Annotated in this window: 50 protein-coding genes and 1 pseudogene; 22 read left to right on the top strand and 29 right to left on the bottom strand. The window is 53.2% G+C overall.

Annotated features, from left to right (window positions below; translation table 11 throughout):
- The 8 genes and pseudogenes from ACVBEF_RS07630 to ACVBEF_RS07595 form a co-directional block, all read right to left on the bottom strand.
- Positions 1–447, bottom strand: a pseudogene (locus tag ACVBEF_RS07630) (hypothetical protein); the annotation flags it as partial.
- Positions 448–473: 26 nt separating this feature from the next.
- Entirely contained in the window at positions 474–1,061 is a 588-nt protein-coding gene (locus ACVBEF_RS07625) for a pilus assembly PilX family protein (protein ID WP_447123343.1), read from the bottom strand.
- Complete coding sequence (locus ACVBEF_RS07620) at positions 1,058–1,780, bottom strand: PilW family protein (RefSeq protein WP_447123342.1); 723 nt, start codon at positions 1,778–1,780, stop codon at positions 1,058–1,060. Before ACVBEF_RS07620 ends, ACVBEF_RS07625 begins: the two co-directional genes overlap by 4 nt.
- A gap of 38 nt (positions 1,781–1,818) precedes the next feature.
- The gene (gene pilV, locus ACVBEF_RS07615; RefSeq protein ID WP_447123341.1) at positions 1,819–2,364 is read right to left on the bottom strand and encodes a type IV pilus modification protein PilV; all 546 of its coding nucleotides are present in this window, start codon (positions 2,362–2,364) and stop codon (positions 1,819–1,821) included.
- The gene (locus tag ACVBEF_RS07610; RefSeq protein WP_447123340.1) at positions 2,361–2,930 is read right to left on the bottom strand and encodes a GspH/FimT family pseudopilin; all 570 of its coding nucleotides are present in this window, start codon (positions 2,928–2,930) and stop codon (positions 2,361–2,363) included. Before ACVBEF_RS07610 ends, pilV begins: the two co-directional genes overlap by 4 nt.
- Before the next feature lie 182 nt (positions 2,931–3,112).
- Entirely contained in the window at positions 3,113–3,934 is an 822-nt protein-coding gene (locus tag ACVBEF_RS07605) for a quaternary amine ABC transporter ATP-binding protein (protein ID WP_447123339.1), read from the bottom strand.
- Positions 3,931–4,824, bottom strand: a complete 894-nt coding sequence (locus ACVBEF_RS07600; RefSeq protein WP_447123338.1) for an ABC transporter permease — start codon at positions 4,822–4,824, stop codon at positions 3,931–3,933. Before ACVBEF_RS07600 ends, ACVBEF_RS07605 begins: the two co-directional genes overlap by 4 nt.
- A complete protein-coding gene (locus tag ACVBEF_RS07595) occupies positions 4,814–5,866 on the bottom strand; it encodes an ABC transporter substrate-binding protein (RefSeq protein WP_447123337.1) in 1,053 nt (350 codons plus the stop codon). The genes ACVBEF_RS07600 and ACVBEF_RS07595 overlap by 11 nt, the downstream gene beginning before the upstream one ends.
- 144 nt (positions 5,867–6,010) lie before the next feature.
- On the opposite strand from ACVBEF_RS07595, the gene ACVBEF_RS07590 reads away from it, so the two are divergent.
- Complete coding sequence (locus ACVBEF_RS07590) at positions 6,011–7,105, top strand: 3-oxoacyl-[acyl-carrier-protein] synthase III C-terminal domain-containing protein (RefSeq protein WP_447123336.1); 1,095 nt, start codon at positions 6,011–6,013, stop codon at positions 7,103–7,105.
- 178 nt (positions 7,106–7,283) lie between these two features.
- Here ACVBEF_RS07590 and ACVBEF_RS07585 read toward each other — a convergent pair whose 3' ends face one another.
- Together ACVBEF_RS07585 and ACVBEF_RS07580 are read right to left on the bottom strand one after the other, a co-directional pair.
- The gene (locus ACVBEF_RS07585) at positions 7,284–8,351 is read right to left on the bottom strand and encodes a HoxN/HupN/NixA family nickel/cobalt transporter (RefSeq protein WP_447123335.1); all 1,068 of its coding nucleotides are present in this window, start codon (positions 8,349–8,351) and stop codon (positions 7,284–7,286) included.
- Positions 8,352–8,595: 244 nt separating this feature from the next.
- Complete coding sequence (locus tag ACVBEF_RS07580) at positions 8,596–9,219, bottom strand: helix-turn-helix domain-containing protein (RefSeq protein ID WP_447123334.1); 624 nt, start codon at positions 9,217–9,219, stop codon at positions 8,596–8,598.
- Positions 9,220–9,873: 654 nt separating this feature from the next.
- Between ACVBEF_RS07580 and ACVBEF_RS07575 the strand changes: the two genes are divergently transcribed.
- Positions 9,874–10,311, top strand: a complete 438-nt coding sequence (locus ACVBEF_RS07575) for a hypothetical protein (protein WP_447123333.1) — start codon at positions 9,874–9,876, stop codon at positions 10,309–10,311.
- 169 nt (positions 10,312–10,480) lie between these two features.
- Here ACVBEF_RS07575 and ACVBEF_RS07570 read toward each other — a convergent pair whose 3' ends face one another.
- The 3 genes from ACVBEF_RS07570 to betC form a co-directional block, all read right to left on the bottom strand.
- Positions 10,481–11,623, bottom strand: coding sequence for a porin (locus ACVBEF_RS07570; protein WP_447123332.1), 1,143 nt, complete (start codon positions 11,621–11,623; stop codon positions 10,481–10,483).
- 88 nt (positions 11,624–11,711) lie between these two features.
- Positions 11,712–12,668, bottom strand: coding sequence for a choline ABC transporter substrate-binding protein (gene choX / locus ACVBEF_RS07565; protein WP_447123331.1), 957 nt, complete (start codon positions 12,666–12,668; stop codon positions 11,712–11,714).
- A gap of 39 nt (positions 12,669–12,707) precedes the next feature.
- Positions 12,708–14,270 carry a choline-sulfatase gene (betC, locus tag ACVBEF_RS07560; RefSeq protein ID WP_447123330.1) on the bottom strand — a complete coding sequence of 521 codons (1,563 nt, stop codon included), beginning with the start codon at positions 14,268–14,270 and terminating at the stop codon, positions 12,708–12,710.
- Between the two features lie 102 nt (positions 14,271–14,372).
- Here betC and ACVBEF_RS07555 point away from each other — a divergent pair, with 102 nt between their 5' ends.
- Positions 14,373–15,302, top strand: coding sequence for a choline sulfate utilization transcriptional regulator (locus ACVBEF_RS07555; protein ID WP_447123329.1), 930 nt, complete (start codon positions 14,373–14,375; stop codon positions 15,300–15,302).
- Positions 15,303–15,439: 137 nt separating this feature from the next.
- On the opposite strand, the gene ACVBEF_RS07550 is transcribed toward ACVBEF_RS07555, so the two are convergent.
- The 7 genes from ACVBEF_RS07550 to rpmH all read right to left on the bottom strand — a co-directional run bounded on the left by ACVBEF_RS07550 (position 15,440) and on the right by rpmH (position 21,517).
- Entirely contained in the window at positions 15,440–16,291 is an 852-nt protein-coding gene (locus ACVBEF_RS07550) for an oxidoreductase (protein ID WP_447123328.1), read from the bottom strand.
- Between the two features lie 427 nt (positions 16,292–16,718).
- Complete coding sequence (locus tag ACVBEF_RS07545; protein WP_447123327.1) at positions 16,719–17,204, bottom strand: hypothetical protein; 486 nt, start codon at positions 17,202–17,204, stop codon at positions 16,719–16,721.
- A gap of 137 nt (positions 17,205–17,341) precedes the next feature.
- Positions 17,342–18,739 carry a tRNA uridine-5-carboxymethylaminomethyl(34) synthesis GTPase MnmE gene (gene mnmE / locus ACVBEF_RS07540; RefSeq protein ID WP_447123326.1) on the bottom strand — a complete coding sequence of 466 codons (1,398 nt, stop codon included), beginning with the start codon at positions 18,737–18,739 and terminating at the stop codon, positions 17,342–17,344.
- A 117-nt stretch (positions 18,740–18,856) separates the two neighbouring features.
- The gene (gene yidC, locus ACVBEF_RS07535; protein ID WP_447123325.1) at positions 18,857–20,524 is read right to left on the bottom strand and encodes a membrane protein insertase YidC; all 1,668 of its coding nucleotides are present in this window, start codon (positions 20,522–20,524) and stop codon (positions 18,857–18,859) included.
- A 19-nt stretch (positions 20,525–20,543) separates the two neighbouring features.
- The gene (gene yidD / locus ACVBEF_RS07530) at positions 20,544–20,834 is read right to left on the bottom strand and encodes a membrane protein insertion efficiency factor YidD (protein WP_447123324.1); all 291 of its coding nucleotides are present in this window, start codon (positions 20,832–20,834) and stop codon (positions 20,544–20,546) included.
- An 85-nt stretch (positions 20,835–20,919) separates the two neighbouring features.
- A complete protein-coding gene (locus tag ACVBEF_RS07525) occupies positions 20,920–21,291 on the bottom strand; it encodes a ribonuclease P protein component (protein ID WP_447123323.1) in 372 nt (123 codons plus the stop codon).
- A 91-nt stretch (positions 21,292–21,382) separates the two neighbouring features.
- Positions 21,383–21,517: a 50S ribosomal protein L34 gene (gene rpmH / locus ACVBEF_RS07520; protein WP_061535510.1), complete on the bottom strand. Its 135-nt coding sequence runs from the start codon at positions 21,515–21,517 to the stop codon at positions 21,383–21,385.
- A 494-nt stretch (positions 21,518–22,011) separates the two neighbouring features.
- Between rpmH and dnaA the strand changes: the two genes are divergently transcribed.
- The 3 genes from dnaA to gyrB all read left to right on the top strand — a co-directional run bounded on the left by dnaA (position 22,012) and on the right by gyrB (position 27,538).
- The gene (gene dnaA, locus ACVBEF_RS07515) at positions 22,012–23,439 is read left to right on the top strand and encodes a chromosomal replication initiator protein DnaA (RefSeq protein ID WP_447123322.1); all 1,428 of its coding nucleotides are present in this window, start codon (positions 22,012–22,014) and stop codon (positions 23,437–23,439) included.
- A 300-nt stretch (positions 23,440–23,739) separates the two neighbouring features.
- On the top strand, positions 23,740–24,846 hold the full coding sequence (gene dnaN, locus ACVBEF_RS07510) for a DNA polymerase III subunit beta (RefSeq protein ID WP_447123321.1): 1,107 nt from the start codon (positions 23,740–23,742) through the stop codon (positions 24,844–24,846).
- 196 nt (positions 24,847–25,042) lie between these two features.
- Entirely contained in the window at positions 25,043–27,538 is a 2,496-nt protein-coding gene (gene gyrB / locus ACVBEF_RS07505; protein WP_447123320.1) for a DNA topoisomerase (ATP-hydrolyzing) subunit B, read from the top strand.
- A gap of 200 nt (positions 27,539–27,738) precedes the next feature.
- On the opposite strand, the gene ACVBEF_RS07500 is transcribed toward gyrB, so the two are convergent.
- The 3 genes from ACVBEF_RS07500 to ACVBEF_RS07490 form a co-directional block, all read right to left on the bottom strand.
- Positions 27,739–28,518: a GNAT family N-acetyltransferase gene (locus ACVBEF_RS07500; protein ID WP_447123319.1), complete on the bottom strand. Its 780-nt coding sequence runs from the start codon at positions 28,516–28,518 to the stop codon at positions 27,739–27,741.
- Positions 28,519–28,687: 169 nt separating this feature from the next.
- Positions 28,688–29,809 (bottom strand): SDR family oxidoreductase, encoded by a 1,122-nt coding sequence (locus ACVBEF_RS07495; protein ID WP_447123318.1) that lies wholly within the window; start codon positions 29,807–29,809, stop codon positions 28,688–28,690.
- Between the two features lie 37 nt (positions 29,810–29,846).
- The gene (locus ACVBEF_RS07490; RefSeq protein WP_447123317.1) at positions 29,847–30,719 is read right to left on the bottom strand and encodes a MipA/OmpV family protein; all 873 of its coding nucleotides are present in this window, start codon (positions 30,717–30,719) and stop codon (positions 29,847–29,849) included.
- Positions 30,720–31,016: 297 nt separating this feature from the next.
- Here ACVBEF_RS07490 and ACVBEF_RS07485 point away from each other — a divergent pair, with 297 nt between their 5' ends.
- The 13 genes from ACVBEF_RS07485 to ACVBEF_RS07425 all read left to right on the top strand — a co-directional run bounded on the left by ACVBEF_RS07485 (position 31,017) and on the right by ACVBEF_RS07425 (position 45,280).
- Positions 31,017–31,700 (top strand): response regulator, encoded by a 684-nt coding sequence (locus ACVBEF_RS07485; RefSeq protein WP_447123316.1) that lies wholly within the window; start codon positions 31,017–31,019, stop codon positions 31,698–31,700.
- Positions 31,697–33,103: an ATP-binding protein gene (locus ACVBEF_RS07480; protein ID WP_447123315.1), complete on the top strand. Its 1,407-nt coding sequence runs from the start codon at positions 31,697–31,699 to the stop codon at positions 33,101–33,103. Before ACVBEF_RS07485 ends, ACVBEF_RS07480 begins: the two co-directional genes overlap by 4 nt.
- Positions 33,104–33,375: 272 nt before the next feature.
- The gene (locus tag ACVBEF_RS07475) at positions 33,376–33,804 is read left to right on the top strand and encodes an RbsD/FucU family protein (RefSeq protein ID WP_447123314.1); all 429 of its coding nucleotides are present in this window, start codon (positions 33,376–33,378) and stop codon (positions 33,802–33,804) included.
- A gap of 570 nt (positions 33,805–34,374) precedes the next feature.
- Entirely contained in the window at positions 34,375–35,280 is a 906-nt protein-coding gene (locus ACVBEF_RS07470) for a dihydrodipicolinate synthase family protein (protein ID WP_447123313.1), read from the top strand.
- A gap of 54 nt (positions 35,281–35,334) precedes the next feature.
- On the top strand, positions 35,335–36,657 hold the full coding sequence (locus ACVBEF_RS07465; RefSeq protein ID WP_447123312.1) for an ABC transporter substrate-binding protein: 1,323 nt from the start codon (positions 35,335–35,337) through the stop codon (positions 36,655–36,657).
- Between the two features lie 56 nt (positions 36,658–36,713).
- On the top strand, positions 36,714–37,646 hold the full coding sequence (locus ACVBEF_RS07460) for a carbohydrate ABC transporter permease (protein ID WP_447123311.1): 933 nt from the start codon (positions 36,714–36,716) through the stop codon (positions 37,644–37,646).
- Positions 37,643–38,461 (top strand): carbohydrate ABC transporter permease, encoded by an 819-nt coding sequence (locus tag ACVBEF_RS07455; protein ID WP_447123310.1) that lies wholly within the window; start codon positions 37,643–37,645, stop codon positions 38,459–38,461. The genes ACVBEF_RS07460 and ACVBEF_RS07455 overlap by 4 nt, the downstream gene beginning before the upstream one ends.
- 7 nt (positions 38,462–38,468) lie before the next feature.
- On the top strand, positions 38,469–39,539 hold the full coding sequence (locus ACVBEF_RS07450; protein ID WP_447123309.1) for an ABC transporter ATP-binding protein: 1,071 nt from the start codon (positions 38,469–38,471) through the stop codon (positions 39,537–39,539).
- Positions 39,540–39,577: 38 nt separating this feature from the next.
- Positions 39,578–40,756 (top strand): fumarylacetoacetate hydrolase family protein, encoded by a 1,179-nt coding sequence (locus ACVBEF_RS07445; RefSeq protein WP_447123308.1) that lies wholly within the window; start codon positions 39,578–39,580, stop codon positions 40,754–40,756.
- 190 nt (positions 40,757–40,946) lie between these two features.
- Positions 40,947–42,470 carry a UxaA family hydrolase gene (locus ACVBEF_RS07440; protein WP_447123307.1) on the top strand — a complete coding sequence of 508 codons (1,524 nt, stop codon included), beginning with the start codon at positions 40,947–40,949 and terminating at the stop codon, positions 42,468–42,470.
- Positions 42,471–42,473: 3 nt separating this feature from the next.
- On the top strand, positions 42,474–43,496 hold the full coding sequence (locus tag ACVBEF_RS07435; RefSeq protein WP_447123306.1) for an aldo/keto reductase: 1,023 nt from the start codon (positions 42,474–42,476) through the stop codon (positions 43,494–43,496).
- The gene (locus ACVBEF_RS07430) at positions 43,493–44,332 is read left to right on the top strand and encodes an amidohydrolase family protein (RefSeq protein WP_447123305.1); all 840 of its coding nucleotides are present in this window, start codon (positions 43,493–43,495) and stop codon (positions 44,330–44,332) included. Before ACVBEF_RS07435 ends, ACVBEF_RS07430 begins: the two co-directional genes overlap by 4 nt.
- A 177-nt stretch (positions 44,333–44,509) precedes the next feature.
- On the top strand, positions 44,510–45,280 hold the full coding sequence (locus ACVBEF_RS07425; RefSeq protein ID WP_447123304.1) for a 2-keto-4-pentenoate hydratase: 771 nt from the start codon (positions 44,510–44,512) through the stop codon (positions 45,278–45,280).
- 73 nt (positions 45,281–45,353) lie between these two features.
- Here ACVBEF_RS07425 and ACVBEF_RS07420 read toward each other — a convergent pair whose 3' ends face one another.
- A complete protein-coding gene (locus tag ACVBEF_RS07420) occupies positions 45,354–46,403 on the bottom strand; it encodes a porin (RefSeq protein WP_447123303.1) in 1,050 nt (349 codons plus the stop codon).
- A gap of 356 nt (positions 46,404–46,759) precedes the next feature.
- On the opposite strand from ACVBEF_RS07420, the gene ACVBEF_RS07415 reads away from it, so the two are divergent.
- Positions 46,760–47,449, top strand: a complete 690-nt coding sequence (locus tag ACVBEF_RS07415; protein ID WP_447123302.1) for a GntR family transcriptional regulator — start codon at positions 46,760–46,762, stop codon at positions 47,447–47,449.
- 120 nt (positions 47,450–47,569) lie between these two features.
- On the opposite strand, the gene ACVBEF_RS07410 is transcribed toward ACVBEF_RS07415, so the two are convergent.
- Both ACVBEF_RS07410 and ACVBEF_RS07405 read right to left on the bottom strand, forming a co-directional pair.
- Entirely contained in the window at positions 47,570–47,815 is a 246-nt protein-coding gene (locus tag ACVBEF_RS07410) for a type II toxin-antitoxin system Phd/YefM family antitoxin (RefSeq protein WP_447123301.1), read from the bottom strand.
- A gap of 110 nt (positions 47,816–47,925) precedes the next feature.
- Positions 47,926–48,162, bottom strand: coding sequence for a hypothetical protein (locus ACVBEF_RS07405; protein WP_447123300.1), 237 nt, complete (start codon positions 48,160–48,162; stop codon positions 47,926–47,928).
- Between the two features lie 419 nt (positions 48,163–48,581).
- On the opposite strand from ACVBEF_RS07405, the gene ACVBEF_RS07400 reads away from it, so the two are divergent.
- Together ACVBEF_RS07400 and ACVBEF_RS07395 are read left to right on the top strand one after the other, a co-directional pair.
- Complete coding sequence (locus ACVBEF_RS07400) at positions 48,582–50,285, top strand: ClcB-like voltage-gated chloride channel protein (protein ID WP_447123299.1); 1,704 nt, start codon at positions 48,582–48,584, stop codon at positions 50,283–50,285.
- A 377-nt stretch (positions 50,286–50,662) separates the two neighbouring features.
- The gene (locus tag ACVBEF_RS07395; RefSeq protein WP_447123298.1) at positions 50,663–51,799 is read left to right on the top strand and encodes a porin; all 1,137 of its coding nucleotides are present in this window, start codon (positions 50,663–50,665) and stop codon (positions 51,797–51,799) included.
- 211 nt (positions 51,800–52,010) lie between these two features.
- On the opposite strand, the gene ACVBEF_RS07390 is transcribed toward ACVBEF_RS07395, so the two are convergent.
- From ACVBEF_RS07390 to ACVBEF_RS07380, 3 genes are all read right to left on the bottom strand, one after another.
- Positions 52,011–52,433: a type II toxin-antitoxin system VapC family toxin gene (locus ACVBEF_RS07390; protein WP_447123297.1), complete on the bottom strand. Its 423-nt coding sequence runs from the start codon at positions 52,431–52,433 to the stop codon at positions 52,011–52,013.
- The gene (locus ACVBEF_RS07385; protein ID WP_447123296.1) at positions 52,433–52,678 is read right to left on the bottom strand and encodes a type II toxin-antitoxin system Phd/YefM family antitoxin; all 246 of its coding nucleotides are present in this window, start codon (positions 52,676–52,678) and stop codon (positions 52,433–52,435) included. The genes ACVBEF_RS07390 and ACVBEF_RS07385 overlap by 1 nt, the downstream gene beginning before the upstream one ends.
- Positions 52,679–52,749: 71 nt before the next feature.
- The coding region (locus ACVBEF_RS07380; protein ID WP_447123295.1) for an AraC family transcriptional regulator at positions 52,750–53,786 on the bottom strand (1,037 nt) is incomplete at its 5' end.

The following is a 53,786-nucleotide window of genomic DNA, read 5'->3' as shown; positions in this document are numbered from 1 at the left end:
ATAAGCGTTACCCCCGTAAGTCACCGTCGAAAAGGTCACCTGCACGCCTTGATTGGTAGGAAACGGCGTGGTGGAAATGACCGAACCGGTCTGGCTATTTCCATTTGAGCCGTTCGCTGTTGTATCCCCGTTGGTGAGCCGCAGTGCGCCTTGCCCGACCGGATCGGGCAAACGGCCACTGACACCGCCCACCTGCGTCTTTCCGCTGTAATAAGCCAACCCGTTACAGGCCGGAATCGAGCTCGTGACACCAGTTCCGGCAGTCAGGCACGCGCCGTTCGTGGTGGTCCATCCATAACTGGACGACGCGCCGGTCAGCGTGTCGCTGACGACCAGTTGCGCATAGCCGGGAAGCGGGACTAATGCCGACGCTGACAACAGCAACGCAACCGCATAAGGAGGCAAATAAGGAGACAAATAAGGCGTACTTCTATTGAGTTTTTTCATTTTGCGCATCTCTCATCTCTTATAGTTTAAGGATTATCCAGAGGTGTGACTTTGGCGGCGACCGCAACAACGCTTTGCACCACCGAAACACTGTTCGTACTCCCGCCGAAACCTGCTGCGGTGACCGTGTACAGGGCTTGCTGACCGCTCGGCGCGAGTCCGATGTAGGCGACGTAGAGTCGCGGCGTGGCGGCGTAATTGATATCCAGATTGGCGTTGCCATCGGTAGCCGTGCCGCCACCAGCGGCGACGATCATGGCTGGCGGCGTGTAGAGCAAACTGCCGACCCAGTTGGCGGGATCGGTCTGATTCGTGAGCAGATTTGAGCAGGCCTGCATGTTGGCAACGGACGTAACCGTGCCCGTGGTGCTACACGTTACCCCGATGCCGGGCGTCCCCTGACCTAACCACCATTCACCATATTGCAGCGCGTTCTGGGCTGACTCATAGGCTCGTTCTTTTTCTCTGACATTGCCGGCAATTTTTTCCAGCAAGCCGTAGCCGCGAAACATACTGATGGCCAGTAACGTCAGCATGACCAAAATCAACAACGCCGTCACGAGGGCAAAGCCGCTGCGCTTTGTAAGGGATGACGTCACGCGCAGGCCTGTCATGCTTTATTCATCAAATTAATCATGTGAACCATCACGGGAAGAATTTTTGTCGTCGTTGCGGTCGAATTGACCAGATCGACAAAATTGATTTGCACCTGCACCGACTGCACGACAGGCCAATAGCCGCCGGTGGTGACGGCGCTGGCAGAAAGATAGGTATCGGTACTGCCAACGCCGGTTGTATCGACGCCGTATAAGACCTTCATCGAAGACACGTTATCGACCAGAATGCTGGCCGTGCCGGGTGTGCCGCCGTTGATGCTGACGGCGCACGTGAGCTGGTTCGCTGCATTGACGGCAAAACTGTTGCTCCACGCTACGGCAGATCCGCTGGTATTGGTGTCGCCCAGACAATCCATTAAACCGTCGCCGCTAGCCGTTTGAAAGCGAATATTGAGCGTATCGCTGGCATTGCCGCTGCCGCTGGTGCCGCTAATACCTTGCGCCATCGCGAATGTCGTGCCATCGGGGTTCGCCGTTGATGCTGCCGGTAACGCATTGTTGGCGGTGGTGGTCGTCGGGTTGGTGTAATACCCTGAGGCACGCACCGTGTTATCCAACACCGTCAAAGCAAATCGCTGGCTTTCCTGGACCCGGGACTGCGCGTCTTGCGTACCGAAGCTATTTCTCAACGTCAATACGATGGCAATCATTGCGGCGAGTAAAAACAAGCTCACGGCAATAGCAATCATCAACTCTATGAGACTAAAGCCGGACATCCGGGCGTGTCTGCTTCTGCGAGGGACTATGCGCATCATCATGGTTCTACGAAAACACTGAAGGACTGTGTCTGACTGGAAGCGCCTGCAGCGGTCGCGCTATTGATGGCGATTCTGTTCTCGGTCCACGTGACATATATCTGGCAACTGATGGGCTGAGCGGCGGTGCAGTTGACCTTGGCGGTATAGGTTGGAAATTGGCCATTCATGCTGGCGACCCAGGTTTGAAAGTCATACGCGGCCAACGCCGCCGGTGTGCATTTGGTGGTGCAAGCGCCGCTCACCGTGGCATTGAGAACACCGCTGGCGTCCGTCACCGTGGTGCCGGTTGCCGAAAAACTGGTCGGAGGCGCGGCCCCCCATAACGCGCTATTGGCGTGCATCGCCGAGACCAGACTGCCAACTTGCAAAGCAATGAGAGAGCGGCTACCGGAGTTCTGCGCACCAGAGATCGCCAGGGCCTGCATCTTGGCTAAGCCAAGCAAGCCCACAGCCATCACCAGCATGGCAATCAAGACTTCAATTAAGGTGAATCCGCGTTTAGTTTTAATTAGACGATTGATTGGAGAGATATGTGCACTCATGCGCAAGCACCCGTCCCCGCTGCCTGTACAACATCCCGACCGGTTTTGATGATGGCCACGCATTGCGTGGCAGCACTATTGACCGGGGTCGTATGCAACGTGAAAGTGACGGTGCCAGTTCCCGGTAAAGCGACCATGAAACCGTCTCTGCTATACGTCAGCCACGACACGGCATTGTTGGCGACCAACGTATCGGTGCCGACAAAGCTTTTTTGTAACCGCAAGATCGTGCCAACAGTCTGGTTGGCTAAGGGATCGACAAAAACAATCCAGCCAGTATTCCAGGACGTAGAGGACGAACAAGTCGCGCCATCCACGGACGCACAGATCGTCGCCGGCAAACCCTGCTCGATGGCAACCGAGCGCGCAAATTGCAAATCTTTGGTAAAGCCGCTGATTTCTCCGAGAGAGCGAAAGCGCTGGGTTGTGCCCATAAACGACGGCATCGCAACGGCCATAAAGATGCCGATAATAGCGACAACAATCATCACCTCTATGAGGGTGAAGCCGGGATTAAAGCCGGGGGAAAAGTCGCGTTTGGATCGATCATGAGAGGTCTTAATCATAAGAATTTATGTTACCAGAACATAAATATTTATGAGGATAAGTCCGTAAATTCAGGCAGATACATCTCCGTAAAACAACGACTGAATAAACCTACCTCAATCTGGGTTTGGCAGTCTTAGGAGAGTTGTGTTTAATGCAGGCAACACTGCGCTCTGGGTGGCCCTACGCGGTCTGGGTGGCCCTACGCGGTCTGGGACGGCTCGCGTTTTTCGACAAAACGGCGCACATAATCGTCCGCCGGATGCTGCAAAATCTCGACCGGTGCGCCTTCCTGTACCAGCTTTCCGTCGCGCAAAATCGCAATCCGAGAACCGATACGCAAGGCCTCGTCCAGATCGTGGGTAATGAACACAATAGTTTTCTGCAAGCTCGCCTGCAAGGCCAGCAACTGGTCCTGCATCTCGCTGCGGATCAAGGGATCGAGCGCACTAAAAGCCTCGTCCATGAGTACGATATCGGTATCCATCGCCAGTGCGCGTGCCAGCCCGACGCGCTGGCGCATGCCGCCAGAAAGCGCATCCGGATAGTTGTTCTCGTAACCGGCAAGCCCAACATGCTCGGTCCAGTCGCGGGCAACGCGCAAACTGGCAGCGCGCTGATCGCCCCGCACCAACAAACCGTAGGCAATATTCTCCAACACGGTCTGATGCGGCAACAGCCCAAAATTCTGAAACACCATGCTGATCCGGCGACGGCGCAAGTCCCGTAAACCGGCTGCATTGAGCGTCAGAATATTCTGACCATCGATAAATATTTCGCCCGCCGTCGGATCGATCAGACGGTTGAAATGGCGCACCAAGGTTGACTTTCCTGACCCCGACAACCCCATGATCACAAAGATTTGTCCCGCCGTAATTTGCAGGCTGACATGGTCCAGACCGACGTTGCAATTGTGCTGCTGCAAAATGTCCGACTTGGTTTTGCCATTGCGCAATTGATGCAGCGCTTGCTGCTCGTTAGGGCCAAAGATTTTGACGATGCCACGCGCTTCTATTTTGATCATTTCAAGGTCTGTTGTTGTGTGTTCGGCTGCGTCAATGCGATGCGCTGGCGGCGCGTCAGACCGTAGCCCTGACTGATGCGGTCAATGACGATAGCAAGAATCACGATCGCAATCCCGGCCTGCAAACCGGTACCGGTGTCGAGCGTCTGGATCCCCTCCAGCACGTCTTCGCCCAGCCCGCGCGCACCGATCATCGAGGCAATCACCACCATCCCCAGCGCCATCATCGTGGCCTGATTAATCCCCGCCATAATGCTGGGCCGCGCCAATGGCAATTGCACGCCGATCAGCAATTGCCATTGGCTGGTCCCAAACGACCACGCCGCCTCGGTCAGATCAGCATCGACCTGGCGTATCCCCAGATCGGTGAGCCGAATCAGCGGCGGCAGCGCATACACCACGGTGGCAAAAATCGCCGGCACTTTGCCCAGCCCAAATAACATCAAGACCGGAATCAGATACACAAACGTCGGCAAGGTCTGCATCACGTCAAGCACCGGCAGCAGCAACTTACGCAACCAGCGAGAGCGCGACATCCAGACGCCGAGCGGGACGCCGATCAGCAAGGTCAGCACCGTTGACACCAGCATCAGCGCCAAGGTCTGCATCAACTTATCCCAGAGGCCGAACGCGCCGATCAGATAGAGCAAAGCGACCAGCAAACCGGTCACTACCGGACGGCGGGTCGCGTGTAATGCCAGCAAGCCGACTGCCAGCAATACCGCCCACGGCGGCGCGGCACGCAAGACCGTCTCCAGCGGCACTAACACCCACGTTAGCACCGCATCGCTAATCGCATGAAAATGGTCGCCGTAGTGGGCGACCAGCCATTCCACGCCGTGGTTAATGGCCTGCTTTATTGAGAGCGAAACAAACAGTTCACTTTGCATAGTCACTGAGCTTAGCGGCAATATCGGTCGGCACCCATTGCTTCCAGACATCGGGATGCTGCTTGAGGAAGTTTTGTGCAACCTGCGCCGCCGTCAGTTTCTGGTCCGCCATCTGGGCTAACGACTGGTTGAGCACATCGAGTGGAATCGTGAACTTCTCCAAAAATGCACTGAGCACCGGATCGGCATCCTTAAACGTCTTGGATACGCCAGCCTGAATCACCGCCTCGGGTGCAGCGCAGCCGCAAGGAGCGGGATGACTTTTATCAGCCAGCGTCTCAAAGCAAGCCGCGTTAAACGCAGGCTCTTGCAACCGTATAAATTTGAACTTCCCCATCAAGGCCGTCGGTGCCCAGTAATAAAACAAAATCGGTTTACCGCGCTGATACGCCGACGTAATCGCCGCATCCAGCGCAGGGCCGGTGCCGGGACGGAAATTGACGTAGCTATCGGTGAGCTTATAGGCCTTCAGTTTCTGACTATTGACACCCTCGCAGGACCAGCCGGTCGGGCAATTTAAAAAGCGTCCTTTGGATGGCTCTTCGACATCCTTAAACAGCGCTTTATAAGCTGGCAAATCGGCCACCGATGTCAATGCCGGAGCCATCGGCTTAATGCCACGACTGGTGTCACCCTTGATCACATACTCAGGCACATACCAACCCTCGCTGGCCCCGACGATGACGTGACCGAGCGGGACCACGCTACCGGCCTTGGCCGCAACATTCCAGGCATCGCTACGGCCCACCCACTCTTCGGCCAGCACCTGAATATCGTTCTTCGACAGCGCCACTTCCATCGCCACCGTGTTGCCGGGAATGGTCTCGGTCTTGCAGCCGTAGCCTTTTTCCATGACGGTGCGCATTACTTCGGTGAGAACGGATCCGCTCTCCCAGTTGAGTCCGGCGAATTTGACTGGTTTGCCGCTGGCGCACCAAGGTGACGGGGCGGATGTGGCTAGCGCCGGTTGGCTGGCAAAGAAGGAACCGCTGATCAGTAATGCGCTAGCAAGAAGATTGGAATGTCTAAAATTGATTGTCATATTTACCTCTGCCGTTATCGAATTGTGATTATTAGGTGACCTGACAAATTAGATTAATTTCTCGAATTGATCAATTGGAGAAATTTCTCATTGGAAATAATATTGCTGATCAATTTACCAACGTATATTTTCCTGAGGCCGTTAATGAATAACAGTTATATAGTTGGTATTAATTCAGTTATTGCACCATCGTACAATCCCGTTGAGATCATTAATATGATCTATCCTCCTGCGATGGTTTCAGAAAGAACAAATCAGGTCATCAAAAAATTAGCCCGGCAGGTCGGAATTCGTAACAGATCAACGGTGCGTGATACTTCAAGATATCCAGAGTTGAAATTATTAAATACATCTTACTCATCAAAAGAATGGGGAAAGAAGTTAATCAGAGAAGTCACGCACAATTCCGGGATTGAATTTGATGATATAGGCTTTTTATCTGTCAGCTATAACGCTAGTTCACATCAGGAATTTATACCCAATCTAGCCTGTCAGATAGCGCAAGATCTTCAACTAAATTTAAATTCACCACCAGAAGTACTACCTTACCTTGGCTGTGGAGGAGGTATGTTTGCTATTCAATCAGCGATCGAATATTGTAAAAAAAATAATAAAACCGCCGTAGTTTTTATATTTGATCAGTGCAGTTGGACAGCCAATCCCATTTATGACAAAGAGAGTCCCAATTTCAAAAGAAACTTACGCTCAAACTTGTTATTTAATGATGGCGGAGTCGCCGTTCTTATCGCTCCCGACTGTTTATTGAGCAAAGTCAAATCCGATATCGCACTTAAAATACGCGACATCAATGTCGGCTACTCTCCTGGCGCTGCAATTAGCATGGTAGGCACCAGCTTTCTGGTGGATGACGGTGTTGAGGAGGTCATGCCAAAATTGGTTTCTTCCAAGTCTGTCATGCCACTACTTCTGAACAATCATTTATCAGTCCAGGACATTGACGAATGGAGTATCCATCAAGGAGACATTCCAATTCTCAACAGGTTCAAAGAAATTGACACTCTGGGCTTAACTGAAAAAGATATTGAGGCCTCCAAAAATTTATTCGAAAACTTCGGAAATTTCAGTTCACCTAGCGTCTTTTTCATTCTCGAACATTTTTTCCACGCCAAGAAGAATGCGCAATCAACTGGTGTAGCAGTCAGTTTTGGTGCTGGATATTATTACGGCTCTTTGCTATACGAACGCACATCCCTCATTAAGAATGCATCTTCTGCCTGATTCAGCCGCTATGGCCCATCCAATGAAGACACTCGCGAACTACTCAGAAAAAATCAGAATCGCATGTGTGAATTATTGCTTGATGGCGCACGATCCGAACGCATCGGGGAGTTCGATCACACCTATTTCGACGACTTACGTCAAACAATCAAATCTTCAGCTGCCAGCTCAAAATCCATCACGACCGCGAGACACATTCCGGCTCCAGGTCATCGTACCCACGCCACCGATAGAACGCAATTGACGCCGCCCAGCACAGAATAAAAAAGCCAATAATCGCAAAGCCGACGTTCCCAAAATTTCCCGTCAAGAGGCTAATGATCTCCCAGAATTTCCCCTCCAGCGCCATCTTGTCGCCAATCAGGCCCAGCACCTCCAACCCGCCAATCGCCAATGCCACCATCACGGACACCAGTGTAATGGTCATGTTGTAATACAGCTTACGCACCGGCTTAACGAAGGCCCAGCCATACAGCCCCAGCATCAGCGTGCTGTCGAGCGTATCGATCAAGGACATGCCGGCGGCAAACAAGACCGGAAACACCAGAATCGACCAGATCGGCAAGCCGCCTGACCCCTGCGTGGCGGCGATTCCCAAGAGCGCAATTTCGGTCGCCGTATCAAACCCCAACCCAAACAGAAATCCCAACGGATACATGTGCCAGCTACGTGAAATCATGGCAAACATGGGGCAAAACAATTTGGACAGAAATCCTCTGCTATTGAGCAACAGATCAATGTCTTCCTCAACATAAGCACCGCCCTTGCGGACGTGCTGAAAGACTTTGTAAATCGAAAGAAACACCATCAGATTGATGACGCCGATCAGGATCAAAAAGAAAGCCGACACCAGCGTGCCGACAATGCCGCCGATCAACTTGAACTCTTCCATCGGCCCGGTCAGTGCCGAAGCAGCTACCGCAATGGCAATCGACGCCAGCAACACCACGGTGGAATGGCCTAATGAGAAAAAGAAACCGACCGCGACCGGGCGCTGGCCCTCTTGCATTAATTTACGGGTGACGTTGTCAATGGCGGCGATATGGTCAGCGTCAACCGCGTGGCGCAGACCAAAACTGTAGGCCAAAAATGCAGTGCCGAGCAATACCGGATGACCGCTAAAAGCCACAATCGCCCATGCCCACGCCAAAAGATTAAACACCAGCAAGAAGCCGTAGATACCCCAAATTCTGGCGCGCAGCGGTTTATCCATTCGGTTAAATGCTGATTTTAAAGTGGTGAGCATGGGGGCTTTTTATGTTTGATGAATGGGGAACGGCGCTTTTCTAAAGCCGGCATCCAGCCCAGGTAAGTAATGCGCCCAAGGCATCGGTCGATCGTGTGCCTGCGGAACAACCGTTGGTATAGAACGCAGGCTAATCAAGCACGACTCTTTATCAGGCACAAAAAAACCGCCAAGATTGCGCATTATAAAGAGGCGTGGCGGTTGTGTTGGGAGAAATATAGCAGCGTTGCTAATCCATGAGCAGCTATAGCGTCGCCATAACCGCTTCCATAAACGCATTAAATCGCACCGGATCAATCTTTGTATCTTCCACAAATCGAGCATACGCAATGAGGATCAAAGCGGCGCGCTTTTTGGGCCCTGCGACCATCTTACGATCGCGCAGAAATCTCTCTATGCCGCCGATGACTTGCATCAGCAAATTCCAGTCAATGACGGTGTCTTGCACTATGTCGGCAGCGGTATTGAGCTCGTCGACAATATAGGGCGGTTGATCGCTATCGATGACGATACCAGTCGAGTAGTCAGCATCTTCTTCCTGCCCTCTGATATGGTAAAGAATGCGCTCACGCTCACGGGGGTCGCCGTAGAGCGCTGAGTCAGATTGATTGCTGCCCAGCCGCTCGGGCGCATTGCAGAGGCGCTCCGGGGGATGAAACAGGTTCAGGAGATGGCGCGTGCCGGTAATGATGTAACCAACATCGGCACCTGCCTTAGCCACCGCAGCTAAATAATTAGCGTCTGGGGTCCTTGCACAATGTTCGTAGCTAAACTGCGTTTTCCGCCCGACACCAGCGAGGGCGGCAAAATTAGTTTGATTCATCCCGAGACGCTCTCGCTCTTCTTTCAGACGCTCACCAATGTTCATAATTTACCCATTTACAAAAAACATTATTGACATCAGATACATACGTACCCATACTCAAATCCATCAATTCACATACAAACGTTGCTATTCATAGCAGCGCTTGTATATAGGACTTATGCAAAACCGTCCTGGCAAGGACGCCGGGACGGTTTTGCGTAAGTACCCAATAAGTGCCCATAAAGAGCAGTCGCAGGACGCCATTCGCATGATCAGATCACACAAAAATCCGTGAAAAAATCTGCAAAATTGGCGAAATATCGCCAGAAACATCGCCATCGTGTCGGGTCAGAAAGATATCTTTCTGGCTTGATGCATTAACGACAATTGTAGTCGCGGCAATCGGCATCCCCGTCTGGCTTTGCCACGCCGGGATGATGGTTGATACGTTGTCTGCAATGCCGACGTATCAGCCTGGCCGATACAAAACGGTGGTAAGCCACCGCCCACTAATTACACACGAGGACTCACGTAACACGCACAGCAACGCTGGCAACATATTAACCAATCCTCCCGACAAAGCCCGTCTAAAAACAGGCCAAAGGGATAACGCTACTCAGGCGATTTTGCGTCTGTCCTGAGACCCCGGCATATTACGCCGGAGAAATCATCTTCACAACCCCGCCATATTTACTCGAAAAATAGGAAATTTCGCTTATGAATAATCGCCAGCCCAACCCTTATCTTACTCAATCAGAACGCGCTCCTTATGAACTCGGCCATTTACTGATGCAAATGCCCGTCGATTTTACTAGCAGCAACCCCCTCACAACGGAGGAGCGCCTGATTATCGAAGCTGCCAGAGAGCACGTTATTTTTGCCAGTGAGACATTAATGGATGGTTTGGAGGCGCTGGGCCAGGTGATGTTTATAGCGGGGACGAATAAGCGCCTAGATGTGAATGGCGATCGACTCGCTAGTTTGGGTTGTCTGATTTCGCACCTTTCGGCTGAAATGCAATTTCTCCACGAAACCGAATACAGCATCCGCGAAAAACTGGAAATGCTGGACGCCCGGGCAGCAAGCGAGAATAGAAATAACCACGGAACAAGAACTAGCCTTGCAGATAGAATTAAAAGTGCCCATGAACGTTGATTGACGCTAACGGACCAAACGGTCTTGGTAATCGGGTAGTTCAGAACAAATAAAAGCGCCGGAGGTTACTCCGGCGCTTTTAGCTCACTGCCGTGGATTGCACAATATTTTTGGTCCATTCCAACGTGTGCGTAGTATGTATGTGCAGCTACTCTGAACTGAAGACGCATTAAAACTTGGTATGCATACCGATGCGAATATCGGATTGCCGGTTAGTACTCGATGGCGTAAAACTATAACCAATGACGGCGTTGGTATTGCTTGATGCTTTTAAATAATCGCCGGAGACATAGATCGCGGTACGCTTGGAGAGCGCATACGTCATCCCTGCCGAGATCTGGTTCCAACGCGAGGCTTCAAAGCTTGTGTGTTGATAGCCAAGTACGCCAAGCAGTGCTGCGGTGAGCTGATAGGTTCCGCCGATTTCTTCCACACGCATTTGCGAGGTTTGTCCAAAACCTTTGAATGTCGTGTCGGTAAAGTTACCCAAGAGCGAAAACGCACCAAACACATATTGCGCACCGATCGTCACGATGCCCTGACTATCGACCGGGAACGCATTGACAGAGTACAAATCGGTGACAGCGCCGGTAACCGGATCGACTGTTGCGACTTGCTGGCCCAGAAATGTTTGTACGCCGATAGCCGCAAACGGATCAAGTGCACTCACGCCGAAAGGGTTATTGAGGCGGGTATAGGCGACGCCAGTGGTGAAGGGACCGCTGGTGTAATGCGCGCCGGCACTCCAGGCACTTTTGGTGTGACCGTTGCCAGCGACTTCGCCGAAGGAATACATCGCGCCATATTTAAAACCGTTGAACTCGGCACTGGAAAATTTGACGGCATTTTTGAGTCTATCCATATTGAATCGATCAAAGTCGCCTTGATGGATGGCATAGCCGCTGGCAAAGGCGCTGACGTTGAATTCCTCAACATAATCGGCAATAAAATCGTATTGATTGCCCAGCATGAGCGCGCCCCATGGATTTTGCAGCCCGACGTAGGCTTGACGCCCGAATAGTGCGCCGCCTTGACGCAGGGCCCCGGTGCCGAGATGAAACCCGTTTTCAAGAACAAACACCGCCTTGAGTCCGTCGCCCAAATCTTCCACCCCTTTAAAACCCAGGCGATTGCCTAAATTGACGCTGTCGTCCATGCGCACATTATGTCCTCCACCTTCGTTGGTCACTGCCGTAATACCGGCATCGATGACGCCGTAAATGGCCACGCTGCTTTGTGCCTGCACGAGGCTGCTGACCCCGATGATGGCCACGGATGCGGCAACTAACACCAGACCTTTAATCCTATGCATTTCATTCCCCTTTTTAAATAATATATCGCTATAAAAACAGCGCCCGATTGCCCGCTTATTCGCCCTCCCTTGCACCGAATAAGCGTTATTACAGTTGCCCGATAACCTTTTTAACTGCTGCCAGACCATCTTCACCGCTGCGAGTCTTCACGCCCGCTAGCCATGTGTCCAATACTGCCGGGTTCGCTTGTAGTTGATGCAGCGCTGCTGTTTTAGCATCGATTTTCTGCTCAAGGACGTCGGTAATAATCGCGTTTTCCAGACCGACATTAAATTCAAGCTGTGTAAACAGGCGCCCGACATTGGGGCATTGGGCCGCATAACCACGACGTGAAACGGTGTTGACTGTAGCGCTGCCATAGTTAGGGCCGAAATAGTCCTTATCACCGTCGAGATAACTGATGTGAAACTTCGTGTTCATCTGATGCGGTTCCCAAGCCAGAAAAACGATCCACTCTTTGCTACGTTCTTTACGCGCTACCTGACTCAACATACTCTGCTCGCTGGACTCCACCAGCGTCCAGCCATTGAGGCCATAACTTTTGGCGTCAAGCATTTTTTTGATGTTTTGATTGGCCGGTGAGCCGGGTTCAATGCCGTAGATTTTGTGATCAAATTTATCGGCATATTTGGCCAGATCGTCAAAGTTTTTGACTCCGGCGCTCGCAACATAATCCGGTACGGCCAAGGTAAATTTGGCATTGGGAAGATTGGGATGGACGACGTCAATTTTGCCGTCCTTAATCATCGAATCAACCATCGGTTTTTGGGCAGGCATCCAATTACCGAGAAACACGTCGATTTGCTCTTTCTGTAAACCAACGTAGGTAATCGGTACCGATAGCGTGGAGATTTTTTGTTCATAACCGAGTGCGCCGAGCAAGACGCCCGCAATCGCGTTGGTGGACGTAATATCGGTCCACCCCGGGTCTGCCATACGCACCAGTTTGCAAGCATCCGGCTCCGCGCTGAAGGCGCTTTGGCCAGCTAGCAAGGTTCCGACAAGCAGACAGGCTGCTCCTACAATGCGACGATTTTTCCCCATGATGCATTCCCCCCTTTGGTTAAAGAATATAAGCAAAAATTAACGTGTATTGACTGATGGAAACCGTGCCCTTGCCTCGAGCACGTCTAAATCAATGTGATTACGCATAAAGCGCTGGCTCGCATTTTGTAATGGTTGATGATCCCAGGGTTGATGTATCCCAACGTTTTGGGCGGCGAAGTGAAACAGGCGGCGGCGCTGACTGGCGATGACCTGATCGTGCAGCTTGGGCAGATTCCAGCGCATAGCCACCTCACTGCGCAACTGCGCCAGAACGGCGGCGGCGGGGACATTAGCCAAATTACGCAGCTCTTGCGGATCTTCAACCAAGTTGTAGAGCTGATCAGGGTCAGCTGGCGAATGAATAAATTTATAGGGGCCACGCCGGATCATGACGATAGGAGCAATCGCGCCTTCGCCCAGGTATTCGCCAATCACTTCGTCATGCGCTGGGATACCTTGCAGATGTGCCAATAAGCTGCGCCCATCGAGTACCTCGGGATAAGGCGGGGGCGCGCCGTCAAAGGCGAGATCAACTAGCGTTGGCAACATATCGACTAACGATACCGATGCGGCAACCCGGTGCGCTTTAAAGCGCTTAGGCGCATGCACAATCAACGGAATCCGGCAGGCGTTCTCAAAGAAACTCATTTTGTACCAGAGCCCACGCTCGCCCAGCATATCGCCATGATCGGCGAGGACGACGATGATCGTGTCGTCGGCCAACCCGGTTTGCTCCAGCGTGCGGCGTATGCGGCCAATCTGCGCATCGACGTAAGACACCGCGCCATAATAGGCGTGGCGCGCGTCGCGTATGTGCTGCTCAGTGACTGGCGTGTTGTCCATGTCGCTGACGTGGCGCAGACGCAGCGAATGGGAATCTTGCTCGGCGGGCATCAAGCTTACTTTGGGGAGGTCGATGTCGTCATCTTGATACAGATCCCAATATTCTTTGGGGATGGCGTAGGGATCGTGCGGATGGGTCATCGAGACAACCATGCAAAACGGACGCTCAGCAGATTCGCGTGCAATGTCGAACAATTTTTGCTGCGCCAAAAAGACTACTTCTTCATCGAAATCAAGCTGATTCGTACGCACGCAGGGACCGGCTTCGATCACGGACTTCATATTGTGATACCAGCTTGGCCGAGTCTCGGGATGCTCCCAATCGGGGGTCCAGCCAAAATCTGCCGGATAGATATCGGTGGTTAGTCGCTCTTCAAAACCGTGCAACTGATCGGCACCGCAAAAATGCATTTTTCCCGACAGAATGGTCCGATAGTTCGCATGGCGCAGATGGTGGGCAAAGGTCAGTACTTCAGATGGCAACTCGGCGGCATTGTCGTAAGCGCCGATGGCCGAGGGCAACTTCCCGGACATAAAAACATAGCGCGACGGCGCGCATAGCGGACTGTTGGAATAGGCGTTTTCAAACACTACACCGGTGTTAGCGAGCGCATCTATATTGGGCGTTTTGGTGATCTGATTGCCGTAGGTTGACAGGGCCGTCGCGGTCAACTGGTCCGCCATCAGAATCAAGATATTCGGCTTGCGCGCAGGCGACATTTTCTTGGTTGAATCCGTCATTTTTTGCGTCATCATTGGCTCCTTACATATTATTTATTTATGGCAGAATTTGAGTCTATCATCGTGTTTTAGCGGGTGTGAAGACGGAATATTATTATGTATACATAAGGAAATATGATGGCAAATATGAAGGCAATACAGCGACGCCTGCCCCCTCTGCAAACCCTGGCTTTCTTCGAAGCCGCAGCACGCCATCTGAACTTCACCGCCGCCGCGCAAGAACTCAGCTCCAGTCAACCGGCGGTCAGTCAGCGCATCGGCTTATTGGAAGAGGATTTGGGCGTGCTGCTGTTCAAGCGCGCCCATCGCGGCGTCTCGCTCACCGCCGACGGCGTCCATCTGTTTGAGGCCGTGCATGCAAGTCTGGGCGAGATTGGAGAAGCCGTTGCCAACATCCGTTCGCGCCGCATGCGGCAGGTGCTCACCGTTGCTACCGACTTCGGTTTCGCCGCCTATTGGCTCATGCCGAGACTGTCCACACTGCGCGAATTAGTGCCCAATCTGGACGTGCGGATTGTGACGTCGCAAAATGAATTCGATATCCGTGGCGAATCGGTGGACGTCGCCATTGCCTGCGGTGCCGGAAGTTGGCCGGGCTGCGCGGCAGAACCGTTATTCCCGGAAATCGTTATCCCGGTATGTAGCCCCGGCTTTCTGCTCAAACATGCGCTAACCGGCAAGGCCGCGGACCTGACCCGCCTGCCTTTGCTACATCTGGAGAGCGCTGAGCCCGTGCGTTGGCAGACGTGGGAGGATTGGTTTGCGCACTATAAATTATCCATGACGAATGAAAATCACGACCTGACGCTAAACAATTACGCACTCGTCATTCAGGCCGCCATTGCAGGGCAAGGTGTGGCGTTAGGATGGGTGCCACTGATTGATGAATTAGTGCGCAGCGGTCAGTTGGTGACAGCCGCAGATCGGCCTGTCAAAACAGAGCGCGGGTATTTTCTGGTCCAGCCGTATTCGCAACGACCATCGGAGTCGCTAGCGCGGTTTCGGGAGTGGATTATTGGGGAGTGTCGAGGTGAGTCTGCACAATGATTGTGCTACTTGACGGATTGGACAGCAGATAGTGCGCTCGATGCGAAAAACCACCAAGGAATCCTTGACAGCTCAAAAGGAAGAGACGGCATCATCGAGGATAATGCCGTCTCTGGTGTTACCAGGGCGCTACCCGATTACGCCTTCGGGAAATCCGTCGCCAGACCTGCTTCACTCCAGGCTTCAATCTCCGCCAGATTTTTCCTCAGACTGGTTGTGACCGCCTCAACCCCAAACGCCCCCAGCACGAAATGCCGTGGCGGATTGTCGTTCTCGGTGATGGCGATCATTGCTTGGGCGATCCGTACCGGGTCTCCCGGCTGCGTACCACTGGCAGCGCTCGTGCCCTTTAAGCGCACCCCGACCGTTTCGGCATAATCGCTGATCAAGTTCGGCGTTTGCGTCATGGAGCGTCCAGCCCAATCGGTGCGTGCCGGTCCTGGTGCGACACAGGTAACCTTGATTCCAAGCGGTTTTCCCTCGACAGCGAGCGAATCCGACCAGCCTTCTACCGCATGTTTGCTGGCGGCGTAATAGCCGGAACCTGGAAAGCCGATGTGACCGGCGACCGATGTGATGTTGATGACGTGGCCGCTGCGTTGCGCGCGCATAACCGGTAATACGGCGCGCGTCATCGCGAACAGACCAAACACATTGGCGTCGAATTGGGCGCGGATTTGGGCTTCCTCGCCCTCCTCAACCGAGGACATATAACCATAACCAGCGTTATTGACCAGTACGTCGATACGACCAAAGCGTTCGGTTGCGGCCTTCACCGCGCTGGCTATCTGGCTGGCGTCGTTGACGTCGAGATCGAGCGCCAGTGCACGGTCTTCAGCACCGACTAATAAATCAGCAACGCGGCTCTTGTCACGCGCTGTCACGACGGCGCGCCAGCCGCGTGCCAATATCAACTTGGCAAATTCATTGCCGAAACCGGTTGAACATCCGGTGATAAACCAAACGGGGGTATTTTGTGATGACGGCATGATGGAGATCCCTTGTAAAGAATCGATCATACTCCGTGAGCAACATTTCTGAAGTGGGAGGGCTGGAATGGAAAATGGCGCGTCTCAGAGCGGGTAACGGGTCAACTCAGAAACGCGGTACTGCACCTCTCGCGCATCATCATCAGTGATAGTTGAGAACTTCGATCAAGGTAACTATTTACACGAAGCTGGTCGCGCATCAGGATCATCGCAACTGAAGTGAGCGGCGGCGCACCCGGTGAGTAGAGAACACAATATCAACATAGCCAATGCTGTTTTCATAATGGTTCCCTTGGGCGAAAATTGACGCTGGATTAGTCCAATCGTTGACATTGATGCAGTTTGCATTTGAACAACGCTTGTGACCCATTCTGACAGGTTTTAACGCCCGTTGTCCTTACGATTAACGTAACAATTAACGTAACAATTAAGGAGAGCGATCAGGTGCTGGCATGACGAAAATTTCTTCCGATGGACTCAGCGAGTCTTTCGTCGATACCGGACCGCTGGGAGCCACACTGCCCAGCTCTGCCTTAATACCGGCCACAATATTCCGCGTCCAATCCGGCCCCGATCCCAGTCCTAGCCTCGAGCGTTGCAAACTCTGTACTTCGATCGTGTAGGACGCTGCATTGCGACCTGCTGGCGAGATGGTCACGCTGACGATTTCCCCGCCGCCCATCATCCCGATATTACTTTCTGCGCGAATACGGCCTTGACGCTTATCATCATCAACGATGGTGAGACTGCGCGTCACACTACGGATAGCGGCCTTCCAGACCTCGTCATAGCTGTGCGCTGTCACCGTAAATTGTGTCGGATTAACGACAACCGGTTGCAAATTATTGTTGGTCACGCAGCCAGCTAATAAAAGTACGAGGACGGCAAGTACAGCCCTATAAGATTTTTTCATTTTGTGCCTTTCGTAGAAATCGTTCTATTCATGACAACGTTAAGGGTGAATAGGTTCAGGGACAGGTCGATGCGTGTGGCTTTTTATTTTGTTGCTGAAGGATAAATTTGGCCCCTATGCGTCGCTCGAACGGTGAACTACTTTCCAATACAAAACCGCGAAAAAATCACACCCAATAAATCATCGGGTGTGAACGCTCCAGTGATGCTATTGAGTTTATCTTGCGCCAGTCGCAACTCTTCGGCAAATAAATCCAGTGATTGGTCGCTGGCATGATTGTCGACCGTGGCGTGTTCGGCGGCGATATGCAGGTGTTCGCGGGCGGCTTTAAGGGCGATTAAGTGGCGCTCGCGTGCCAGATAGCGCGATTCACCGGTTTGCTGCCAGCCAGCGATGCGCAATAGTTCTGTGCGCAAGAGATCGATGCCGAGATGGTCTGTTGCCGAGATATAAATGTGCGTTGTATCGCCCATCAGATCGACCGCTGCCTTATGGCCAGATTGGTCGATTTTGTTCCAGATCCGAATCACGGGCGCGTTGTGTGGGAAACGTGCGAGGATTTTTTCATCAGCTAATGCCGGGCCATGATTGGCGTCGAGCATATGCAAGATGACATCGGCTTTGGCGACGGCGGCCCAGGTGCGCTCAATCCCGATGCGCTCGACTTCGTCGTGGGCGTCTTCGGCATCGCGGATACCGGCGGTGTCGATGATGTTAAGCGGGATACCTTCGAGCTGGATGGTTTCGGTGATTTTGTCGCGCGTGGTGCCAGCGATAGGCGTGACGATCGCGACGTCGGAGCCAGCCAGTGCGTTCAATAGCGATGATTTGCCGACGTTGGGCTGGCCTGCCAGCACGATATTGAGGCCGTCGCGTAGCAACGCCCCTTGTGCCGCTTGGCTGAAAACATGATCGAGCGTGTTGCGGATTTTTTTTAATTGGCCCAGAGCGTTAGATTTTTCGAGGAAATCGATTTCTTCTTCAGGAAAATCAAGCGTCGCTTCAACCAGCATGCGCAAATTGATGACTTGCTCAACCAGACTGTGGATGACTTTGGAGAACGCGCCGGAGAGCGATTCGGAGGCCGATTTAGCGGCAGCTTCTGTTGACGCTTCGATCAGGTCGGCGACGGCTTCGGCTTGCGCCAGATCGAGTTTATCGTTGAGAAAGGCGCGTTGGGTGAATTCGCCCGGCTCGGCCATGCGCAATCCCATGTCTTGCCCGGCCTCCAGACAGCGCGCCAGCAACATTTTTAGTACGACCGGGCCGCCGTGGCCTTGTAACTCCAGGACATCTTCGCCAGTATAGGAATGCGGGCCCTTGAAATAGAGAGCAAGGCCTTGGTCGATGATACTGCCATCGATATTTTTGAAAGACAAATAGGTGGCGTGACGTGGTGTCAGTTTTTCTTCAGCAAGACCGCAGAGCGCTTCAATAATCGGACCGAGATGGTTGCCAGAGACGCGAACGACGCCGATGCCGCCACGACCAGGGGCTGTGGCGATTGCTGCGATGGGGGAGGAATCGAGAGACATAGATGGATTTTACGGTTGATCGTTGTTAATAGTAGATGGATCGTGCGTTGCGCAAACAACAAAGCCCGTGAATGTTAATTCACGGGCTTTTTCACGACAGTCGGGAAAACGCGGAAATTATGCTGCTTTTTCCATGTTTTTAGTAATCACCCACTGCTGCGCAATCGATAACACGTTGTTGGTAATCCAGTACAGCACAAGACCTGATGGAAAGAAGAAGAACATGACCGAGAAAATCAGCGGCATGAACATCATGACCTTGGCTTGCATCGGATCAGGCGGTTTCGGGTTCAGTTTGGTCTGGATAAACATCGAGATCGCCATGACGACCGGCAAAATGTAGAACGGGTCCGGTGCAGCCAAATCATGAATCCAGCCTAGCCACGGGGCGTTACGCATTTCAACGCTGGCCAGCAAAACCCAATACAGCGAGATGAAAACCGGAATCTGAATCACGATAGGGAGACAGCCGCCGAGTGGATTGATTTTCTCGGTTTTGTAGAGCTGCATCATTTCCTGATTCATCTTTTGCGGCTCGCCTTTATGACGTTCGCGAATCGCAGTCATCTTCGGCGTGACTTTTTTCATCTTCGCCATGCTGCGATAGCTCGCGGCCGACAATGGGAAGAACAGCAGCTTGATCATGATCGTCAGCGCGATGATGGTCCAGCCCCAGTTGCCGAGGACTTTGTGGATCTGTGTCATCAACCAGAAAATCGGTTTAGCGATGATGGTCAACCAGCCATAGTCCTTGACCAGTTCCAGACCTGGCGCGGTGGCTTCGAGTACGGCGGACTCTTCAGGACCGGAGAACAGACGGGCATCCATCGTGACACTGGCTCCCGGTGCAATCGTGCCCAGCGGCAGGATATTGCCGACGGCGTAGAGATTAGTAGCGACTTTTTTGGTGAAAATTTCACGCGGCGCATTTTCTTGCGGGATGAAGGCCGAGACAAAATAGTGCTGCATGATCGCGAACCAGCCGTCGTTTGCTTTGGTGGCGTGATCGGCTTTATTGCTCTCTACTTTATCGAAAGTGAATTTCTGGAACTTGTTGGCGTCGGTGTAGACCGCTGCACCGGTAAAGGTGCTCACAAAGCGTTGTTCGCCTTCCGGTTTGTTACCGTCGCGTACCAGTTGCAGGTAGAGCGAAGGCGTGACCGGTACGCCGCTTTCATTGGTAATCGTGTGCTTGACATCAATTGCGTAATCGCCGCGCTTGAAGGTAAAGGTCTTAGTCAGCTTGACGCCGCCCTGTGTGGCTTCCAGCACCAATTGGACTTGCTTGCCGTTATCAAGCGTGCGTACACCCGGTACAGCGACAAACGTCGTTTTGTGATTAGGGAAGTTGCCACCGATTAAGCCGGTGTCGGCCAGATAGATACGTTTTGCGCTGGAATCAAACAACACCAGATTTTTAGTCGGATCAACTGTATCGCGCTGCGTTAGCAACTCAAGCCGCTTTAACTGACCGCCGACCGTATCGATGTCGGCTTTGACGACGTCGGTAGTGATGGTGATGGTTTCGCCTTTGGAGGCCGTTGCCGTGTCAGGTACCGCGCTCGCTGGCGCAGCAGCGCCAGACATATTTGCCTCTTGCGGTACATCGCTACTGGACGCGCCAATGGCAGCAGCAGGCGCAGCTCCGGCAACAGCGGCTGGCACTGTCGGCGTCGCGCTCGGGAAAAACATCGAGGCGTTGCCGTTATGGCGTTGCCAGTTATCCCACAGGAATAACAGCGACAGTGAAAATACAACCCACAGGATGGTACGTTTGATATCCATAAGAGTAATTCTCTATGATTCAGGTGTGACTGCAGCCGCATGATCGATCAGCGGAAGTTGCAGAGGGTTTGGCGGAGGATGCAACGGATGCAGAAGAAGATGGCGGAACCGGATCAAAGCCCCCGGCATGCCAGGGATGACACTTTCCAAGGCGACAAGCTGCCAGAAAACTCCCCTTTACAGCGCCATGCGTTTGAATTGCTTCGGCAGCATACTCAGAGCAACCAGGATAAAACCGACAGTTCTGGCCCAGAAACGGGCTTATTCCATATTTGTAGCAGCGCAACAGGAACAGTAAAGTCGCTTTCATGATCGCTTTCCGCATCTACTTTTGGAAATACTTAAGACGCGCATTATATGCCCATCGTTTGCACGTCCATCAGCATGTCCATCAATTACACGCGCTTCGCTACGCGTTGTGAAGCGAATAACTGTATCAATTCACTCCGCAATTCTCGCTTCAGGCGTGCTGTTGTAGCCGGACCTGCTTTGGTGTTTACCGGTTTCGATAAACGGACAATACAGTCGATAGGCGGCAAAGACGTCAGACGAAAAAATTCACGCGTAACCCGTTTAACGGCGTTACGCGTGGCAGCCCGCGGTGCTAATCGTTTTGCAGCAACAACGCCCAATCGTGCCTTGGCGTCAGGCAATGGATTGACGCGGGTGTACAAAACGAAATGGGCTGTTCGACAGACCGGGCGCAAACGAAAAACGGATGAAAATTCATCCGTTTTAACGATGCGTCGGTCGCGGGGAAAACCCAATGATGAACTCGGTAAAGAGATCGCTGAGGGCTCGCCTGCTTCTTTCACACTTTCTGTCACATTTTTTGTCACGCAAGCTATACCCGAAGGATTAAGCTGCCAGACGTTTGCGGCCTTTGGCGCGACGTGCATTTAGCACAGCGCGACCGCCACGGGTTGCCATACGTGCGCGGAAGCCGTGGGTACGTTTACGGCGCACGACGGAAGGTTGATATGTACGTTTCATTATGGTCTCGCTAATTTGCAGAAATAAATCGGAAATCGGATCTTTACACTTTGCGCGTTGCCTGCCGTTCGATCTGGTCCGAACCTTGTGCTGTGTTAATACAGCGTTCGGAGCAGGCAATTCGAGCAGTCAAGATTGCAATTTCGCAATTCAACGGATAGTGAACCGAGGATTAGAACCCATTTCCGGCCCGCTTGTCAATCACTTAGCGTATTTTCGATGCACACCCCGCCGCCTCCGCGCGCTGGCAATTAAACGCCAAGCCTGTGGATAACTTTCGCCAGCACGGGTAGAATAGCGGCTTAATGTGGCATGCGTGCACGCGATCAGGTCTGTAGCCCCCGCTACACTGACATCGCCATCCGTAGGCAAGAGCAGCGCTTAAGCCGTCACATGGCACGCAGCAGACGTAGCAGGTTGCTTCTGACAAGCCCGACCTGGCGCGCAATGATCTTCCTTCCACATCCTTTCACTTAGTTTCACTTAGACGATTCATGGAAAATTTCTGGCAAAGTTGCTCTGCCCAGTTGGAGCAGGAGTTGACGCCTCAACAATTTAGTGCGTGGATAAAACCGTTGTCCCCCATCGATTACGAGGATGGACGGCTACGCATTGCAGCACCGAACCGGTTTAAGCTTGATTGGGTAAAAACGCAATTTGCCAGCCGTATTACAACGTTGGCATCACAATTTTGGGAAATGCCAATAGACGTTCAGTTTATGCTGGACCCGCGCACCAATGTTGCTCGCAAGCCAAGTACTTCCACCATGCCGGTCGCGGTAGAGGGTGCGCGTCCTAATATGTCGGCACCATTCCCAAATGGCGGCATGGGCGGCGGCAACCAATACGATCGCATGCCCGAATCCCAGGCAGAATCAAGCGCCGTGACAGCGCGACGCGATCAGTCGCGGATTAACACCGAATTGAGCTTTAGCAGTTTTGTCACCGGAAAAGCCAACCAGCTAGCCCGCGCCGCAGCGATTCAGGTCGCCAATAATCCCGGCGTGTCCTATAACCCGCTGTTCTTGTACGGCGGTGTCGGCCTCGGTAAAACCCATTTAATCCATGCCATTGGCAACCAGCTTCTGGCCGACAATCCCTCCTCGAAAATTCGCTACATCCATGCTGAACAGTACGTTCGCGACGTAGTGACCGCTTACCAACGCAAGGGATTTGACGACTTTAAACGCTATTACCATTCGCTCGATTTATTACTCATTGATGATATTCAATTCTTTGGCGGCAAGAGCCGCACACAGGAAGAATTCTTTTACGCCTTCGAAGCCTTAATTGCCGCAAAGAAACAAATCATCATCACCAGCGATACCTATCCAAAAGAAATCACCGGTATGGACGATCGCCTGATTTCTCGTTTTGACTCCGGTTTAACGGTCGCCATTGAGCCACCTGAACTCGAAATGCGCGTCGCCATTTTGCTGAAAAAAGCAGCATCCGAAGGCGTCACATTCTCCGACGATGTCGCTTTTTTTGTCGCCAAACATCTGCGCTCCAACGTGCGCGAGCTCGAAGGCGCGTTGCGCAAAATCCTGGCGTACTCACGGTTTCATGGCAAAGACATCACGATTGATATCGTAAAAGACGCACTCAAAGATTTGCTATCTGTACAAAATCGACAAATTTCTGTCGAAAATATCCAGAAAACGGTCGCCGATTTTTTCAATATCAAAGTCGCCGACATGTATTCCAAAAAGCGGCCTGCGAATATTGCCCGGCCGCGTCAGATTGCCATGTATCTGGCCAAAGAACTCACCCAAAAAAGCCTGCCAGAGATCGGCGAGTTATTTGGCGGCCGCGATCACACCACGGTATTGCATGCCGTGCGCAAGATTGCTGGCGACCGTACTAAAAATCCGGAATGCAATCACGAACTACATGTCTTGGAGCAAACCTTAAAGGGGTAACGTTTTAACGCACACTCCTGCCTACCTGCCTGTGGATAACCTCCAAGGCAGTCATCCTGCCAAGAACAAGATTGTGGTTTTTTGTATCGTTAAAAATTGCACCAGATTTGCGCAGGTTGTCTGATGGAAATATAAGCCCGCTCAAAAGTAATAAATAATCAGTAAATCGTCCGTAGATTTGCTGCCAATGTCATTCGGAAGTAGTCGAAATAAGTTACATTGACAGACTGATTCAAGGTCACTCAAAAATGGCCGAAAACGAAGCGATTTTGTTGAAATTTTGATAATAAGGATATAGCTATGCAATTGGTCAAAACCAACCGAGATGCCCTTCTCCGGCCACTGCAGATCGTGAGCGGTATTGTCGAGCGTCGGCACACATTGCCGATTTTGGCCAATATCCTCATACGCAAGGACGGCGAAAACGTCTCTTTTCTGTCCACCGACATTGAAGTACAAATTACGACAAAAGCCCAGGTCGGCAGTGGCGCCGAAATTGCCGCCACCACGGTCGCGGCGCGTAAGCTCCTCGATATTCTGCGCGCCTTGCCAGAATCGGGCGAAGTCTCACTGACATTAAGCAACAAACGCATGACGGTGCAATCCGGCAAATCGCGTTTTGCACTGCAAACATTGGCCGCCGAAGAATTCCCGACAGTCGCGCAAGCCGAGCATTACAACGCCACCGTCACGCTGCCGCAAAAGACCCTCAAGCATTTGTTCAACATGGTCCATTTTTCGATGGCGCAACAGGACATTCGGTATTACCTCAACGGTCTGCTACTGGTACTCGACGGCAACAACGTCATCGCCGTCGCAACCGACGGTCACCGTCTGGCATTTTGCCAGGTCGCAACAGAGCAAGAGTTCGTGCGCCAGGAAGTCATCATTCCGCGCAAGACCATCATCGAACTGCAACGCCTGCTAGACGAAACCGACGAGCCGGTCCAACTCGAAATCGCCAACAATCAAGTCAAACTCACGTTTGCCGATATTGAGCTGATTTCAAAACTGGTTGAAGGCAAATTCCCTGATTACACCCGGGTGGTCCCTAAGGGCTACAAAAACGATTTCACTATCGGCCGGGATCGTCTGCTGCGCTCATTGCAGCGCGCCGCCATCATGACCAGCGATAAATTCAAAGGCGTGCGTTGGGTCGTTACGCCAGGCAGCCTCAAAATCAACTCCACCAATGCCGATCAGGAAGAGGCGATTGAAGAGCTCGAAATCGATTACGGCGGCGACAGCGTAGACATCGGTTTTAACGTCACCTATTTGCTCGACGTGCTCAACAATTTAAAAGGCGACAACGTCAATATCGCCTTGGGCGACGCCAATTCATCGGCATTGATCACCGTGCCTGAAAACCCGGACTTTAAATACGTTGTGATGCCGATGCGGATTTGAGTTTTCATTAAAACTCTGTCATTGAGCAATTTCGTGATACGTAACACGTAATACGAAATATGCATTAAATAGCTAGTAATAAATCGTCAAAGCAGTGTCGTGAAATAGGGGCTTAGGCCCCTTTGCCGCATCTAAGAAATCTGCACAAAATGCGGATTTCGGCTTGGATTCATGTTTTTTAGAACTTAAGGTAGCCATGTCATCAATCCCTCAAGACAACACCAATCAACCGCCAGTACCAGCGCCAGTCGATACCTACGGTGCGTCCTCCATTCAGATACTCGAAGGTCTGGAAGCAGTTCGAAAGCGTCCGGGGATGTACATCGGCGACACCTCAGACGGAACCGGCCTGCATCATTTAGTATTCGAAGTCCTCGATAACTCCATCGATGAATCGTTAGCTGGTCATTGCACCGAGATCAACGTCACGATCCACTCCGACAACTCCATCTCGGTCACCGACAATGGCCGCGGCGTCCCCACCGGGATCAAGTTCGACGACAAGCACGAGCCTAAACGCAGCGCCGCAGAAATCGTCATGACCGAGCTGCACGCAGGTGGTAAATTCGATCAAAACTCCTACAAAGTCTCCGGCGGTTTGCATGGCGTGGGCGTCTCTTGCGTCAATGGTTTATCCAAATTATTAAAGCTCACCATCCGTCGCGATGGCAAAGTCCATTACATGGAATTCGTGCGCGGCGTCCCACAAGAACGCCAGATCGAAACCGTCAACGGCATGATCGTCTCGCCCATCAAAGTCATCGGCGACACTGACAAGCGCGGCACCGAAGTCCACTTCTGGGCCGACGAAGAAATTTTCACCCACGTCGAATTCCATTACGAAATCCTCGCCAAACGCATCCGCGAACTATCCTTCCTTAACAACGGCGTACGCATCAAACTCAGCGATCAACGCACCGGCAAAGAAGAAATGTTCGCCTTCGAAGGAGGCACCCGCGGCTTCGTCGAATACATCAACAAAAACAAAAGCGTCTTACACCCGACCATTTTCCAGGCCACCGGCGAAAAAGAAGGCGTCACAGTAGACGTCTCCATGCAATGGAACGACGCCTACAACGAACAAGTTTTATGCTTCACCAATAACATCCCGCAACGCGACGGCGGCACCCACCTCACCGGCCTGCGCGCGGCCATGACGCGGGTGCTCAACAAATACATCGAAGAACACGATTTCGCCAAACGCGCCAAAGTCGAAACCAGCGGCGACGACATGCGCGAAGGCCTCACTTGCGTGCTATCGGTCAAAGTCCCCGAGCCAAAATTCAGCTCGCAAACCAAAGACAAACTGGTCTCCAGCGAAGTGCGCCTGCCGGTAGAAGAAATCGTCGCCCGTACGCTCAACGACTATCTGCAAGAACGACCAAACGACGCCAAAATCATCTGCGGCAAAATCGTCGAAGCCGCTCGCGCCCGCGACGCCGCCCGCAAAGCGCGTGAACTCACGCGCCGCAAAGGCGTCATGGACGGCCTCGGCCTCTCGTCAAAATTAGCCGATTGCCAGGAAAAAGACCCCGCACTATGCGAGCTGTATATCGTCGAGGGAGACTCAGCGGGCGGCTCCGCCAAACAGGGCCGCGACCGTAAATTCCAGGCGATTCTGCCCCTGCGCGGTAAAGTCCTCAACGTCGAAAAAGCCCGCTTCGAAAAAATGCTCTCGTCCGAGCAGATCACCACCCTGATCGCCACCCTCGGCACCAGCATCGGCCCCGACGAATTCAACGCCGACAAACTGCGTTATCACCGCATCATCATCATGACCGACGCCGACGTCGACGGCGCCCACATCCGCACCCTGCTGCTGACCCTGTTCTATCGCCAGATGCCACAACTGGTTGAACGCGGCCACATCTACATCGCCCAACCGCCACTCTACAAAGTCAAGCACGGCAAGGACGAGCGCTATCTCAAAGATGACGTCGAAGAAGTCCAATACATGATGCAAGTCGCCCTCAACGACGCCTCCCTCATCCCAAGCACCGGCACCGACCCGATCAGCGGACCCGCCCTGACCGAACTGGTACGTCAATACAATACCGCCAACGCCATCATCACGCGCCTCACCCGCGCCATCGACGGCGCAGCCCTGACCGCCATCATGACCGGCGTCACCCTGCAAATGGACACGCTGGAAAACGCCGAAATATCAGCCCAGGCGCTCACCAAAGAAATCGGCGACCCGGCAGTCAACGTCATCGTCAAATCCGATGAGCTGACCGAAAAACATCAGCTACGCATCCAGCGGATGTACCACGGCAACATCAAAGCCAGCGTCATCGACAGCGACTTCGCCGCCAGCTCCGACTACAAAGTCCTCAGCAACGCCGCCGCCACCTTCAAAGGCTTGATCGGCCCCGGTGCCATGGTCCGGCGCGGCACCGGTGAAAAAGTCAAAGAATTCGCCATCACCGATTTTCATCAGGCAATGGCATGGCTACGCGACGAAGCCGAACGCGGTGTCAGCAAACAGCGCTATAAAGGATTGGGCGAGATGAACCCAAGCCAACTATGGGAAACTACCATGGACCCAACCGTGCGCCGTTTGTTGAAAGTGCAGATTGATGACGCAATTGCTGCGGATCAGATATTTATGACGTTGATGGGAGATGACGTTGAACCACGGCGGGCGTTTATTGAGTTGAATGCTTTGCAGGCTGGGAATATTGATGTTTGATGTGTCGAATGGCACGAAAAATGAAAAAGTAGTGCCACAGGTAGGGTAATTTTCGTAGCACTGCCCTGCAGAGATAAAAAAGCCAACCGTTAAGGTTGGCTTTTTTACGTATCGTTGAAAGTGACTTCTAAAAACTACCTGCGCAAATCAATCCCACATTTCCAATGATCAGCTTGCATCACGTTCGGAGGAGAAGTCCATCAACGCACAACGCATGCCTTACCCGAATAAACATTATTCTCAAACAGCGGCTCAAATCCCAATTTTGTATAGATCCCAAGGCCAGCATCGGATGCTTCCAAAAAACAATATTGCGCACCTGATATTTTCGCCTCGGATAAGGCATATTTTATAAGCTGCGTTGCATACCCTTTTCCCTGAAGCGCAGGTAACGTTCCTACATCGTCAATCCGGGCGATACCATCACTCATTGACAGGGTAATTGATGCGACTGGTTTTCCTTGCTGGTACAAGCTGAAATGGGAAAGATGCATATTATTTTTTAAAGCACTTACATGCCTGCCGGCATAGCGCAAACTTGTTTCAAAAGTAGATTCAAACGCCCCCATCAAAGGCATGATCCAGTCGTTTAATTGATCATCATTGGCTTTGATTATTGTTCGGGCATCAACATTAGCGGTTTTATCGATGACAAATTTATCTAGATTCAACACCATAGAAACGGATTTCTCTGTCTGTGCATAACCCATGGTATTTAAAACACCTGCGATTTGAGGGGTGCACAATTTTTCTGGGACGATGACGGAAAATGAAAGATCGTCCTGTTCGTAAAACTGCTTTCCTTTGATTAAAATTTTATCGAGAGCATTTGTCTGCCTTGTAATATAAATAAAATTTAGTCCGGCTTCACCCGTCATATAGGCATGCGCACCATCTTCCAGATCCAGGAATTTAGACGAAATGCCTTTGAAAAAATAATCTTCAGCGTGACGGTATAAATTGATTAATGGCGCGTTCATATTTCATCCTTGTCTTTTATTAAAGCCGCGAATTCCAATAAAGAGTAACCGAAAAAATTTCAACCCTTTGTTCAGAACTGCCAAGTCACGGGATACAGCAAAGGGTCATGACGATTCAATCCCATCAACCTAGCTTATTGATACGATATCGAAAGCGACCTATTTCGCTCTATTTAAAGTCGCACATCATTTGCGATTGAATCGGTATCCCAACCGTACTGGTGACGCAACGCGCGGCATACGTCGTAAAGGGAGGTGCAGCGCTGACGCCTTCGGCCAGCAAGTGCCGGTTGTCAAACACATAGCCGAGCCGGGCAAACTCCCCGTACAGTTTCAAGGCACGCACCAGCAAGCGCGCATTGCAGTCGGGTAGCCGCATCCGGATCGACGGCAGCAGCCGCTCCATATGCTCTGGATCGATATGCTCATAATCATAGTCGCCGGTCCTCCCGCTTCCCCCCACCGTCAACGCCCGGTCGATGTGCCAAAAGGTCTTGCTCGATTGAACGCCTGCGGAGAGATGGAAGACAGAATGCGACAAGCTCTCTTTGAGCGCCAGGTCGACTAAGGCACTCGCGCACCAGTCCACCGGCACGACATCGATGCGGTCACCCATCGAAGCCGTTGTTACGCCCAATAGCTGCCAGACCCGAAATACCCAGAAAATACTTTGCGAAGGCGCGCATCCGAGACGGGTATGGCCGACGATGATAGAGGGTCGCGCCAGCACCAGCGGCAGATCGGGAAAGCGTTCCATGAGCAGCGTTTCGGCCAGCGCCTTGCTATACGTATACGGCACCACATGCGCGTCTTTGGTGGCGCAGGCCAGATGGCGCTCCTTGATATGACGCTGAACCGTACTTTGCTCGCCGCATGCCATTGCGGTGCCGACATAGATAAAGCGCTTCAGCGCGGGCCGACCATACATCAATGTAGCGAGCGCCATCGTGCCGTCGACGTTCACCTGATACAGGGCCGGATGCGCGGAAAATGTCGCCAGCGCCGCGCAATGAATCACCTGCGCGACCTGCTCGAGCCGCAGGTCGCTGCCGACACCGGACAAGGTATTGAGATCGCAGTTCAGAATCTGCTGCAAACTCAGTTGCGCTAAGTCGGCATCGCTTGCGCCCAGTGCCAGAAGGTTGGTGCGCAAACGCGCCATGGCGGATTCCGGATCGCTACCCCTAGCTAGCAACAGCAGCCGTTTTGTCAGGCCGCGCTGCATGGCATCTACCGCTACCGCGCCGCCGAGAAAGCCGGTCGCACCAGTAATTAAGATCAAATCATTCATTGTTTCCTTCGAAAGGGTGTCCTCAAAATCAGGCGATTTAAAAGGTGTAATTGACTGTTACGCCAGCGACCGGGGAGGTCTTGCGCACAACAATCGGGCTCTTGCCGACATCGCGGGTAAGACTGACGACGCCGACCGTTGTATCGACGCTCCACCGCGGGTTGAATTGATGTGTCCAGGTCAAGTCGGCGCGGGATTCATACAGACCGGCTTTCGGTTTGTAGGCTGCGTACCCGGATGCGGCCGACTGTTGCGCGGTGACGCCATAATAGGTTTGCGCATATTTTGAATCGGCAACACTAGCCGTGACACCTAACGTGACGGAATTGCTGCTGTCGGAGAACACCTTACCTCTCGCATTGAAGTGATAGCTGCTGCCGTTCTGACGTTGCGACAGTGGAATCTCGGCGATGACGGTCAGGTCTAGCCAATTGTCGACCATATAGCCAGCCGTCAGCAGGGTGGTGACCGAGCCGGAGATATCACCCATGCCGCGTAACTTGGTGCTGCCGTTTTTGCTGTAAGCGTTTGCATTTTTCTCAGCGCGGCCGGAACGATAACCCAGTGCAGTGCTGTAATGAAAAGCGCCTATCGTGTTGCCATAACCGATGCCGCGCGAAGTGCTGGCATAAAAACCATTCTGCATTGCATAATCAAGCGAGAGGCCGCCAAAGAATTGGCGCTGGTCCGATCCGGAGTAACGGGTAACGAGCCCTCCGCCGACGCTGACGACGAAGGCGTTGCCCTTAGCCGCCGTACCAGATGACGCTTCTGCGGCTTGGGCGTTGACCGACACAAAAGAGAGCGCGCCACAGAGTGAGGCCACGCATGACAGCAGAAAGACCGACTTGCGTTTCGGCTGCGACAGGCGATAACTGCTGCATTTGTTGCGAATATAGTGATTGCTCATAGCGTTCCTTGAAGTGAGTTAAATGCCGTGTCCGACCATAAAGGCGGTCCGGATCGGCTTGTTCACAGTATCCAGAACCAATCTGAAGAAAATCTGAGGCTTACATGAAGACTCCCTGAAGAATCGAATTCTTCAGGGAGTCTTCATGTTGTCGTGGTTAAATCTAAAAACGGCAGTTGACCGCTTCAAGGTATCTATAAGTGATTGTATAAATGAAATATTTGCACAATAAATACTGTCACCTGTCGGGTGACCACGCTACCGGCACGATTGCCGTTTTTAGATTAAATCAACCCTATGAAAATCCTGTTAATTGAAGATGACCTCGACCTTGGTAATGGCGTGCGCATTGCCTTGTCCGACCAAGGCATGGAAATAGTCTGGGTACGCCGCTTAGACGACGCCGTGCGCGTGCTCGATAGCGACACCTGCGATCTGGTGCTGCTGGATTTAAACCTGCCCGACGGCGACGGTCTCAATCTGCTGGCGCGCATCCGCCGGGAAAAAAACGGGCTGCCGGTGCTGATCCTGAGTGCACGCGACACCCTGGCCGACCGCCTGCGCGGCCTCGACAGCGGTGCCGACGATTACCTGGTCAAACCATTCATGCTGGCCGAACTGCTCTCACGGATACGCGCGCTGGGCAGACGCAGCTACGGCTTCGATGGTGAAACAGTCGAATTGCGCGGCCTGAGCCTGCATGCACTGACCCGACGCGTGAGTCTCGACGGCAATCCAATCGAGCTGACCGCGAGCGAATACGCCTTGTTAAAAACCCTGCTAGTACGCAGCGACCGCGTAGTGACACGGCGCATCCTCGAAGAAATCGCCCTACCGGGCGGGCAATCGAACGCCAGTAATACACTCGATGTCCATATGGCTAATTTGCGACGCAAAATCGGCGATGGTTATATCCGCACCGTGCGCGGTGTCGGTTATGTCATCGAACGCCATACCGACCGCCGCGCTGATCCGACATGAGAACGCGTATATGGAAACGGCTGCTGCAGCCGACATTGATGCGTCGCATGCTACTGGGGCAAATGCTGCTGCTGACGGTGTTATGGAGCTTGCTTGTCGCCTTTGTCATTTATGACGGCCATCACGACAGAGGTCTTCTGCACACCGACAGCATCTACGATGCGTTCATAACGGCCGCCGATTCGCTGGCCGATCAGCCGGATCGTCGCGATACGCTCATTCGTAACGTCGATCGCATGCTGCAATACGCATATGATCCTGAGCCAGAAAAAAATCCAGGCCTGCTGGAAATCGGGCCGGGCGTCGTCATTATCCAGGGCGGCAAGATCATTTATCGATCCGAGCATGTACCTGCCAGTTTACACAGCACTAAGCTCAATGAGATCGAAAAGATCGATATCGACGGTATGCACTGGTATACAAGATCGCGGCAATCGACAAAGACAGATACGCGTGTGACTCTGGCCGAGCCTAAGGATCCGGTTGGCTATTTTCTGGTGATCAACCAGCGTGGCTATTACCTGATCCCGTTGATACTCGCCCTGCCATTCCTCATATTGCCAGCCTGGTTGTCGATCCGTATCGGTTTGAAGCCCTGGACCCGGGTCGCGCGCGAAGTGGCCGAGCGCGGTCCGCAGGATTTGACGCCGCTCTCCATCAAACCCAAGCATCTGGAACTGCGGTCGATGGTCGACAATATCAATATGCTGCTGGGACGCGTCGAAGAAAGCGCGTTGCGTGAACGCAGTTTCATCGCCGACGCCGCGCATGAACTGCGCACTCCACTGGCGGCGATGCGCATCAATGTCGAAGCGCTACAGCAGCAGCAACACAACGTAGCGCAGCGCAGCCTGCTCAACGGCATTATCAACAGCAGTGACCGCGCCACACGGCTGGTGAGCCAGTTGCTGCAAATGATGCGCAGCGAGGCGACCGGCCAGATCGGAATGGATCGACTAGCACTGCATATCCTGCTGCAGGATCGGCTGGCGGTACTGTCGGCACTAGGATTGGCGCGCAACATCGAACTGGAACTGCTCGCGCAACAGCCGATATGGATCATGGGGCGGCGTGAAGGCCTCGAATCCCTGATCGCTAATCTGGTTGAAAATGCAGTCAAGTTCAGCCCGGAAAACGGTATCGTCACCGTCAGCCTCACCCGAGTCGGCGCACAAGCCGTACTGCATGTCGCAGATCAGGGCCCCGGCATTCCAAAAGCGTTGCGCGAGCGTGTGTTCGACCGTTTTTTCCGGGCACCCGACCAGAGCGAATCCGGCAGTGGCCTGGGACTGGCGATCGCGCAATCGGTGGCGCAACAGCATGGCGGAAAAATCTTCTTGGGCGATGCGCCCGGCGGCAGCGGCTTGCTAGTAGCTGTGACGCTACCGAGCATTATCCTTTAACGCATAGGCAGTTACTTGCCTATGCGACTAACCTCTCTATTGAATTAGCCCATTCTTGGGTCGTAAAGCCATTTCCGAAGTTTGGTGACCGTGATGGCTTTGGTATCTGCATGCAAGGGATTAATCAAAACGTTTTGTTCCTCTGGAACAATGACAGACGGCACCAACTGCAAGTGTGATGAATGTTCATAGCTCAATCAGCGGCTAATCCTGTGCTTTACAAAGTAACCGTTATTGGTAACATGTCAGCTTCTCCAACCCGAGGTATCCCCATGCTGAAATCCATCTCCCCCCTTCTCACCCCAGACCTGTTGCACGCGTTAGCCGCTATGGGCCACGGCGATGAAATTGCGATTGTTGACGCCAATTTCCCGGCAACATCGATGGCGCGCAGATTAGTGATTATTCCGGGCATTGCAACGCCCCCGGTTGTACAGGCCGTATTGAGCCTGTTTCCTATCGATGACTTTGTGCCCGAACCGGGATGGACGATGGAAATCGTCGGCAATCCGCTCGGCACGGTTCCGGCTCTTGATGAGATTCGCAACGTGGTCGGTCAGTACGACGCCCGCCCTGTCGCCAGCTTATCCCGAGAAGCGTTTTACCAACGGGCAACCGCCGCATTTGCCATTGTGCAAACCGGAGAATTACGCAAGTACGGCAATGTGATTCTGAAGAAAGGTGTTATTGCTACTGAGTGATGGTAACGGTGAGACTTAGATCGTCTTGGCTTCGGTTGACGATATCGAAATCCATTTATAAGTAGCTTATGTAAGGTTATCGAATTTAGATAACATGTCATAACATTTCTATTATTAAAGACAAGACACGCTCATAGCGCATTATTCTGACTTAAGCTTGTCAGACTATTATCTCCTCCGCCCTTCCTCACAGCGCTGGCAACCAGCCTCCCAAGACTCTCTTTGCCTCGGCGCGTCTTTCCAGTCACACCAAGCACAACCCTCACTTGACCACACGCACTTTGACCGCGTCTGAAAGGTCTGAGCCAACAATGCAGACCGCAATATTTGTAAGAAAAATAAACAAATCATTTACAACCAACACATTTACAACCAACATGTTAGACTGCAATCATTGATCGTTCGGATTTCAGCAAAGCTTGCAGATATGCGCAAAATAAAGAAACAAAAAAGATATCTGTAATCCCTGTGCCTTGAAAAACCAAGCGAAAAATACAGCATCTCCCGGCTTATGCACCCCATTAGCGCTCCGGCATCGCCCCTCTCGGCAGCACCTTTAAAGGAAAAATTTTGACTCCAACATTACATGGTCTGTGGCCTGCCCTCATGACCCCATTGGCGGCCGACCTGACGCTGGACGCTGAACGCGGCATCGCCCATGCAAAATCATTATTGGCCGCCGGTACCGATGGCATTACGCTCTTTGGTACAACCGGCGAAGGCGCATCGTTCTCGGTCGCTGAGCGCATGGCCTTCACCGACGCCTTGATCGCCGCAGGTGTTCCGGCCGCGCGCATGATCGTCTGCACGACTGCGGCCTCCAATGTGGACCAGATCACGCTGACCAGACATGCAGCGGCGCATAAAGTCGCCGCCGTGTTGATATTGCCGCCGTTCTTTTTTCGTAACCCGACTAAGCAAGGCATCATCGCCTCGGTTGCCGAAGTGATCGATGCGGTCAATGATCCTCTGCTGTCGGTGATCCTGTATCACATCCCGCAACTCTCCGGCATCCACTTCACCGCGACCATCATCCATGCCTTGGTCGAGCGCTATCCAACGCAAATTATTGGGGTCAAGGACAGTGCTGGCAATCTGGAACACGCCTTGGAATTGATTAAGGATTTCCCAACATTGCAGGTATTTGTCGGCGCTGAAGAGCACATCGCCACTGCGATGCAAGTCGGCGGGGCAGGATCGGTATGCGGATTAGCGAATCTGGCACCGCGACTGATCAAGCGTGTGATTGATCATCCAGCGCACGTATCACCACACGACACAGCGCTAATCGGTCAGCTCCTGAGCCTGATCGGACAGCATTCGTTTGTATCGATTTTCAAGATTGTGCTGGCCGAGCAAAAAAATGATTCGGCATGGCTAAGAGTGCGCCCGCCGATGTCGCAGCTGGATGCGGATGCAGCAGCGCAAGTAGTGGCAAGTTACAGAAGTTTTGAAATAGACCCCGCGACCATATAGATGAGCATATAGTCGCGCAACAAATATAATAAACAATCATAGTAAGGAGACAAAATGGATCAAAAAGCCAACCTTCAGCGTCGTCGCATCCTGCAGGCCACCTCAGCCTTAGGCATGATCGGCATGCTGCCTGGCGTGTGGGCGCAGGAGTTCGACTGGAAACGCGCCGCTGGCAAAAAACTTGAAGTGCATCTGATCAAGAATCCGCGTGGCGAACTGCTGCAAAAGTATGAAAAAGAATTCGAAGCACTGACCGGTATCACGGTCGGCTCAGAGCAGGTGCCAGAACAGCAATCACGCCAGAAAACGGTGATCGAATTCAATTCCGGCCGCACCAGTTTTGACGTGGTGCATATGAGTTATCAGGCCCAGAAAAAGCAGTTTGCCAAGGCCAAATGGTTAGAAGACTTGCGCCCGTATTTTGCCAAAGCCCCATCCAATTTCGATTTCAAGGATTTCTCCACCGGCGGAATTGCTTATGCCACCCAAAGCGATGGCCGTATCGACACGCTGCCGTTGAACCTTGACCCGTGGATTCTGTACTACAACAAAGAATTATTCGCCGCCAATAATATCGCCGTGCCGAAAACCTTCGCCGAACTGACCAACGCAGCGATCAAGCTGCATGATCCGGCAAAAGGCGTCGTAGGCATGGTCGGGCGTGGTGTGAAGAATGCCAACGTCTTGCTGTGGACTTCTTTCTTCCTCGGTTACGGCGGCACGTTTATCGATGCCGACGGTAAGTTGCTCACCGATTCACCAGCCGGTATCGCGGCAGGCAAACTGTATCGCGATCTGCTCAAAAATACCGGCCCGGCTGGCGTCGCAGGCTTTAACTGGAACGAAGCGCAAAGTTTGTTCTTGCAGGGGCGCGCGGCCATGTGGATCGATGGCAGTGGCTTTGCACCGCCGCTGGAAGATCCGACCAAATCCAAAGTGGTCGGCAAGGTTGGCTATGCAGAAATGCCAGCCGGTCCGGCGGGTCAGATTTCCGGCCTGACCGGCGACGGCTTGGGCGTATCAACATTCTCGCAAAACAAAGACGCAGCATGGCTCTACACCATGTGGGCGACTGGCAAAGTCATGCAAGCGCGCATGTTATCGACCGGCGCGGGTGCACCTGCCCGCAGTTCGCCTTACGCCAACAAGGAAGTCGTGGCCAGCCAAAAACTACCTGCCGCATGGCTGGCAGCGGTGTCGGGCGCGATCAAGCGCAGTACACCGATTTTGCCGATCATCGAGCCGGTTAATGAGTTCCGGGATGTCTACGGCATCGCATTGACCAATATGCTGGGCGGCGCCGATGTCGCCACTGAACTCAAGCGTGCAACGCTGGAGTTTCAGCCAGTGCTCACTAAAAGCGGTTACAAGTCTTAACTGAAAAGCCGTGCGTTCATGCAACGCACGGCTTTTTCACCCGGAACATACACAACATGCCCAACACGCTCTCTGCCACTGGTGAACTTGACCACTCGCCATCGCGCCCCCTGAAACTGATGCGAAAAAAAATCTCGCCCTTCGTCTGGTTCGTCTTACCAGCGATGATCGTGCTGCTGGCGATTATCATTTTTCCCTGGGGCTTTACCCTTTGGATGAGTCTGTTCGATTACAAAATTGGCTCACCATCTACCTTTATCGGTCTGGGTAATTACGCTGAACTGGCGCACGACCTGCGCTTCATGCAAGCGATTCTGCATACCTTGTACTTTACGGCGCTGGCGGTGATTCTGCCGCTGATATTCGGCACCTTTGCAGCCCTGATCTTCAATCGAAAATTTCCATTGCGCGGCTTGGTGCGCGGCATGTTTTTGCTGCCGATGATGGCAACGCCGGTTGCCATTTCACTGGTCTGGACCATGATGTTTCATCCGCAACAAGGGGTGCTCAATTACCTGCTGTCGCTCATCGGCATTGCGCCGTCGGAGTGGGTCTATTCATCGAGTCTGGCGATTCCCTGTCTGGTGATGGTCGATGTCTGGCAGTGGAGTCCGCTGGTGATGTTGATCGTACTGGGCGGCCTGGCCTCGTTGCCGAGCGATCCGTTTGAAGCCGCGCATCTGGAAGGTGCGTCGTCCTGGCAAGTATTCCGTTACATCACGTTTCCAATGGTGCTGCCGTTCATCATGGTGGCTGCTGTGGTGCGCCTGATCGATGCACTCAAAACCTTCGACACCATTTACGTCATCACGCAAGGCGGCCCCGGCACGGCGTCCGAAACGATTAATCTTTACCTGTATCTGCAAGCGTTTTCGTTCTATCAGATCGGCAAAGCGTCCGCCGTCGTCGTGGTATTTTTTGTGCTGGTCGTCGCACTGTCGATGACGCTGTTCTGGTTACGTGAACGTTCGAAATGGTCCGATTCATGAAAAAAATCATTGAAAAAATCGGATTCGGCATTTTGGTGCTGTTAATCGTCTCACCAGCCATTTCGGTGTTTTTGTGGATGTTATCGTTATCACTGAAGAACGAAGTCGATACCCTCGCCTATCCGCCTGTATTCATCCCGACCGCGCCAACATTTGCGAATTTCATTGCGGTCTTCAATGGCGGCCCGTTCTTTAGCTATTTTCTCAATAGCGTGATCGTCTCCGGCAGCGCCACTCTGATTGCTATCACCGTCGGCGTGCCTGCCGCCTACGGGATCACACGCATGAAGGCCAGAAAGATGCTGCTGACCATCATGGTTGCGCGCATGACACCGGCGATCAGTTTTTTGATTCCCTTGTTTACCGTGTTCCAGTTTCTGGGCTTGACCGGGACCTTAGTGCCGATCGTAATCACCCACATGGTCATCACCTTGCCGATTTCGGTGTATATCATCGCCGGTTATTTTGAGACCCTACCGCGTGAGCTGGAAGAAGCGGCCACCATGGACGGTTGCACGACATGGCAAAGCTTCTGGCATGTCGCCATGCCGTTGGCGCGCCCGGGCATTATGGTCGCGGCGATTCTGGCGTTTATCTTCTCCTGGAATAACTTTGTCTTCGGTGCGGTGTTAGCGGGCCGGGAAACCCGCACCTTGCCGGTCGCCATCTACAACGTCCTGACCTTCGAACAAATCGCATGGGGGCCGTTAGCCGCTGCGGCCTTGTTGGTGACGTTACCAGTGTTATTGCTCACACTTTTCATTCAAAAAGAAATCGTCGGCGGACTAACCGCCGGTGGCGTCAAAGGATCATAGGCCTCACATGTCTTCAGTTACCCTTCACAACATCCGCAAGGATTTTGGTAAAACATCGATTATTCGCGGCGTCGATATCGCCATCCCGCATGGCGAGTTCGCCGTCTTTGTCGGCCCCAGTGGTTGTGGAAAATCGACCTTGCTACGCATGGTGGCAGGCCTTGACTCGCCAACCTCCGGGACCATCATGCTGGGCGAACGCGTGATCAATGACGTCCCGGCCAAGAATCGCAACGTCTCCATGGTGTTTCAAAGTTATGCGCTGTATCCGCATATGTCGGTTGAGCGCAATATGGGTTTTGGTCTGATGATCTCCAAAACTGCACCCGAGATGATCCGCAGCAAAGTCGCGGCGGCGGCAAAAACGTTAGGACTCGATAAATTGCTCACGCGCCTGCCACGTGAATTGTTGGGCGGTCAGCGTCAGCGTGTGGCGATGGGGCGCGCCATGGTGCGTAATCCGGAAGTGTTTTTGTTTGACGAGCCGCTCTCCAATCTGGACGCCAAGTTGCGGGTGCAGATGCGTACCGAGATTCGCGCGCTGCATCAACGCCTCGGCACGACCTCGATCTATGTCACGCATGATCAGGTCGAAGCCATGACCATGGCCGACCGTATCGTCGTTCTGCGCGATGGCTTGGTCGAGCAAATGGGCAGTCCGACCGAACTCTACGATCGCCCGATCAATACGTTTGTGGCGGCTTTTATCGGCTCACCGTCGATGAATTTGCTTACCGGCACGGTACAAAATGGGGCCGTTAATTTTGACGCCGAGTTTAACGCCCGGCTGGCTATGCCGATCAATGTGCGTATCGAGGATGCGGCAAACATCACTGTCGGCATTCGTCCCGAGGATTTCCGGGTCGTGCCAATCGGCAGTCCGGGTTCGATCTCTGCGCAAGTCAACATCACCGAATTCACCGGGGCCGACACGCAGTTAATTTGCACCGTGAACGGGCAAGAAGTCATCGTCGTGCTGCATGAGCGCGCGACCGCAAAAGTGGGCGAAGTGATCGGTTTGACCTGTGCTGCAGAAAAATTGCATTTATTTGATACGGCGTCGGGTATTCGGCTGTAATCTTCCCGTCAGGATCATTTATTTGAGAAAGCAACACCATGAAAAATCGCTTGAACATTGCCGCCTGCCTGCCTGACGACCTTGACCGTGCTGTACTCGTAGGCCGCATCTGGTCTCCGGCTGTCAATGGTCCTGTATTGGTGAGTATCCGTGCTGATGGGGTCTACGATCTGTCAGCTGTGGCGGCAACGGCCAGTGCGCTATTGGAGATGGACAATCCGGTCGACGCCATCGCCCGCGCCGGGACGTTACCGCGGCTGGCGGCGCTGCAAGATGTGCTGACTAACTCAGCGCACGATACGCAGGATATCAACGCGCCGTGGTTTCTCGCCCCCTGCGATTTACAGGCCATCAAAGCCAGCGGCGTGACCTTCGTGTCCAGCATGTTAGAGCGCGTCATTGAAGAGCAGGCACGCGGTGACGCCTCCAAATCCGAAGCCATCCGGGCCTCAATTGTGGCCATCATTGGCGACAATCTCTCCAGCGTTAAACCAGGCTCGGACGACGCGATGCGTCTGAAAGAGGCGTTGATCAAACAAGGCGTCTGGTCCCAATATCTGGAAGTCGGCATTGGCCCTGACGCTGAAATCTTCACCAAATCGCAACCGTTGTCAGCGGTCGGCATAGGCGCTGAAGTCGGGATTCATCCCAAGTCAGAATGGAATAACCCGGAGCCGGAAATTGTATTGGCCGTCAATAGTCGGGGCCAGACCGTTGGTGCAACGCTGGGCAATGACGTGAACCTGCGCGATTTTGAGGGACGCAGTGCGTTGCTGCTGGGCAAGGCCAAAGACAACAACGGTTCCTGCGCCATCGGTCCGTTTATCCGGTTGTTCGACGCGCATTTCACCATCGCCGATGTCAGAGGCTGTGATCTTTCCATGCGCGTCGATGGACGTGATGATTTTGTGATGCATGGCAAAAGTTCGATGTCCATGATCAGCCGCGATCCGCTCGATTTAGTCCTGCATGCAGCAGGCCCGAACCACCAGTATCCGGACGGGTTGATGCTGTTTCTTGGCACCATGTTCGCACCGACCGATGATCGTCTCGCACCGGGCCAAGGATTCACCCATCTGGTGGGCGACATCGTCAGCGTGACGACGCCAACATTGGGAGGACTGGTCAATCGCGTCAATTTCTGTGACGCTATTTCACCATGGACTTTCGGCATTTCTGCACTGATGAAAAACTTAGCACAGCGCAAGCTGATTTGATCGTTAGGCCTGCATTCTCATCCACTTTGAACTTGCGCAAAATATCGGATATCCGTTCGAACTGAGTAGCCCTCAAGGGCGTATCGAAGTCAGCACTAACCGTAAGTACATCTTCGATACGCTTCGCTACTCAGTCCGAACGGGTTGTTAACTGCATAGGTCTGCGTAAATCTTACCCCTTAGGAACACTATGTCCTCCGACACCACATCATCGATCCGACTAAGTCCACATGACGCCGTCGTGATCGCCTTACGCGATCTCGATAGCGGTACCACCATCCCGACAGAAAATATTGTCTGTACCCAGCCAATTCCCGCCGGTCACAAGGTCGCCACCCAGGCACTCAATGTGGGCGACCCGGTACGCCGCTATAACCAGATCATCGGATTTGCAACCAGCGCCATTGCTCCTGGCGAACACGTCCATGTCCATAATCTGGAGGTGCGGGAGTTTGATCGCAGCTATCAGTTTGGCGAGACGTATCAAGCAACTGTGCCAGCGCCGCAACCGGCCACCTTTCAGGGCATCGTGCGCGCCGATGGACGGGTAGCAACCCGCAATTACATCGGCATTATTGCGACGGTGAATTGCTCGGCGACGGTCTCGAAATACATTGCAGAGGCGTTTCGCGGCGATGGTCTGAAAGATTTTCCACACGTCGATGGTGTGGTGGCGCTGACCCACTCAACCGGCTGCGGCATGGATTCAAGCGGCGAGGGCATCGATATTTTGCGGCGCACTATCGCCGGCTATGCGCGCCACCCTAACTTCGCAGCGGTCTTGATCATCGGACTCGGTTGCGAGGCCAATCAGTTAGATGCGCTCAAAATGTCGCACGGTTTGGAAGACGGTACGCTGCTGCACAGCATGACGATTCAGGACATGGGCGGCACTGCCAATGCCGTGAAGGCAGGCATACAAAAGATCAAAGACATGCTGCCTGAGGCCAATCGGGTACAGCGCGAGACAGTATCGGCCAGCCACATCATCGTCGGTTTGCAATGCGGCGGCTCGGACGGCTATTCCGGCATTACTGCCAATCCTGCGCTCGGCGCTGCGGTGGATCTGCTGGTACAGCACGGCGGCACGGCCATTTTGTCGGAGACGCCGGAAATTTACGGGGCCGAGCATTTGTTAACGTCACGCGCTGTGAGCCGTGAAGTCGGTGAACGCATCGTCGAGCGGATTCATTGGTGGGAAGAATATACGGCCCGCAATCAGGGCGAGATGAACAATAATCCTTCGCCCGGCAACAAGGCCGGTGGCTTGACGACGATATTAGAAAAGTCCCTTGGTGCAGTCGCCAAAGGCGGTTCCACCGGCTTGATGGGCGTCTATGAGTATGCCAAACCAGTGACCGCAAAAGGTTTCGTTTTTATGGATACGCCAGGCTACGATCCGGTCTCGGCCACAGGCCAGGTCGCCGGTGGCGCTAATGTCATTTGCTTCACCACCGGGCGCGGTTCGGTCTATGGCTGCAAACCCACGCCATCGCTCAAACTGGCCACCAATACCGCCTTGTATAAAAAAATGACCGATGACATGGATTTCGATTGCGGCCAGATTTTGAGCGGTTCACTGACGGTCGCCGAAGCGGGTGAGCAAATCTTTCAGATGATTCTGGCGCTGGCCTCCGGCACGCAAAGCAAGAGTGAAATGCATGGTTTCGGGGCCGATGAATTCGTGCCTTGGCAATTAGGCGCGGTGATGTAGGCCATGAACAATCCTCTATTCCTCCCCACCATAGACGGCCTGCCGCTGGGTTTTGGCGGCGCACCGATCGGCAATTTATTTACGGCATTGTCAAACGCACAGGCGTCTGATCTGCTGACCCACGTGCTGGCGCAGGGATGTCGGACGTTCGACACCGCCCCGCATTACGGCAAGGGATTGTCAGAGCGCCGTATCGGTGACGCTCTGCGGTCGGTATCGCCATCGCACTACGTGCTCTCCACCAAAGTCGGACGCTTGCTCAAACCGGCTACCGATGCGCCCCGCGAACAGCATAGTTATGTGGACGTGCTGCCGTTTGTGCAGCAATACGACTACAGTTTTGACGGCACGCTGCGCAGCGTGGAAGACAGCTTGCAACGATTGGGACTGGCATCGTTTGACGTGGCCTACATCCATGACATGGACGTGGCGACACACGGCACGAACGCCCCGACAATATTGCAGGCGGTCATCAGCGGCGCTATTCCTGCCCTGCAACGCCTCAAAGAACAAGGCCTGATCAAGGCCTTCGGTCTGGGCGTCAACGATGCGCAGATTTGCATCGATGTCATGCAGCAGGCGCATCTGGATTGTCTGATGCTGGCGGGGCGCTACTCGCTGCTGGATCAAACTGGGCTGACAACGCTGTTGCCCTTGTGCGAGCAAGCCGGTACGCGGGTGGCGCTGGGCGGTGTCTTTAACTCCGGCATTCTGGCCACCGGCGTGCGCGGTCTGCAACCGGCGAGCTTTGATTACGGCCCGGCGTCGGCCGAGGTCATTTCTCGCGCTGGCCTGATTGAAGATGTGTGCGCAGAGTTCGCCGTGCCGCTGCGTGCTGCGGCCTTGCAATTTCCCCTCGCGCACAAGGCGGTTGAGATTGTGATGCTGGGGGCACGCAATATTGGCGAATGGGATGATGCCGGCAAGATGATGCGCCACGTTATTCCAACAGCATTCTGGAGCGCATTACAGGCCAGAGGATTGCTGCCGGAACATGCGCCACTGCCATCGAAGAGCTTTGCATGATCGATAGTCATTTTCATATCTGGCAACTGGCGCTGCATGATTACGACTGGCTCACACCGGCGCTGGGGCCCATTTACCGCGATTTCTCGATAGCCGACTGGCGTGTCCACGCCCAGAAAAACGGCATTGAGCAAGGGATCCTGGTACAGGCCACCGCGACCGAAGCCGAGACCCACTTCCTGCTCGCCGCAGCAGCCCACTATCCCGAGAGCGTCATCGGTGTAGTCGGCTGGGTCGATCTGGAAGCCGATGACGCCAGCGCACGGATCGCCGCGTTGGCTGGCAATCCGCTGTTGCGCAGCCTGCGTCCGATGCTGCAAGACATCCCCGATCCCGACTGGATTTTGCAGCCGCGCGTGATTGCCGCGCTGCGCACGCTTCCTGCATTGGGCCTGAGTTTCGACGCCCTGATCAAGCCCATCCATCTTGCGCGTATCGCACAACTGGCGCGCCTCATACCCGACCTCAACATCATCATCGATCATGGTGCAAAGCCCGATATCGCCAGTGGTGAGATCGATGACTGGATGCAAAATATCGCGCTGCTGGCGGCGTTACCGCATGTATTTTGCAAGCTCTCCGGTCTGGTCACCGAAAGCGGTGCTGCGCCCTCATTGACGGCCTGCGATCGCGTCATTACCCAACTACTCACGCTCTTCCCCAAGCGCACTTTATGGGGCAGCGATTGGCCGGTACTTGAACTTGCCAGTGATTACACACACTGGTCAGATCATGCGCATCATTGCGTGGCGACGCACGGTAGCATCGAAGCAGACGTATTCCGCAATGCCGCTTTGTGTGCTTATGGATTAGGGTTGCCCCCCAACGGTATGTAGCAATAAGTGATCCGTCATAACGAATTTTCTTATGCATTCCTCCTATTCCGTTCGTACTGAGTAGCCCACAGGGCGTATCGAAGTATGCGCACAGGCGTGCGTACCCTTCGATACGACGCTACGCGTCTACTCAGGGCGAACGGCCTCATGTCGATTGATAATCCTCCTTTAAAACCTATGTTTTCTCATCAAATTACTCTTGCCGCCAGACATCTCGTCGCCATCCGTCACACCGGCCAACCCGGCCCACGCTTACCTGAAAACCTTCGCCCCAAAAACAACGACGATGCACTACAAATCCAACGCGAAGTAGCGCGCTTGCGCGGCGCAGACATTGCCGGCTGGAAATGCGCCTCACCGGTCACCGACAAGATTGCTGTTGCCCCCCTTCTGGCGTCCGATATCGTGACGTCTGGCCCCCATTGCACGCTGGCCGCCATCGATGGCATGGTCGCGCTCGAACCTGAAATTGCCTTCGTGATCGGTACCGATCTGCCACCGCGCTCAACCCCTTATAGCCCTGACGAAATCAAACAGGCGATTGCCGCCACACACCTCGCGTTTGAATTGATCGCGACACGGTATGCCGAACCTGGCGTGGTGACTTTCCCGGAAAAGCTGGCAGATAATTTATCCAATGGCGGTTTGCTGGTCGGTCCTGCAATCCGCTGGGAAAATGAAAAAGAGCTGGCTGCTATCGCGTTGACGCTCAACGGACCGGACGGCGAACTTGGCCGCTGGGATGGCACACATCCGGACGACAATCCTTTATTGCCGCTGTACTGGCTGGCGAATTTTTTAGCCGCTCATGACAGCGGCCTCAAGCGCGGCCAGATCGTCATTACCGGCTCCTATCACGGCGTCATTCACGTCCCGCAAAACGACTTGCTGAAGATGCAGTATGGTGCGTTGGGAACGCTGGATATTGAGATTGGCGAACCACGCTAATTCGACTGCGGTAATACGCTTGGCACGAAAAAAAACGCTGATTATTCAGCGTTTTTTATTGCTACCCGACGACTTAGAAAGTGTGACGTATCCCCGTCATCACGCCTGCCCGACTGGTATTGCCATACATCGGTGTCGAAAAGCCCGTGGTATTTGCCAACGTGCTCCATGCGCCGCTAAATGTATTCAAATCTGCTTCAACATAAATATCGGTGCGTTTGCTCAGGAAATAATCCAGCATCACCGCTGTCATGAAGCGATTCCCATTGGTTCCGGCATGATTGAGTTTGTCGTAGTTCAAGGTCCCGATCAGATTCAAGCCCGCTGCCAATGTCACGTTCGCACCCACGTAGTACACCTTGTTTTTATAGTCTGCTACGTCCAACTTGCTGTTGGTATAACCCAGATAATATTTCACGCTACTGAATGCATAAGTGCCGCCTAGCGACCACACCGTTTGCTTGCTCAGTGCCGACTTTGCGATGCCAAAATACTCCGTCCCGATACCGTTCATCACGGTATAAGCGCCACCTAAATGGACAGGCCCATTGTCGTAACCCAACGTCCCGGCATTGCTGGAACCTGCATTGGCATTGCCGACTTGCTCGCCAAAGGTATGCCCCAATGCGACAGTGAAGTTCGATAGCTTGATGTTGTATTGCAGCTGATTGTCCTGACGCAGGCCGGTGTAATTGCCGCCTTGATAGCCGACTATCGCCTGATTGGCAAAGAAGAATGCATCATAGCTAGTCATCATTTCATGCGTGACCGTGTACTTACGACCCAGAATGACATTGCCGAAATCGCCGCTCAGACCAACAGTACTTTGACGACCGAACAAACGCCCGCCCTGACCGGACACACCCGTGTCAGGATTAAAACCGGCCTCCAGTACGAAGTTTGCCTTCAGGCCTCCTCCGAGATCTTCCGTACCTTTAAAGCCAAGACGACTACCGCTCAAGATACCGTCGGTTTCTTCTATCTTGCTGTTCCCGGCGGCATTTTGATGGGTGGTGTAACGCACGCTGGTGTCGACGATGCCGTAGACGGTAATGTTGGTTTGCGCCTGGGCTACAACGGCATAGCTTCCCAATAATGCCGCGGCGATCAATACTCGTTTCATCTTCTCTCCTGATAGTCATTTTTAATTTTTTTGGGTAGAACCTGCGTTCACATCAGCCCGATCAATGACTACCTGCTCTCACTATTCTTACCAAGAGCAGGATAAAAAATGTCATTAATAGGTCATCTACAACGCAGTAACATGTTAGATGGTTATGTAAATTTGTCAATTGGTATTTGACACAAAGGACACACCCGTTACTTTTCTGTCACAGCGTTACAAAACGGTCATGTGAGCAAACCCGACCAGCAATGAATTTGCTGAAATTGTCTATGGAAGATAAGGGAAAAGAGGGCGAAATCAGAAAAATTACATGCTAACATGTCGTCGTTTACGCACTCTGCACGGGAACCCCCATGAAAAAGAAATCAAGTGAAGTCAGCTTGCAAGAAGACGTCCAGGAAAAACCGCTACGATTAATTTCCTACGAGAGATTCACCCAACAAATTCTCAGCGGCAATATCCGCCCCGGACAATTTTTATCGCAACGCGAACTGATGCAAGTGACCGACATGCCGCTAGGTGCCATCCGCGAAATGGTGCCCCGCCTTGAAGCCGAAGGCCTCATCAAAACCGTGCCCAATCGCGGCCTGCAAGTCTGCTACGTCGATTTAAAATTAGTCCGCAATGCCTTCCAGCTGCGCCTCGTACTCGAACGCGAAGGGATCGCCAGGTTCACCCGCAATGTCTCCGAAATCGATTTGAGCCGGATCGAAAAAGCCCATAAAGACATCATCAAACGCGCCAAGTCCGGCGTCATTGACGCCAGGCTATTAAGCGACGCCCAGGCAGTCGATCGCGGCCTGCACGCCATGATGATCGATTCACTCGGCAACGAAATCATTTCCGAAATTTATCGCGTCAACAGCCTGCGGATACACTTGATCCGACTCGAAAAAACCGTGTTGACATCAGAAGGTCTGCTGCCAGCCATGCTGGAGCATCTGGCGCTGATTGAAGCGATTAAATTGCGCGATATTGATAAGGCGGTCGATGCGTTGAGTTCGCATTTGGATACGGCGCGGTTGAGGATGTTGGCGGATTAGGCTTAGCGGCCAGCAATTGAAACGCCCTGCATTTGATCACGTTGGCGGCGGCAATCCTTCCCGCAATGCGAGTTCCAGACAGCCAGCGCATGGTGACGGAATTATCAAGAACGATGCGCATCAATCACGCCCGTCCTCGATCAACGGCTTGGTGTCAATATCGATGATCGGTGGATAGGACGCCATCAATTGCTGCATGTGGGCTACCCCTGCAGCAACGTCCGTCTTCTTTGATGCATCCGAAGGGACCAGATCAGCAATCGCTTCGCCTCTGAGGGTGATCGTGTAACGGTTGCCCAATTGCACACCATGTAAAAGTTCCGGCAATTTTGTTTTCGCTTCTTCAGAGCCCATTTCGATATGCATGATTTTTCTCGGATTGAACTTAATAGAGCAGTGTATAGACCAGTCTTCAATTATCAAGCGCACCGCGATGCTCAACGGAGGTTTGTTGAGCTTGATCGATGACGAGAATGTTAGTGTGTTTTTCCCTGACTGATCACCTCCGCCAACCACGGAACCTGCGCCGCCGCTTCACGCACAGCTGCATTTTCATCCTGAAAACGCAGACCGGAATAATCGCCCACCATCGTCCAACGCCCCTCGTCTTCGGGGTCTTTGCGGAATACTTTGAAACTGAACGTCCCATCGGGATGGTGCATGACGTCAACACAATGCAAACCGGAGACGTCTTCAATACTATTTATGGTCATGGTTTTCTCGATCATATTGGGCGCTGATTGACAGGCATGCTCGGAAGATACCGCTCAATGATGTTCTCTCGTCGTTATTGCCCATCTTTTTTGCTGGTCCGACCGCAAAAATCAGAGGGAGCTGCTCCCAATTCACCGCTAATCTGCTTTAGCAGACCACCAAATTAACGCCAATGACAGGCAACAACATCCCTTTCAACAGATCATCACCATGATCAACGCATCCCCATCCCACGCACCTCCATCCAACGTTTCACAAGAAAATGAACACCATTTATCAGGACGACAATCTGCGCGGTGCGCTGCATGGCAGTCCGAACAGGTTGGATTATTTTTTACAAATTAAACGTCAACATGCTCTACTATTTTTCGCCGCCTGATCTGCTCCTGCCAATGCCATCATCTCTACTGTGCGCTCCATGAAACACCGCATCTCAAAACTGTTTGAAGACCACACGATACTGCTGCTGGCCGCCATAGCAGGCGTCCTGGGCGCTTTTTCCACCATCGCCTTTCGCGACGGCATCAGCGCCATCCAGATTCTGCTCACAGACCATAGCGGCAGTCTGGTGGCGATGGCTAAAAGTTTGCCGTGGTACTGGCGTTGCATCACGCCCGCATGCGGCGGGGTCGTGGCCGGGATGCTTTTGCATCGGGTCGGCAAGATCCCCGGCGCACGCGGCAATATCGATTATATGGAGGCCGTCGCGATCGGCGACGGGCATATTCCGATCCGGCACAGTCTGTTGCGCAGCGCCTCCTCGATGTGTTCGATTGCCACCGGCGGATCGATCGGGCGGGAAGGATCGATGGTCCAGCTGGCGGCCTTATGCGCGTCTTTAGTCGGGCGGGGTACACGCTTGCAACCGGAGACCTTGCGCTTGCTGGTCGCCTGCGGGGCGGCAGCAGGGATTACGTCAGCGTATAACGCGCCACTGGCGGGCGCTTTTTTTGTGACCGAAATCGTGTTGGGATCGATCGCGATGAAAAATTTCGGTCCGGTGCTAGTCGCCTCGATCCTCGCCAACATGACCATGCGCACCTTTTCCGACTATCACGCACCCTATCAAATGCCGCTGTTCCCGTCCGTATCGGGAGCAGAAGTGTTGCTGTTTGGCGTGCTCGGCGTGGTCATCGGCGTCATTGCGCCGGGGTTCTTGCGCACGATTGCCTTTTCTAAAAAACAGTTTCAACGACTACCCGCGTTTTTACCGCTGCGACTTGGCCTTGGCGGTTTGATGGTCGGTGTCTTGTCGATCTGGACGCCGGAAGTCTGGGGTAATGGCTACAGTGTTGTGAACGCCGTTTTGCATCAGCCATGGACCGTTACTGCGCTGATGTCGCTGTTGCTTTTCAAGGTGATTGCCACGGCGCTCACCACCGGTTCGGGTGCCATTGGCGGGGTATTTACGCCAGCGCTGTTTGTGGGCGCCATGGTTGGCTGCGTATTCGGGTTGGCGCTCCATACGCTGTGGCCCGCCACAAGCGCCGCGCCTTTTGCCTACGCCATCGCTGGGATGGGGGCGTTTTTAGCGGCCACCACCAAAGCGCCGCTGATGTCGATACTCATGATTCTGGAAATGACCTTGAGTGTTCAATTAATCTTGCCGCTCATGCTCGCCTGCGTCGTGGCGGTACTGGTCGCGCGCGCCATCGCTGAAACGGCGATGTACGACATCACCATCCAACGAACCCGCGCAGTGCAAGAAAGACAAAGCCTCAGGCTGACCACGATGCATGCGCTCATCAAGCCTGTGCAGACGGTTGTACCAACTACGGCGACGATCAAGGAGATCGCTGCTTTGTTTGCGCAATATCCGGTGAAATATGTATACGTAACCAATGACGCCCACACATTTTGCGGCGTCGTTGCGCTCAAAGACATCACCGCAGCATTGCTCAACGACAACACGCCATCGCGCAAAACGGCCGCTGATTTTTTACAAACGCGTTTCGACAGCCTCGGCCCCGATATGCCGCTAGACGAAGCGCTGGAACATTTCGTAAAATTTCAGGGCGAACGGTTGCCGGTTGTGGAGAGAACCGACCCGGCCCGGCTGCTCGGTGTGGTCTATAAAACATCGATACTCGAAGCCTACTGCCGCATGAATACTTTGGCTTAAGCCAAACATTACCTATCTGTTTAGGGCTTCCGCAAAATCGTCCCAGCAAGGCAGACTGACGAAGACAGTATTTAGTACGGCTAGGAGGGATAACGCCGCTGGGGCGATTTTGCGGAAGCCCTCCTGTTGCAGAATCGCCAATCTTGCTCTACAGACCGACTGTCTGACGCTAATGACAGGTCCATTCAAGGTCTTTTCCTCATCATAGACTTCAACAATCCCGCATAACCATCATAAAGACAGGAAGCATTTATGCGCGGTCGTTATACTGCGGCACGTCGTCAGGCCGATATCTGCGCAGTGGATTCAATATTTTTTAGCAACAACAAAGTACCCGCACTGGCACAGACTGGTTCGGTATATATAACTACCTGGAGATGAAATTGAAAATAACATTGAAATCGATCAGCTTAGCAACGCTGATGTTTGCCGCTAGCGCAGCACAAGCGCAAACATCCGTGACGATCTATGGCGCGATCGATTCGGGCCTGTATTACCAGAACACTTCGGCCGCATCCTTTAGCCCGTTAGCCAAAAATACCGGCAGCACCTTCCGCTATAAAGACGCTGGCATCTACGGCAGCGTCTGGGGCATGCGCGGCAACGAAGATTTAGGCGGCGGCTATCGTGCCAACTTCCAGTTGCAAGGCTCATACGACAGCGGCAGCGGAAAAATGGGCCTCAGCGACACCCCGGGTGCGGCCGCCATCTTTAATCAAATCTCCACGGTTGGTATCTCCGGCCCGTTCGGCGGCGTCAGTATCGGACGTCAAGTCACGCCGATGATTTATGCCATGGTCGAAACCGATGTCCGCGCCGGTCAATATTTCGGCAGTATTCTGACCGCATGGATCGGCATGAATACCGCTGCAGGCTGGCCCGGCAGCAGCACCAACGGACCGATAGGCGCGATGTGGGACAGCAATGCCATCGTCTATCAATCGCCGAATTTCGGTGGCGTCACCCTGGGTCTGGAATATGCGCCCGGTGAAGTCTCCGGCAATAATCAGGCGGCCCGACGCGAATCGGCGGTGCTGAAATATGCCAATGGCGGCTTGCATTTATCGGCGCTCTATTACGACGGTCACGACACCAATCCGGCAACTGGCATAGCGGCAACCGGGGTCGATAACAATCGTCTGGTGTATCTGGGTGCGCTCTACAACATCGCAGGATTTTCTGCCTCTGGTTCGGTGAGTAACGGCAAAAACCCATCGAATTCCAGCAAAACCAATATTGATATGTATTCGGTAGGTTTGGGCTACCGCTTTACCCCCGTGTTCAAGATCAGCAGCGGTCTCTACTATCTGAAAGACGCCAACAATTCGGTCAACAAATCGACGACTCTGGCGCTCGGCGCGGAGTACCAACTGTCGAAACGGACCACCTTATATGCCCAGGCCGGCAAGGTCAGCAATAAAGGCACGATGACGCAGGCCATCGGCTACGGTCAACCGGTCGCGCCGGGGATGGATACCACGGCTGTGATGACGGGGATACGGCATACGTTTTGATGCGGGGTGAGTAAGCCTGAAATGTAGAATAAAAAAGGGGAGGCGTCAAAAACGCCTACCCTTTTTTATTGCAACTAACCAAAGCGCATGAACATGTGAATTTAAAAAATCGGTACGTACTGTCTTGTCATATTGCTCAAATGCAGGCAATGATGATGGGCCAGAAATCAAGAAGTTCTTTTCAGCGGCAACCGTTGCGAATTTTCCGCATTTACTTGATGAAGCGCCTGGCACCGGCCTTTTTGATGGCCTTGACCAACCCATCGTCGAGCGTGGCGAGCGGCAATCCCTCCCTCAGTGCGAGTTCCAGATACGCAGCGTCGTATGCCGACAAGTTGTAGCGTCGCGCTAATTGCAAGGTATCTCGCATGGCATGCGCACTTGTTTCCGGGTCAACCTGAATATGCATCTGCTCAAGCGCATGCACAAATGCCGCACTTCGCGCCTCGCTCAGTCCGAATTTCTTTTCGGCTCTTGCGATCACATTGGCGACTTCCAGACCCCAGACACCCGGCACCAGGATACTGTCCACGGTGATCGCCGCCAATACCTGTTTGGCGTACGCCTGATCGCCGGACGAACCGTCGCCGAACAGCCAACGCATGGTGACCGAATTATCAAGAACAAATCGCATCAATCGCGCCCTTCCTCGATGAGCGCCTTGGTATCAATCCCAATGATCGGCGGATAGGATGCCATCAACTGCTGCATGTGGGCTACCCCTGCAGCAACGTCCGTCTTTTGCGATGCGTCCGAAGGGACCAGGTCGGCAATCGCTTCGCCTCTGAGGGTAATCGTATAACGGTTGCCCGATTGCACACCGCGCAACAGTTCCGGCAATTTTGTTTTTGCCTCGTAAGACCCGATTTCGATATGCATGATTTTGCTCCGACTAAACATGAATAGACTAGTATATAGACCAGTCTTAACCTGTCAAGCGCACCGGAATGTCAATCTTTATCAGTCTTACCCGCACCATTCCGATAACTGGTAGGCGACATCCCCTCCCAGCGTTTAAATGCCCGCGTGAAGTTACTGGTATCGTTAAATCCCAGCAAAAAGGTAATCTCAGTAATCGATAGCACCGACTGCTGGACGTAGCTGGCCGCGAGTTCTTTGCGGATGCTGTCGAGCAATTCATGAAAATTCGTATCGCGCTGCGAGAGCTTGAATTGCAAGGTCGTCGGACTGATGCACATGACGCTGGCGACTTTATCTCTGGTGCAGTCGCCGTTGGGCAGATACTCAATAATCTTCTGGCGTACGGTCGCTACGACGTCATTCTTGTCGAGCCGGGCCATGTACTTGGTCGCCAGATTGTCATTGAGTTGCGCCAACTCTGCGCAACCTCCGGCCAGCGGCTGCTGTACATCCTTCTTCGCAAACACCATCACCGGTCCTGCCCCGTTAAAACTGACCGGCGCGCGAAACAGGGTTTCGTAAGGTCCGCCGCCTTCATGCGGCATCGGATGAGACAGCGCCACGCGCAAGGGATTAAATTCGGGTTTATACAACTGACGCATGGCCAGCACGAGAAACCCCATTAATGCATCTTCGGTTTCGGCGCTGACCGCTACCAGCAGCCGGATGTGCAAGGCGACTTCATGCTCAGACTCCACCACGGTCACATCACAGGTTTGTGACGCCAGCCTGAAAAACCGTGCGATTCGTTGACAAAACTCCATCAAATTAGAGCTGGCCGCCAAGGCAAAGCCAAGTGCATGCAGGTTCGAAATATGAATGAACCGGGCAACCGTTAAGCCGAAATAAGGGTTGTGGGTGACGTCCACACAGGTTCGGTAGAGCTTGGTAAGCGTGACCACCGATAGCCGACACATCGGGTCATTCTTGAGCGACAACGGGATGCCCACCGCCTGAAAAATCCGTGTGCTGTCTATCCCCGTGTATTCCAGTGCTTTGGCGATCGCCAGCGCGTATCCGCCAATCGTGGTCATCGATTCGTGCTTGTCCGGGTACTCGGCATAGA

It is taken from the genome of Glaciimonas sp. GG7 (assembly GCF_052976905.1).
The sequence above is the reverse complement of the archived record's forward strand: the minus strand, read 5'-3'. Positions and strand labels throughout refer to the sequence as shown.

What these genes read in the sequence shown, in the direction of transcription:
- ACVBEF_RS07625 (WP_447123343.1), bottom strand. Translation starts at nt 1,061, where the DNA reads ATGACAGGCCTGCGCGTGACGTCATCCCTTACAAAGCGCAGCGGCTTT.
- ACVBEF_RS07620 (WP_447123342.1), bottom strand. Translation starts at nt 1,780, where the DNA reads ATGTCCGGCTTTAGTCTCATAGAGTTGATGATTGCTATTGCCGTGAGC.
- pilV (WP_447123341.1), bottom strand. Translation starts at nt 2,364, where the DNA reads ATGAGTGCACATATCTCTCCAATCAATCGTCTAATTAAAACTAAACGC.
- ACVBEF_RS07610 (WP_447123340.1), bottom strand. Translation starts at nt 2,930, where the DNA reads ATGATTAAGACCTCTCATGATCGATCCAAACGCGACTTTTCCCCCGGC.
- ACVBEF_RS07605 (WP_447123339.1), bottom strand. Translation starts at nt 3,934, where the DNA reads ATGATCAAAATAGAAGCGCGTGGCATCGTCAAAATCTTTGGCCCTAAC.
- ACVBEF_RS07600 (WP_447123338.1), bottom strand. Translation starts at nt 4,824, where the DNA reads ATGCAAAGTGAACTGTTTGTTTCGCTCTCAATAAAGCAGGCCATTAAC.
- ACVBEF_RS07595 (WP_447123337.1), bottom strand. Translation starts at nt 5,866, where the DNA reads ATGACAATCAATTTTAGACATTCCAATCTTCTTGCTAGCGCATTACTG.
- ACVBEF_RS07590 (WP_447123336.1), top strand. Translation starts at nt 6,011, where the DNA reads ATGAATAACAGTTATATAGTTGGTATTAATTCAGTTATTGCACCATCG.
- ACVBEF_RS07585 (WP_447123335.1), bottom strand. Translation starts at nt 8,351, where the DNA reads ATGCTCACCACTTTAAAATCAGCATTTAACCGAATGGATAAACCGCTG.
- ACVBEF_RS07580 (WP_447123334.1), bottom strand. Translation starts at nt 9,219, where the DNA reads ATGAACATTGGTGAGCGTCTGAAAGAAGAGCGAGAGCGTCTCGGGATG.
- ACVBEF_RS07575 (WP_447123333.1), top strand. Translation starts at nt 9,874, where the DNA reads ATGAATAATCGCCAGCCCAACCCTTATCTTACTCAATCAGAACGCGCT.
- ACVBEF_RS07570 (WP_447123332.1), bottom strand. Translation starts at nt 11,623, where the DNA reads ATGCATAGGATTAAAGGTCTGGTGTTAGTTGCCGCATCCGTGGCCATC.
- choX (WP_447123331.1), bottom strand. Translation starts at nt 12,668, where the DNA reads ATGGGGAAAAATCGTCGCATTGTAGGAGCAGCCTGTCTGCTTGTCGGA.
- betC (WP_447123330.1), bottom strand. Translation starts at nt 14,270, where the DNA reads ATGATGACGCAAAAAATGACGGATTCAACCAAGAAAATGTCGCCTGCG.
- ACVBEF_RS07555 (WP_447123329.1), top strand. Translation starts at nt 14,373, where the DNA reads ATGGCAAATATGAAGGCAATACAGCGACGCCTGCCCCCTCTGCAAACC.
- ACVBEF_RS07550 (WP_447123328.1), bottom strand. Translation starts at nt 16,291, where the DNA reads ATGCCGTCATCACAAAATACCCCCGTTTGGTTTATCACCGGATGTTCA.
- ACVBEF_RS07545 (WP_447123327.1), bottom strand. Translation starts at nt 17,204, where the DNA reads ATGAAAAAATCTTATAGGGCTGTACTTGCCGTCCTCGTACTTTTATTA.
- mnmE (WP_447123326.1), bottom strand. Translation starts at nt 18,739, where the DNA reads ATGTCTCTCGATTCCTCCCCCATCGCAGCAATCGCCACAGCCCCTGGT.
- yidC (WP_447123325.1), bottom strand. Translation starts at nt 20,524, where the DNA reads ATGGATATCAAACGTACCATCCTGTGGGTTGTATTTTCACTGTCGCTG.
- yidD (WP_447123324.1), bottom strand. Translation starts at nt 20,834, where the DNA reads ATGAAAGCGACTTTACTGTTCCTGTTGCGCTGCTACAAATATGGAATA.
- rpmH (WP_061535510.1), bottom strand. Translation starts at nt 21,517, where the DNA reads ATGAAACGTACATATCAACCTTCCGTCGTGCGCCGTAAACGTACCCAC.
- dnaA (WP_447123322.1), top strand. Translation starts at nt 22,012, where the DNA reads ATGGAAAATTTCTGGCAAAGTTGCTCTGCCCAGTTGGAGCAGGAGTTG.
- dnaN (WP_447123321.1), top strand. Translation starts at nt 23,740, where the DNA reads ATGCAATTGGTCAAAACCAACCGAGATGCCCTTCTCCGGCCACTGCAG.
- gyrB (WP_447123320.1), top strand. Translation starts at nt 25,043, where the DNA reads ATGTCATCAATCCCTCAAGACAACACCAATCAACCGCCAGTACCAGCG.
- ACVBEF_RS07500 (WP_447123319.1), bottom strand. Translation starts at nt 28,518, where the DNA reads ATGAACGCGCCATTAATCAATTTATACCGTCACGCTGAAGATTATTTT.
- ACVBEF_RS07495 (WP_447123318.1), bottom strand. Translation starts at nt 29,809, where the DNA reads ATGAATGATTTGATCTTAATTACTGGTGCGACCGGCTTTCTCGGCGGC.
- ACVBEF_RS07490 (WP_447123317.1), bottom strand. Translation starts at nt 30,719, where the DNA reads ATGAGCAATCACTATATTCGCAACAAATGCAGCAGTTATCGCCTGTCG.
- ACVBEF_RS07485 (WP_447123316.1), top strand. Translation starts at nt 31,017, where the DNA reads ATGAAAATCCTGTTAATTGAAGATGACCTCGACCTTGGTAATGGCGTG.
- ACVBEF_RS07480 (WP_447123315.1), top strand. Translation starts at nt 31,697, where the DNA reads ATGAGAACGCGTATATGGAAACGGCTGCTGCAGCCGACATTGATGCGT.
- ACVBEF_RS07475 (WP_447123314.1), top strand. Translation starts at nt 33,376, where the DNA reads ATGCTGAAATCCATCTCCCCCCTTCTCACCCCAGACCTGTTGCACGCG.
- ACVBEF_RS07465 (WP_447123312.1), top strand. Translation starts at nt 35,335, where the DNA reads ATGGATCAAAAAGCCAACCTTCAGCGTCGTCGCATCCTGCAGGCCACC.
- ACVBEF_RS07460 (WP_447123311.1), top strand. Translation starts at nt 36,714, where the DNA reads ATGCCCAACACGCTCTCTGCCACTGGTGAACTTGACCACTCGCCATCG.
- ACVBEF_RS07455 (WP_447123310.1), top strand. Translation starts at nt 37,643, where the DNA reads ATGAAAAAAATCATTGAAAAAATCGGATTCGGCATTTTGGTGCTGTTA.
- ACVBEF_RS07450 (WP_447123309.1), top strand. Translation starts at nt 38,469, where the DNA reads ATGTCTTCAGTTACCCTTCACAACATCCGCAAGGATTTTGGTAAAACA.
- ACVBEF_RS07445 (WP_447123308.1), top strand. Translation starts at nt 39,578, where the DNA reads ATGAAAAATCGCTTGAACATTGCCGCCTGCCTGCCTGACGACCTTGAC.
- ACVBEF_RS07440 (WP_447123307.1), top strand. Translation starts at nt 40,947, where the DNA reads ATGTCCTCCGACACCACATCATCGATCCGACTAAGTCCACATGACGCC.
- ACVBEF_RS07435 (WP_447123306.1), top strand. Translation starts at nt 42,474, where the DNA reads ATGAACAATCCTCTATTCCTCCCCACCATAGACGGCCTGCCGCTGGGT.
- ACVBEF_RS07430 (WP_447123305.1), top strand. Translation starts at nt 43,493, where the DNA reads ATGATCGATAGTCATTTTCATATCTGGCAACTGGCGCTGCATGATTAC.
- ACVBEF_RS07425 (WP_447123304.1), top strand. Translation starts at nt 44,510, where the DNA reads ATGTTTTCTCATCAAATTACTCTTGCCGCCAGACATCTCGTCGCCATC.
- ACVBEF_RS07420 (WP_447123303.1), bottom strand. Translation starts at nt 46,403, where the DNA reads ATGAAACGAGTATTGATCGCCGCGGCATTATTGGGAAGCTATGCCGTT.
- ACVBEF_RS07415 (WP_447123302.1), top strand. Translation starts at nt 46,760, where the DNA reads ATGAAAAAGAAATCAAGTGAAGTCAGCTTGCAAGAAGACGTCCAGGAA.
- ACVBEF_RS07410 (WP_447123301.1), bottom strand. Translation starts at nt 47,815, where the DNA reads ATGCATATCGAAATGGGCTCTGAAGAAGCGAAAACAAAATTGCCGGAA.
- ACVBEF_RS07405 (WP_447123300.1), bottom strand. Translation starts at nt 48,162, where the DNA reads ATGACCATAAATAGTATTGAAGACGTCTCCGGTTTGCATTGTGTTGAC.
- ACVBEF_RS07400 (WP_447123299.1), top strand. Translation starts at nt 48,582, where the DNA reads ATGAAACACCGCATCTCAAAACTGTTTGAAGACCACACGATACTGCTG.
- ACVBEF_RS07395 (WP_447123298.1), top strand. Translation starts at nt 50,663, where the DNA reads ATGAAATTGAAAATAACATTGAAATCGATCAGCTTAGCAACGCTGATG.
- ACVBEF_RS07390 (WP_447123297.1), bottom strand. Translation starts at nt 52,433, where the DNA reads ATGCGATTTGTTCTTGATAATTCGGTCACCATGCGTTGGCTGTTCGGC.
- ACVBEF_RS07385 (WP_447123296.1), bottom strand. Translation starts at nt 52,678, where the DNA reads ATGCATATCGAAATCGGGTCTTACGAGGCAAAAACAAAATTGCCGGAA.